The organism is Pseudomonas sp. DCB_AW, from assembly GCF_026240895.1.
Classification (GTDB): domain Bacteria; phylum Pseudomonadota; class Gammaproteobacteria; order Pseudomonadales; family Pseudomonadaceae; genus Aquipseudomonas; species Aquipseudomonas kermanshahensis.
Window position 1 is genome coordinate 57,672 of sequence record NZ_JAPFCE010000001.1, and the last position, 54,722, is coordinate 112,393.

Annotated in this window: 62 protein-coding genes (2 of these 62 cut by a window edge); 12 read left to right on the forward strand and 50 right to left on the reverse strand. The window is 59.6% G+C overall.

All coding sequences use genetic code 11. The features are described 5' to 3' along the window. Window positions 1-39: the 3' end of a 3-hydroxybutyryl-CoA dehydrogenase gene (locus OO306_RS00230; RefSeq protein WP_027593715.1), read on the forward strand. It extends 810 nt beyond the left edge of the window; the window shows 39 of its 849 coding nt (coding positions 811-849); the start codon falls outside the window, past its left edge; the stop codon is at window positions 37-39. Between the two features lie 12 nt (window positions 40-51). Continuing rightward, complete coding sequence (locus tag OO306_RS00235; protein WP_265967340.1) at window positions 52-639, forward strand: TetR/AcrR family transcriptional regulator; 588 nt, start codon at window positions 52-54, stop codon at window positions 637-639. Window positions 640-831: 192 nt separating this feature from the next. Here the strand turns inward: OO306_RS00235 and OO306_RS00240 are convergent, their stop codons facing one another. From OO306_RS00240 to OO306_RS00260, 5 genes are read right to left on the reverse strand one after another with little or no spacing between them, the layout of a single operon-like run. After that, window positions 832-1,209, reverse strand: a complete 378-nt coding sequence (locus OO306_RS00240) for a response regulator (protein ID WP_099429781.1) — start codon at window positions 1,207-1,209, stop codon at window positions 832-834. A 44-nt stretch (window positions 1,210-1,253) separates the two neighbouring features. Further along, entirely contained in the window at window positions 1,254-2,480 is a 1,227-nt protein-coding gene (locus tag OO306_RS00245; RefSeq protein WP_099429782.1) for a hybrid sensor histidine kinase/response regulator, read from the reverse strand. Further along, complete coding sequence (locus OO306_RS00250; RefSeq protein ID WP_265967341.1) at window positions 2,474-3,049, reverse strand: chemotaxis protein CheB; 576 nt, start codon at window positions 3,047-3,049, stop codon at window positions 2,474-2,476. Before OO306_RS00250 ends, OO306_RS00245 begins: the two co-directional genes overlap by 7 nt. Beyond that, the gene (locus OO306_RS00255) at window positions 3,046-3,867 is read right to left on the reverse strand and encodes a protein-glutamate O-methyltransferase CheR (RefSeq protein WP_027593720.1); all 822 of its coding nucleotides are present in this window, start codon (window positions 3,865-3,867) and stop codon (window positions 3,046-3,048) included. The genes OO306_RS00250 and OO306_RS00255 overlap by 4 nt, the downstream gene beginning before the upstream one ends. After that, complete coding sequence (locus tag OO306_RS00260) at window positions 3,864-7,331, reverse strand: response regulator (RefSeq protein ID WP_265967342.1); 3,468 nt, start codon at window positions 7,329-7,331, stop codon at window positions 3,864-3,866. Before OO306_RS00260 ends, OO306_RS00255 begins: the two co-directional genes overlap by 4 nt. Before the next feature lie 249 nt (window positions 7,332-7,580). Here OO306_RS00260 and OO306_RS00265 point away from each other — a divergent pair, with 249 nt between their 5' ends. Beyond that, the gene (locus OO306_RS00265; protein ID WP_265967343.1) at window positions 7,581-7,931 is read left to right on the forward strand and encodes a response regulator; all 351 of its coding nucleotides are present in this window, start codon (window positions 7,581-7,583) and stop codon (window positions 7,929-7,931) included. A gap of 167 nt (window positions 7,932-8,098) precedes the next feature. On the opposite strand, the gene cobF is transcribed toward OO306_RS00265, so the two are convergent. Further along, window positions 8,099-8,848, reverse strand: a complete 750-nt coding sequence (gene cobF / locus OO306_RS00270) for a precorrin-6A synthase (deacetylating) (protein ID WP_027593723.1) — start codon at window positions 8,846-8,848, stop codon at window positions 8,099-8,101. A gap of 161 nt (window positions 8,849-9,009) precedes the next feature. Here cobF and OO306_RS00275 point away from each other — a divergent pair, with 161 nt between their 5' ends. Next, a complete protein-coding gene (locus OO306_RS00275) occupies window positions 9,010-10,584 on the forward strand; it encodes a metallophosphoesterase (protein ID WP_265967344.1) in 1,575 nt (524 codons plus the stop codon). 91 nt (window positions 10,585-10,675) lie between these two features. Here OO306_RS00275 and OO306_RS00280 read toward each other — a convergent pair whose 3' ends face one another. Further along, window positions 10,676-11,965, reverse strand: coding sequence for an OprD family porin (locus tag OO306_RS00280; RefSeq protein WP_265967345.1), 1,290 nt, complete (start codon window positions 11,963-11,965; stop codon window positions 10,676-10,678). Window positions 11,966-12,325: 360 nt separating this feature from the next. Between OO306_RS00280 and OO306_RS00285 the strand changes: the two genes are divergently transcribed. From OO306_RS00285 to OO306_RS00295, 3 genes are all read left to right on the forward strand, one after another. Beyond that, the gene (locus tag OO306_RS00285; protein WP_238212287.1) at window positions 12,326-12,685 is read left to right on the forward strand and encodes a histone-like nucleoid-structuring protein, MvaT/MvaU family; all 360 of its coding nucleotides are present in this window, start codon (window positions 12,326-12,328) and stop codon (window positions 12,683-12,685) included. Window positions 12,686-12,906: 221 nt separating this feature from the next. Then, window positions 12,907-13,434, forward strand: a complete 528-nt coding sequence (gloA, locus tag OO306_RS00290; RefSeq protein WP_027593726.1) for a lactoylglutathione lyase — start codon at window positions 12,907-12,909, stop codon at window positions 13,432-13,434. Between the two features lie 95 nt (window positions 13,435-13,529). Beyond that, entirely contained in the window at window positions 13,530-13,772 is a 243-nt protein-coding gene (locus tag OO306_RS00295; RefSeq protein WP_265967346.1) for a hypothetical protein, read from the forward strand. A gap of 115 nt (window positions 13,773-13,887) precedes the next feature. Here OO306_RS00295 and OO306_RS00300 read toward each other — a convergent pair whose 3' ends face one another. Further along, window positions 13,888-14,712 carry a shikimate 5-dehydrogenase gene (locus tag OO306_RS00300; protein ID WP_265967347.1) on the reverse strand — a complete coding sequence of 275 codons (825 nt, stop codon included), beginning with the start codon at window positions 14,710-14,712 and terminating at the stop codon, window positions 13,888-13,890. Window positions 14,713-14,872: 160 nt separating this feature from the next. Here OO306_RS00300 and OO306_RS00305 point away from each other — a divergent pair, with 160 nt between their 5' ends. The 4 genes from OO306_RS00305 to OO306_RS00320 all read left to right on the forward strand — a co-directional run bounded on the left by OO306_RS00305 (window position 14,873) and on the right by OO306_RS00320 (window position 18,034). Beyond that, the gene (locus OO306_RS00305; RefSeq protein WP_265967348.1) at window positions 14,873-15,220 is read left to right on the forward strand and encodes a hypothetical protein; all 348 of its coding nucleotides are present in this window, start codon (window positions 14,873-14,875) and stop codon (window positions 15,218-15,220) included. A 94-nt stretch (window positions 15,221-15,314) separates the two neighbouring features. After that, window positions 15,315-15,497: a hypothetical protein gene (locus OO306_RS00310; RefSeq protein ID WP_265967349.1), complete on the forward strand. Its 183-nt coding sequence runs from the start codon at window positions 15,315-15,317 to the stop codon at window positions 15,495-15,497. Between the two features lie 885 nt (window positions 15,498-16,382). Further along, complete coding sequence (locus tag OO306_RS00315; protein WP_265967350.1) at window positions 16,383-17,540, forward strand: ATP/GTP-binding protein; 1,158 nt, start codon at window positions 16,383-16,385, stop codon at window positions 17,538-17,540. After that, entirely contained in the window at window positions 17,537-18,034 is a 498-nt protein-coding gene (locus OO306_RS00320) for a hypothetical protein (RefSeq protein ID WP_265967351.1), read from the forward strand. The genes OO306_RS00315 and OO306_RS00320 overlap by 4 nt, the downstream gene beginning before the upstream one ends. Before the next feature lie 277 nt (window positions 18,035-18,311). Here OO306_RS00320 and OO306_RS00325 read toward each other — a convergent pair whose 3' ends face one another. From OO306_RS00325 to OO306_RS00335, 3 genes are read right to left on the reverse strand one after another with little or no spacing between them, the layout of a single operon-like run. Next, window positions 18,312-18,521, reverse strand: coding sequence for a hypothetical protein (locus OO306_RS00325; protein ID WP_265967352.1), 210 nt, complete (start codon window positions 18,519-18,521; stop codon window positions 18,312-18,314). Next, a complete protein-coding gene (locus OO306_RS00330; RefSeq protein ID WP_265967353.1) occupies window positions 18,515-19,789 on the reverse strand; it encodes a Y-family DNA polymerase in 1,275 nt (424 codons plus the stop codon). The genes OO306_RS00325 and OO306_RS00330 overlap by 7 nt, the downstream gene beginning before the upstream one ends. Further along, window positions 19,779-20,207 carry a LexA family transcriptional regulator gene (locus OO306_RS00335; RefSeq protein WP_085273408.1) on the reverse strand — a complete coding sequence of 143 codons (429 nt, stop codon included), beginning with the start codon at window positions 20,205-20,207 and terminating at the stop codon, window positions 19,779-19,781. The genes OO306_RS00330 and OO306_RS00335 overlap by 11 nt, the downstream gene beginning before the upstream one ends. Window positions 20,208-20,308: 101 nt before the next feature. On the opposite strand from OO306_RS00335, the gene OO306_RS00340 reads away from it, so the two are divergent. Next, window positions 20,309-21,028, forward strand: a complete 720-nt coding sequence (locus OO306_RS00340; RefSeq protein WP_099453679.1) for an SOS response-associated peptidase — start codon at window positions 20,309-20,311, stop codon at window positions 21,026-21,028. On the opposite strand, the gene OO306_RS00345 is transcribed toward OO306_RS00340, so the two are convergent. From OO306_RS00345 to OO306_RS00535, 39 genes are all read right to left on the reverse strand, one after another. Further along, window positions 20,991-21,197, reverse strand: coding sequence for a hypothetical protein (locus OO306_RS00345; RefSeq protein ID WP_099453678.1), 207 nt, complete (start codon window positions 21,195-21,197; stop codon window positions 20,991-20,993). The genes OO306_RS00340 and OO306_RS00345 overlap by 38 nt on opposite strands. 28 nt (window positions 21,198-21,225) lie before the next feature. After that, window positions 21,226-21,438, reverse strand: a complete 213-nt coding sequence (locus OO306_RS00350; protein ID WP_099453677.1) for a hypothetical protein — start codon at window positions 21,436-21,438, stop codon at window positions 21,226-21,228. A 77-nt stretch (window positions 21,439-21,515) separates the two neighbouring features. Then, window positions 21,516-22,310, reverse strand: a complete 795-nt coding sequence (locus tag OO306_RS00355; protein WP_099453676.1) for a DNA adenine methylase — start codon at window positions 22,308-22,310, stop codon at window positions 21,516-21,518. Window positions 22,311-22,475: 165 nt separating this feature from the next. Beyond that, entirely contained in the window at window positions 22,476-22,994 is a 519-nt protein-coding gene (locus OO306_RS00360; protein WP_265967354.1) for a DUF2514 domain-containing protein, read from the reverse strand. After that, on the reverse strand, window positions 22,991-23,437 hold the full coding sequence (locus OO306_RS00365) for a structural protein P5 (RefSeq protein WP_265967497.1): 447 nt from the start codon (window positions 23,435-23,437) through the stop codon (window positions 22,991-22,993). The genes OO306_RS00360 and OO306_RS00365 overlap by 4 nt, the downstream gene beginning before the upstream one ends. Next, the gene (locus tag OO306_RS00370; protein ID WP_186676706.1) at window positions 23,437-23,664 is read right to left on the reverse strand and encodes a hypothetical protein; all 228 of its coding nucleotides are present in this window, start codon (window positions 23,662-23,664) and stop codon (window positions 23,437-23,439) included. The genes OO306_RS00365 and OO306_RS00370 overlap by 1 nt, the downstream gene beginning before the upstream one ends. A gap of 62 nt (window positions 23,665-23,726) precedes the next feature. Beyond that, window positions 23,727-24,002 (reverse strand): tail fiber assembly protein, encoded by a 276-nt coding sequence (locus tag OO306_RS00375; RefSeq protein WP_265967355.1) that lies wholly within the window; start codon window positions 24,000-24,002, stop codon window positions 23,727-23,729. Window positions 24,003-24,902: 900 nt separating this feature from the next. Continuing rightward, window positions 24,903-25,958 carry a hypothetical protein gene (locus OO306_RS00380; RefSeq protein ID WP_099453671.1) on the reverse strand — a complete coding sequence of 352 codons (1,056 nt, stop codon included), beginning with the start codon at window positions 25,956-25,958 and terminating at the stop codon, window positions 24,903-24,905. Continuing rightward, entirely contained in the window at window positions 25,958-32,701 is a 6,744-nt protein-coding gene (locus OO306_RS00385) for a DUF1983 domain-containing protein (RefSeq protein ID WP_265967503.1), read from the reverse strand. Before OO306_RS00385 ends, OO306_RS00380 begins: the two co-directional genes overlap by 1 nt. Before the next feature lie 10 nt (window positions 32,702-32,711). Then, a complete protein-coding gene (locus OO306_RS00390) occupies window positions 32,712-34,622 on the reverse strand; it encodes a hypothetical protein (RefSeq protein WP_265967504.1) in 1,911 nt (636 codons plus the stop codon). After that, entirely contained in the window at window positions 34,619-35,017 is a 399-nt protein-coding gene (locus OO306_RS00395) for a hypothetical protein (protein WP_186676695.1), read from the reverse strand. Before OO306_RS00395 ends, OO306_RS00390 begins: the two co-directional genes overlap by 4 nt. Window positions 35,018-35,019: 2 nt before the next feature. Beyond that, complete coding sequence (locus OO306_RS00400; protein WP_265967356.1) at window positions 35,020-35,625, reverse strand: hypothetical protein; 606 nt, start codon at window positions 35,623-35,625, stop codon at window positions 35,020-35,022. Further along, window positions 35,625-36,209: a hypothetical protein gene (locus tag OO306_RS00405; RefSeq protein WP_265967357.1), complete on the reverse strand. Its 585-nt coding sequence runs from the start codon at window positions 36,207-36,209 to the stop codon at window positions 35,625-35,627. The genes OO306_RS00400 and OO306_RS00405 overlap by 1 nt, the downstream gene beginning before the upstream one ends. 44 nt (window positions 36,210-36,253) lie before the next feature. Continuing rightward, window positions 36,254-39,487 (reverse strand): phage tail tape measure protein, encoded by a 3,234-nt coding sequence (locus OO306_RS00410; RefSeq protein WP_265967358.1) that lies wholly within the window; start codon window positions 39,485-39,487, stop codon window positions 36,254-36,256. A gap of 53 nt (window positions 39,488-39,540) precedes the next feature. After that, entirely contained in the window at window positions 39,541-39,876 is a 336-nt protein-coding gene (locus tag OO306_RS00415; protein WP_265967359.1) for a hypothetical protein, read from the reverse strand. A 42-nt stretch (window positions 39,877-39,918) separates the two neighbouring features. Continuing rightward, window positions 39,919-40,173 (reverse strand): hypothetical protein, encoded by a 255-nt coding sequence (locus OO306_RS00420; RefSeq protein ID WP_265967360.1) that lies wholly within the window; start codon window positions 40,171-40,173, stop codon window positions 39,919-39,921. Then, window positions 40,170-40,499 carry a hypothetical protein gene (locus OO306_RS00425; RefSeq protein WP_265967361.1) on the reverse strand — a complete coding sequence of 110 codons (330 nt, stop codon included), beginning with the start codon at window positions 40,497-40,499 and terminating at the stop codon, window positions 40,170-40,172. Before OO306_RS00425 ends, OO306_RS00420 begins: the two co-directional genes overlap by 4 nt. 38 nt (window positions 40,500-40,537) lie before the next feature. Then, window positions 40,538-41,038, reverse strand: a complete 501-nt coding sequence (locus OO306_RS00430) for a hypothetical protein (protein ID WP_186676675.1) — start codon at window positions 41,036-41,038, stop codon at window positions 40,538-40,540. A 55-nt stretch (window positions 41,039-41,093) separates the two neighbouring features. Next, entirely contained in the window at window positions 41,094-41,480 is a 387-nt protein-coding gene (locus OO306_RS00435) for a DUF3168 domain-containing protein (RefSeq protein WP_265967362.1), read from the reverse strand. Then, window positions 41,473-41,973, reverse strand: coding sequence for an HK97 gp10 family phage protein (locus OO306_RS00440; RefSeq protein WP_265967363.1), 501 nt, complete (start codon window positions 41,971-41,973; stop codon window positions 41,473-41,475). The genes OO306_RS00435 and OO306_RS00440 overlap by 8 nt, the downstream gene beginning before the upstream one ends. A 3-nt stretch (window positions 41,974-41,976) precedes the next feature. Beyond that, the gene (locus OO306_RS00445) at window positions 41,977-42,147 is read right to left on the reverse strand and encodes a hypothetical protein (RefSeq protein WP_186676666.1); all 171 of its coding nucleotides are present in this window, start codon (window positions 42,145-42,147) and stop codon (window positions 41,977-41,979) included. An 8-nt stretch (window positions 42,148-42,155) separates the two neighbouring features. Further along, a complete protein-coding gene (locus tag OO306_RS00450) occupies window positions 42,156-42,482 on the reverse strand; it encodes a phage head closure protein (protein WP_186702639.1) in 327 nt (108 codons plus the stop codon). Further along, complete coding sequence (locus tag OO306_RS00455) at window positions 42,479-42,820, reverse strand: head-tail connector protein (RefSeq protein ID WP_265967364.1); 342 nt, start codon at window positions 42,818-42,820, stop codon at window positions 42,479-42,481. Before OO306_RS00455 ends, OO306_RS00450 begins: the two co-directional genes overlap by 4 nt. A gap of 4 nt (window positions 42,821-42,824) precedes the next feature. Continuing rightward, the gene (locus OO306_RS00460) at window positions 42,825-43,361 is read right to left on the reverse strand and encodes a hypothetical protein (RefSeq protein WP_186702641.1); all 537 of its coding nucleotides are present in this window, start codon (window positions 43,359-43,361) and stop codon (window positions 42,825-42,827) included. A gap of 48 nt (window positions 43,362-43,409) precedes the next feature. Beyond that, window positions 43,410-44,591, reverse strand: coding sequence for a phage major capsid protein (locus OO306_RS00465; protein WP_099453655.1), 1,182 nt, complete (start codon window positions 44,589-44,591; stop codon window positions 43,410-43,412). A 2-nt stretch (window positions 44,592-44,593) separates the two neighbouring features. Beyond that, window positions 44,594-45,451, reverse strand: a complete 858-nt coding sequence (locus tag OO306_RS00470) for a head maturation protease, ClpP-related (RefSeq protein ID WP_186702643.1) — start codon at window positions 45,449-45,451, stop codon at window positions 44,594-44,596. A 16-nt stretch (window positions 45,452-45,467) separates the two neighbouring features. Continuing rightward, window positions 45,468-46,766, reverse strand: a complete 1,299-nt coding sequence (locus OO306_RS00475; RefSeq protein ID WP_099453653.1) for a phage portal protein — start codon at window positions 46,764-46,766, stop codon at window positions 45,468-45,470. 150 nt (window positions 46,767-46,916) lie between these two features. Next, window positions 46,917-48,596: a terminase large subunit gene (locus OO306_RS00480; protein WP_186676628.1), complete on the reverse strand. Its 1,680-nt coding sequence runs from the start codon at window positions 48,594-48,596 to the stop codon at window positions 46,917-46,919. A gap of 3 nt (window positions 48,597-48,599) precedes the next feature. Beyond that, window positions 48,600-49,100 (reverse strand): terminase small subunit, encoded by a 501-nt coding sequence (locus tag OO306_RS00485; RefSeq protein ID WP_186676625.1) that lies wholly within the window; start codon window positions 49,098-49,100, stop codon window positions 48,600-48,602. A 158-nt stretch (window positions 49,101-49,258) separates the two neighbouring features. Then, a complete protein-coding gene (locus OO306_RS00490; RefSeq protein ID WP_265967365.1) occupies window positions 49,259-49,597 on the reverse strand; it encodes an HNH endonuclease in 339 nt (112 codons plus the stop codon). Then, entirely contained in the window at window positions 49,597-49,878 is a 282-nt protein-coding gene (locus OO306_RS00495) for a phage holin family protein (protein ID WP_102667962.1), read from the reverse strand. The genes OO306_RS00490 and OO306_RS00495 overlap by 1 nt, the downstream gene beginning before the upstream one ends. Further along, window positions 49,879-50,253, reverse strand: a complete 375-nt coding sequence (locus OO306_RS00500) for a putative holin (RefSeq protein WP_265967366.1) — start codon at window positions 50,251-50,253, stop codon at window positions 49,879-49,881. A gap of 63 nt (window positions 50,254-50,316) precedes the next feature. Further along, window positions 50,317-50,772: a hypothetical protein gene (locus tag OO306_RS00505; RefSeq protein WP_265967367.1), complete on the reverse strand. Its 456-nt coding sequence runs from the start codon at window positions 50,770-50,772 to the stop codon at window positions 50,317-50,319. Window positions 50,773-50,924: 152 nt separating this feature from the next. Further along, window positions 50,925-51,503, reverse strand: coding sequence for a hypothetical protein (locus OO306_RS00510; RefSeq protein WP_265967368.1), 579 nt, complete (start codon window positions 51,501-51,503; stop codon window positions 50,925-50,927). 107 nt (window positions 51,504-51,610) lie between these two features. Further along, window positions 51,611-52,015, reverse strand: a complete 405-nt coding sequence (locus OO306_RS00515) for a hypothetical protein (RefSeq protein ID WP_265967369.1) — start codon at window positions 52,013-52,015, stop codon at window positions 51,611-51,613. Next, window positions 52,012-53,301 (reverse strand): site-specific integrase, encoded by a 1,290-nt coding sequence (locus OO306_RS00520; protein ID WP_259139758.1) that lies wholly within the window; start codon window positions 53,299-53,301, stop codon window positions 52,012-52,014. Before OO306_RS00520 ends, OO306_RS00515 begins: the two co-directional genes overlap by 4 nt. After that, window positions 53,298-53,726, reverse strand: a complete 429-nt coding sequence (locus OO306_RS00525; protein WP_259139760.1) for a VRR-NUC domain-containing protein — start codon at window positions 53,724-53,726, stop codon at window positions 53,298-53,300. The genes OO306_RS00520 and OO306_RS00525 overlap by 4 nt, the downstream gene beginning before the upstream one ends. Beyond that, window positions 53,723-54,019: a DUF1364 domain-containing protein gene (locus tag OO306_RS00530; RefSeq protein WP_259139762.1), complete on the reverse strand. Its 297-nt coding sequence runs from the start codon at window positions 54,017-54,019 to the stop codon at window positions 53,723-53,725. The genes OO306_RS00525 and OO306_RS00530 overlap by 4 nt, the downstream gene beginning before the upstream one ends. 24 nt (window positions 54,020-54,043) lie before the next feature. Next, window positions 54,044-54,722 carry the 3' portion of a replication protein P gene (locus tag OO306_RS00535; RefSeq protein ID WP_259139763.1) on the reverse strand. It continues 8 nt past the right edge of the window, so the window shows 679 of its 687 coding nt (coding positions 9-687); the start codon falls outside the window, past its right edge — the gene reads right to left on this strand; its stop codon occupies window positions 54,044-54,046.

Consider the following 54,722-nt stretch of genomic DNA (forward strand, 5'->3'; position numbering starts at 1 on the left):
CTGGGGCGCAAGAGCGGCCGCGGTTTCTTCACTTATTGAGGAGCAAGTGCCATGCCCCCGGTCAACGCTGCAATGCGCTGTGCCAATTTTGAAGAGCGACGTGACCGGGCCATGGCGCTGTTTGCCGAAAAGGGCTTCGGCCAGGTCAGCATGCGTGAACTGGCGGCCCACGTCGGGCTGACCGCGGGCTCGCTGTATCACCACTTCCCCAGCAAGCAGGACCTGCTGTACGACTTGATCGAAGAGTTGTACGAGGAGCTGCAGGCGACCCTGGACCTTGGGCGCAGGGCCATGGCACGGGGTGGTTCGGCGTTGTCGTGCCTGATTGCGGCGCATTGGCAGTTGCATGCCGAGCGGCCGTTGCAGTTTCGCCTGGCAGAGCGGGATTTTTGCTGTTTGAGCGAAGCGCAACAGGCGCGCCTGCTGCTGCTGCGCAGGCGTTACGAAACCGGGGTGCTGCACCTGATTGCACCGCGGGCAAGCCTCAAAGGCGAAGCACTGGCGGCGACCGCGCATGTGCTGGCGACGCTGCTCAACCAGTTGCCAGGGCTGCTGCAGGCGCGGCGCCTGCCGGAAGGCGAAGGACTAGGGTTGATGGAAAGCCTGTTGCTGGGAGGCATCGAGCGAACCCTGCGCTAACGTTCACGCTGTTGTAGGAGCAGCCTTGCGCTGCGAAGAGGCCGGCAAGGGCACCTACTTCTCTATGGCTGCAATCGCGCACGCTTTTGTAGGAGCAGCCTTGTGCTGCGAAGAGGCCGGCATGGGCACCAGCTTTTCTGTGGCTGCAATGGCCTCTTCGCAGCACAAGGCTGCTCCTACATCCGGGCAGCCTCAGCGCAACAGGGCCTGGATCTGCTCGTGCAGGGTATCCAGGTCGAACGGCTTGGCCAGGATCGGCGCCTTGCGCGTGATCGGGCTGCCCGATTCGAGAATCTCCGCCGGGTAGCCACTGATGAAAATCACCTTCAGCTCCGGCCGCAGTTTTACCGCGGGCTCGGCGATATCCACCCCAGAGATGCCCCCTGGCAATCGAAAATCGGTGACCATCAGGTCCAGGTGCGGCTTGCTCGCCAGGATCTTGAACGCCTGCTCGCCGTCTTCGGCCACCAGCACGTGATACCCCTCGCCGGCCAGGTAGTCGCGCAAAATCATCCGAATCGCCGGCTCGTCCTCGACCACCAGCACCACATCTTGTGCATCTTCACTCATGATAACGCCTTGAAATTCTTACAGTTGGCCATCTGACCCCAGGCTTACGCAGAGGTTGCCCGCGCCTGGTCGTTTTGTTCTTTGAACGTTGCCAGCGGCAATTGCAACGTGAATGTGGCGCCCTCGCCTTCCTCGCTGTCCACCAGAATCCGCCCGCCGTGGGCCTGGACGATCTGCTCGGAGATGTACAGCCCCAACCCCAGCCCGCCGCTGGCCTGGTGTGCTGCGACCCGCTCGAACTGCTGGAAAATGCGCTGCTGGTTGACGGCGCTGATGCCAATGCCGTGATCCTGCACCTGCACCCAGGCCATGCCGTCCTCAGCGAACACCCGCACCTGCACCGGTTTTCGTTCACCGTAACGCAAGGCATTGGACAACAGGTTGGCCACCACTTGTTCAATCCGAAATTCGTCCCACTCACCCTGCAACGTTTCACAACGTTGCAGCGCGATATGGGTTTCCAGCGCGGTGGCCTGGGCGCTGAAGTTTTCCACCAGGCCGCGCACCAGTTGGCCGATATCGAACACCCTGGGCCGCAGCGACAACTTGCCGGTGCGGATGCGCGAGACGTCCAGCATGTCTTCAATCAGCCGGATCAGGCTGTTGATCTGCCGCTCGTCACGCTCGACCATGGCCTGCAGCTTGTCTGCGCTGAAGGCCTCCAGGTTGCCCCGTGCCAGGTGCATCTTGCGCAGCTGGGTTTCCAGAATCAGGCCATTGAGTGGCGTACGCACTTCGTGGGAGACGATTGACATGAAGTCGTCGCGCATGCGCACCGCATGCTCCAGCTCGCACCGCGCCAGCTCCAACTGGCCCAGCAGCACCTCCTGCTCCTGACGGCTACGCTCCAGGGCTTCCAGTTGCCGACCAAGCACCTTGCGCTGGCGGAACAGGTCGACGAACACCGAGACCTTGCTCTTCACTGCCAAGGTGTCGAGCGGCTTGTGCAAAAAGTCCACGGCCCCGCTTTCATAGCCCTTGAAGGCGTAATTCATCTCGCGCCCCGCCGCACTGACGAACACGATGGGGATGTTCTTGGTCTTTTCCGTGCCGCGCATCAACTCGGCCAGCTCGAAACCATTCATGCCTGGCATTTGCACATCGAGGATGGCCAGCGCAAATTCGTGCTCCAGCAGCAGCGACAACGCCGCTTCCGCAGACTGGGCCTGGTGCACCTCGCGGTCTTCGCCCTGGATCAGGGCATCGAGCGCCAGCAGGTTTTCCGGCAGGTCGTCGACGATCAGCAGTTTGGCGATGGTGTGGCTTAGCATGCGCTTTTTTCCAGGGTCGCGAGCAATTGCCCGATACCACTCAGAGTAAGGATATGGTCGGGCTGGTGCAGGGCCAAGGCGGCTTCCGGCATCAGCGCGACCTGTGCGTCGCGGGGGTCCTGAACAATCGTGCGGCCCCCATTGTTGTTGATGTAGGCCAGGCCCGCGGCGCCATCCTCATTGGCACCGGTCAGCAGCACGCCAAGCAGGCTGGCGCCGTAGGCATCGGACGCCGACATGAACAGGAAGTCGATGGCCGGGCGCGAGAAGTGCACCGGCGCTTCCTGGCTCAACGACAGCGTCAGGTCACGCTCCACCGAGAGGTGGTACCCCGGCCCAGCAACGTAGATCATCCCAGCGCTGATCCGTTCCTTGTCACTGGCCTCGCGCACGGGGCGCTGCAGCCGCCGCTGCAGCACTTCGGCCAGCTGGCTGTGCCGCCCGTCCGGCAAGTGCAGCACGCACAATACCGGGATGGCGAACGCCGACGGCAGCGCACCGAGCACCTGGAAAAAGGCCGCCACCCCGCCAGCCGAGGCCCCCATCACCACTGCCCGAGCGCCGTTCATGTCTTACGGTAGATCCGTTCCGGCTTCACCAGCGGCTCGAAACGCTGGCTGTAGGCCGAAAAGTCTACCGACTCCTTGCTGCCCAACACCAGGAAGCCCCGGTGGCAGAGCGATTCATGAAACAGGCCCAAGGCCCGGTCTTGCAGGTCTTTGTTGAAGTAGATCAGCACATTTCGGCACGACACCAGCTGGGTCTCGGAGAACACGCTGTCGGTGGCCAGGCTGTGGTCGGCGAAGGTCACGTTGTCGCGCAGGCTGCTGTCCATGATGGCGTTGCCATAGGCAGCGGTGTAGTACTCGGCAAAGTCACGGCGGCCACCGGCCAGGCGGTAGTTTTCTTCATACTCGCGCATGCTTTGCATCGAGTAGATACCCTGCTTGGCCCGGTCCAGCGAATGCGGGTTGATGTCGGTGGCATAAATGATGGTGCGCTCAAGCAGGCCTTCCTCACGCAGCAGGATGGCCATCGAGTACACCTCTTCACCGGTGCTGCAGCCCGCGACCCAGATCTTGATCGACGGCCAGGTCCGCAACAGCGGCACCACTTCATTGCGCAGGGCCAGGAAGTGGCTCGGGTCGCGGAACATCTCGCTGACCGGGATCGTCAGGAACTGCAACAACTGCATGAACATGCCCGGGTCGTGCAGCACCCGCTCTTGCAACGCCGACACCGTCAGGCAGTCGAACTGGCGCAGGGCATGCAGGATCCGGCGCTTGATCGAAGCGCCGGAGTAGTTGCGGAAATCGTAGCTGTACTTGAGGTAGATCGCCTCGATCAGCAGCCGGATCTCGATGTCGGTGTTGCGCTCGCTAGTCAAATTCGCTCCAGTTGCGGCAGCCATACACGGATCAACGAGAACAGGCGGTCCAGGTCGATCGGTTTGGCCAGGTAATCATTGGCGCCAGCCTGCAGGCAACGCTGCTGGTCATCCTTCATCGCCTTGGCGGTCACGGCGATGATCGGCAGCTTGCGCCAGCGCGGTTGCTGGCGGATCAGCCGGGTAGCCTCGAAGCCGTCCATCTCCGGCATCATCACATCCATCAGCACCAAGTCGATGTCGTCATGCTGCTCCAGGCGCTCGATGGCTTCACGCCCATTACGGCCGATCTCGACGATGGCGCCCTTGTGCTCCAGGGCACTGGTGAGGGCGAAGATATTACGCACATCGTCATCCACTAGCAGCACTTTGCGCCCCTCGAAGACCTTGTCGCGGCTGCGCGCGGTCTTGAGCATGCGCTGGCGCTCATGGGACAACTGCGATTCGACTTTGTGCAGGAACAGCGTCACTTCGTCGAGCAGGCGCTCCGGCGAACGGGCGCCCTTGATGATGATCGAGCGCGAATACTTGAGCAGGTCGGTTTCTTCTTCGCGGGTGAGGTTGCGCCCGGTGTAGACGATCACCGGCGGGAATGACCGGATGTCCTCGGCAGTCATGCGCTTGAGCAGCTCGTTGCCGAGCATGTCGGGCAGCTTGAGGTCGATGATCATGCAGTCGTAGATGTTCTCGCGCAGCAGCGCCAAGGCGTCCTGGGCCATGGCCACGGCGGTGATCTCGACATCGTCATCGCCGATCAGGCGGGCAATGCTCTCGCGCTGCAGGTCGTCGTCCTCCACCAGCAGGATGTGCTTGAGCTTCTGGGTCAGCTTGGCTTCCAGGCGGGCGAACACTTCCTTGAGTTCTTCGCGGCTGGCCGGCTTGACCGCGTAGCCCACGGCGCCCATGTGCATGGCCGCTTCGACGCGATCCTCTACCGAAATGATGTGCACCGGGATGTGCCGCGTGCCGGCCAGCTCCTTGAGGCGCTGCAGCACGGTGAGGCCAGAATGATCGGGCAGGCGCATGTCCAGCAGGATGGCATCGGGGATGTACTGGGACGCCAGCGCAAAGCCCTCGTCGGCGCCATGCGCCACCAGGCAGCTGTAACCCAGCTCGTGGGCCAGGTCGAAGAGGATGCGGGCGAAGTTCGGCTCGTCCTCGATCACCAGGATGCAGCGGTTATTGAAGGGGGCCCGCTCGCGGTCATCGGCGAAGGTCGGTGCCGGCAGTTTCGGCGCCACGGCGTTGGACGCCTTGGGCGCTGGCGGCAGAGTGTCTACCGCAGGGCGCAGGCTCAGGGCCTCGACTTCCTCGCCCTCATGTTCGTAGCGTTCGGGCATGACCAGGCTGAACACGCTGCCCTGCCCCGGGTTGCTCTCAACGTTGATCTGCCCGCCCAGCAGGTGCGCCAGGTCACGCGAAATCGACAGGCCCAGGCCGGTGCCGCCATAACGCCGGTTGCTGCTGCCGTCGACCTGGTGGAAGGCGCCGAAGATCGCCTGCTGCTGGTCGGCGGCAATGCCGATACCAGAGTCACGGACGGCGAAGATGATGCCGGTACCCGCCTGGTGGCTGATGGTCATGCTGACCTGGCCGTGGTCGGTGAACTTGATGGCGTTGGACAGCAGGTTCTTGAGGATCTGCTCCAGCCGTTGACGGTCGGTGAACAGCGTCACTGGCACCTGCGGCTCGACCTTGACCTCGAAGACCAGGCCTTTGTGCTCGGCCAGCGGCAGGAACATGCCGCGCAGGCCTTCGACCAGGCGCTCCAGCTGAGTGGTCTCCGGGCGCACTTCGAGCTTGCCGGCTTCGACCTTGGCGATGTCGAGAATGTCGTTGATCAGGTTCAGCAGGTCATTGCCCGCCGAGTAGATCGATTCGGCGAACTTGACCTGCTCGGCGCTAAGGTTGCCTTCGCCGTTCTCGGCCAGCAACTTGGCCAGGATCAACGAACTGTTCAGCGGCGTGCGCAGCTCGTGGGACATGTTGGCGAGGAACTCAGACTTGTACTTGCTCGAACGCTGCAGGTCGTCGGCGCGGGCCTGCAACTCTTGCTGGGCCTGGCTGAGTTCATCGTTCTTGCGGTCCAGGGCGTCGGTGCGCTCGGACAGTTGTTCGTTGGTCTGTTCAAGCTCGGCCTGTTGAGTTTCCAGGTGGGCCTGGGATTCCTTGAGCACCCGCGATTGCTCTTCGAGTTCTTCGTTGGCGGTTTTCAGCTCTTCCTGCTGCACTTGCAGCTCTTCGTTCAACTGCTGGGTCTCGGCCAGCACTTCCTGCAGGCGCTGGCGATAACGCGCACTCTCGATGGACATGCCAAGGTTGCCGCCGACCCGCTCCATCAGCTCTTCATCGCGCGGCTGCAAGGGGCGCAGGAAGCCCAGCTCGATCACACCATTGATCTGCCCATCATCGGTGGCGGGCATCAGCAATGCACTGCGCGGCAAGCCATTGCCGAGGCCCGAGCTCAGGCGGTAGTAGTCTTCGGGCAGGTCGTCGAGGCACAACAGCCGGCCTTCGCGCACGGCCTGGGCCAACAGGCCATCGTGGTCGCCTTTGATCTGCTCACGGGCCTGCTCCTCGGCGCTCAGGCCATAGGTGGCCACACGCACCAGGCGGCCATGTTCGTCGCGCGCATACACCGCGCCCACCACGCTGCCCAAGTACGTTGCAAAGAAGCGCAGGATATTGTCGCCCAGCATGGGCAGGGTCAGCTGCCCGAGCACCTGCTGGGCCAACTGGGTCTGGCCATTACGCAACCAGGCCTGGTGCTCCAGGCGCTCGGCCGCACGCTGCTGGGCCTGCAGGTTTTCGTCATAGCTGCTCGACAGCGCCAGCAGGTCGCGGCGCCCGAGGTAGGCCAGCAAGGCGCTGAGGCCGACGATGAACAGCACGAAGGCCGAGATCGCGGTCACGGTGACCGAGCTGACTTTCTCGTTTCGGGCCATGCGCAGTTGCTGTTCAGTGTCGATCAGGCCTTCGAATTCCTTGCGGATTTCATCGGTGATGCGCTTGCCGCGCCCATTGCCGATCGATGCCTGGTAATTGCCCTCGCTGCGGCGCAGGGTAATCATCTCGCTGCCGAAGTCATTCCAGGCCTTTTGCAGGGCCAACAGCCGATCAATACGGTCAACCTGCTGCGGGTTGTCCTCGACCATGCCGCGCAAGCTCTGCAGGCTGCCGAGAATTTTCGGCTTGGCCACCTCGTAAGGGTCGAGAAAGCGTTCGTCGCCGGTGATCAGGAAGCCGCGCATGCCGGTTTCCATGTCGATCGACAGCTTGACCGTTTCGTTGGCATTGCCGATCACCCGGTCCGTATGCTCGACCCACTGCATGGCCGAGAGCAGGTAGTTGATCACCGCGACGAACGCCACTGCGCCCAGCAGGCCGACCCCAAGGGGCAGGCCGATGTTGCGACTCAGCAGCTTGCGAAAGCTTTGCTGGTCAATCGAGGCTACTTGAATCATCTGAAAACGCCCGAGCGAAAAGAATCCATGAAAAAGTGTGGCACCAAGACCGTTATAATTGTCTGCCGCCGCGCTCACCGGTAATAGCGAGTCTAACCAGCTTTGCTGGCTCTGGCAGGGCATTTAGCCAGCATTTGAAGGTTGCAGGCGCGAATCGTTCCATCTGATTGCAGGGATCGGTATCCTCGGGAACTTCTGCCGTCGACCGGCGTACAGAATAAAGACATTCATTTTCACAGGATCCAAACCATGCATCTTCTGGTAGTCGAAGACGACGACATCGTACGCATGCTGATGGTCGAAGTGCTCGACGAGTTGGGCTACACGGTCATCGAAGCGGAAGACGCCACCGCAGCACTGCGGGTGCTCGAAGACCCTGCGCAGGCCTTGGCGCTGATGATGACAGACGTGGGCCTGCCGGACATGCGCGGCGAAGTGCTGGCGCAACGCGCACGCGAACTTCGTCCACTGCTGCCGGTGTTGTTTGCCAGCGGTTATGCCGAGAACGTAAACGTGCCGGAGGGCATGCACCTGATTGGCAAGCCGTTCAGCATCGAGCAATTGCGCAACAAGGTGGTGGACATACTCGGTACGGCCTGATGCCCGCGTGGCGGCTTTCGCGGGCAAGCCCGCTCCCACCCGAACTGTGTAGCCTCAAAGGCTAGCGCCGCACCTGTGGGAGCTGGCTTGCCAGCGATGAGGCCGGCACAAGCACCACAAGACAGTTGCTCCCACAGGTCTTTAACGACTGTGGGGGCTGCAGCCAGCTACAGTTCGCGGCGTAACAGATACGTGTCCATGATCCACCCCTTGCGCGTCCTCGCCTCCTCCCGCACTTGCAGAATCTGCGCCTTCACCGCTTGCAATGGCCCGGCAATCAGCACCTCATCTGCGGTGCCCAGGTAAGCCCCCCAGTAAATCATCAAACCCGGGTCATCCAGCGAGGCAAACGCGCACTGCCCGTCGAGCATCACCACCACATTGTCGATACGCTCCTGCTCGGCAAGGCGACGCCCAGGCAGTACAGTCAGCGGCTCACCGATGCGATTGAGCGGTACTTGGTGGCGGGCCGCCAGGGCCTGGACGCTGCTGATGCCAGGGATAATCTCCACCTGTACGCGCACACCCAGCTCACGAACCTTTTCAATAATTCTCAACGTACTGTCATACAGGCTCGGGTCGCCCCAGAGAAGAAAGGCGCCAACATCATCGGGGCCCAACTCCTCGCTCAATAGGCGTGAATACAGACTCGCCCGACGGACGTGCCAGTCCTGTACGGCGGCGACATAGTCCATAGCATCTGCATCACGAAAGGGATCTTCTACTTGTACCCACCGGTAACTGCCGGGCTGCACATAGTGATCGACCAAGGCCTTGCGGGCTCGAGCCAACGCCTGCCGCTCCCCGCCCTTATCAAGCACGAAGAAAACCGTTGCTCGCCTGAGTGCTTCGACCGCTTCAAGGGTAATTTGGCGCGGGTCACCGGCGCCGATTCCTACTAGTAAAATCGTATTCATCGTCTTGACCTGTTTCTTGTTGAATATTCGACCGCCAATCACCCTACCCATCATTAGAATTTTTAATCTGTCAACCCTTACAACTCCTAGTTATAAAGGGCTCAGGCTTTTATCAGACTGCGCACTCACCATTCGCCTACCTTCCGCGAAGAGATTAAAATATGCTCAGTCTTAAAAAACGCCGAGTACCCCTCGCTCGTGTATTTCTAAGCACCCTATTGTTGTCAGGGTATCTTAACAATTGTGCGCTTGCAGAAGTCGACACCGTAACGCAACGCTTCGTTTTCCAATCAGACACTCAATACCCACGCTCCCCCAGCGGTTCTGATTACCCCGGGGAGTCGTTACCCCTTCTGGATGCGCAGAATGCTGCCATCACGGCCTATCGAGACGCCTATGGGGGTGGCATACCGATCATACTCAACGGCGACGTGACTGAGTTTGGCCACCGGTACCAATGGAACATCATGAGTAGCCGGATGCTGCCTGGCACTTATTATGGACTGGGCAATCATGACTATGAAAATAACGTCGACAGTTGCGGCCTCAATGAATGCGCCATGCTCTCCGTCGTCACCCACTTGACCGAAGATATAAAGCGCTGGGATGTGGACGCTTTTGACCAGTACCAAGAAGGCGATGACAGTCCTACCTGGCAAAAATATCACGGCAGCATGGCCTACAGAAAAACGTTCGGAGATTTCGCGTTTATTCAACTACACAACCATTTTGCGTATAAAAAAAGCTTTAGCGGCTGGTTTAACTATGAGGATAAAACCGTTCACATCAAACCCTCTCTCGATTGGTTGGAGAGCCAGCTAAAAATTGCTGACGAAGCCGGCAAGTTGATTATTATCAACATGCATCGACACCCCACCGCAGACAGCCAATGGGGAAGCGCAGCCGAGCGAACGCGGTTCGAGGAAATGGTGAACAAATACAAGGTGCTGGCCATCTTCATGGGCCATACACACGAGCTTGCCCTTCGAGGCAAGGTGGGTGATGTGCCTGTTCTGGACTCTGGCTCCCCTATTTTTAAAACCTTTTTGGTCGGTGAAGCTGACCCTCAAGCCAATGCGTTCACGGTTAAGCAGGCAAAGGATAATTCCCTGCTGACGCGCCCCCTTTTGACAATCCCTATTAGATTCTATGTACCAGAGCCGGCCATTTTACCCTGGCCCGAATCGCTAGACTTCACACTACCGTTACTTCATGTACGGGACCGCGACATCTCCCATTTCGAAGTTTCGATTGATGGGCAGCCGTACGTGCGCTCAGACAACAGAAAAAAGGTAACCATTGAGAACCTGACGCCCTACACACGCTACAACTACCGCATTCGCGTGTATGACAGTGGCAGTGCTACCCCCGTCAAGACGTACGACGGCACAGCAACTACCTTGAATGCGCTGTTGTCCCCGAAAGACGTGTGTTATGTGAGCCTAGGGGAACCCGGCAACCCCAACAATAGCTTCCGCATTCAATGGAGCCCGCCCTACCCTAACTATGCGCCGGGCAACTACTGGTTCCGTGTTGCGCTTTATACGCTTCAAGGCAATTTCATAAGTGAGCTTAGGGGCGCTGCTCAAGGAAGTCGCTCTCGTGAAATTCTATTTCCGGAACCAGACAACTTCATGAACACGCGTATTCACGTACGTTACCAATCCGCCGGACTTGTGGATGGGCAGGATGCCACCCTTGATCTGAAAAATATGTTTCAAGGCTGTGGCACCTGAGCCAACCTACAGGCCTGTGCGCTAGCGGCGCAAGGATAAGCATCAGCCCTGCGGGGTGAGCCCAGGTCATACAAGCCTGGGCTCACGTATATCACCACACAGAAAAGTTGTAACTTACAATGACGCGGGTCTCATCCATATCACGCGCCCACTTCTCATAGTTGCTGCGGTAGGTGGAATTACGCAGGCGCACACTGACGTCTTTGAACGTGCCACTTTGCACCTGGTACTTGAACTCGGTGTCGCGTTCCCATTCCTTGCCTTCGGCCGTGCTGCCCGGGACTTTGATGTGATCGCCATTGATGTAACGGGTGAAGAAGGTCAGGCCAGGCACACCCAGTGCCTTGAAGTCATAGTCGTAGCGCAACTGCCAGGAGCGCTCCTGGGCGGCGGCAAAGTCGTTGACCTGGGCGTAGTTGACCAGGTACGGGTTGCTGCCATCCAGGTAAGGCATGGCGCTTTCGCCGTACATGCGCTGCCAGCCGGCACTGACCTTATGGCCGCCCAGGCTGTAGCCGAGCATGCCACTGAAGGCGCGGTGGTCGATGTCACCAGCGCGGGCATTGCCGATGTCGTCGCTTTTGATCACGCGCAAGTCGGCCGACAGGCTACCTACCGCCAACGGCTGGCTAGCCACCAGCCCAAGGAAGTGCTGGCGATAGATGTTTTCAAGCTTGGCCACTTGATACTGAGCGCTGACCCGGTCATTGAAACGGTAATCGAGGCCTGCCAGGTCGAAGTGGTCGGCTTCGATGTCGCAGGCATAGCGCTTGTTCTTGCAGTGCACGCGAATGTCCTGGCGATCGGTGGAATCACGTGCGGTGTACTTGTCCAGGCGGGCCAGGGTGAACTTCAGGTCGCGCACTTCTTCAGAGGTGAGCATCGCGCCATGGAACATCGTCGGCAACAAGCGCCCATCGTTGTACTTGAGCAACGGTACATCCGGCATCATCGAGCCGTACTTGAGCACGGTGCTGGACACCTTGACCTTGGCCGCCAAGCCCATCTTCGCGTATTGATCGGCCGAGTGCCGTGGATCATGGCCAGACGACGGCAACAGGCCGCTGTTACTGTCCGCAGGGCTGGAATCGAGTTTGAAGCCGACCATGCCCAGCGCATCCACGCCAAACCCTACCGGCCCTTGGGTATAACCCGACTGAACATTGAGAATAAAGCCTTGCGCCCACTCTTCGCGCTTGGACGCGCCCTGGCTGGAACTGCTATGGCCGTCACGGAAATCCCGGTTGAAGTAGACATTGCGCGCTTCGACCTTGGCGCTGCTGTCTTCAAGAAAACCGGCGGCCTGGGCATTGACGCCGGCACACAAAAGGAACAGGCCGGCAACACGGCGCCCAGGGGCGTGAGGGAGGGGGGCAAACATGCGAGGAAATATCCAGAAAGAAAGGCGAAAAACAACCTGCAGCAAACACCTGCTGCGGTACTGCGACACGCTCGAACAATGGCCGAGCATCATCTGAAATGATCGCTCAAAGGCTCTATTCCGGGCTATTGGACCTTGGTCTAGAGCCATTCGCCAGCCCCGTCGAAGTCGTCACAAACTGGCGCATGGAAAACCCGTAAAGTTCCGTGCTTACTTATAAAAAGTTTGCAGTTTACCCAGTAGCGATGAATGACTACACTCGATATCAGCGAACAGCGGAACCCACCCCCGTGGCCGGCGTTTTGTTCTTCTTCAATGTTCGTCACGCCCTGCCACGAAAGACGTACAGGAGTGATTACAGTGTCCAGACTTGCAGAGTTTCGTGCTGCCGAAAAAGCGCTTCAGGAACAAATGGCTCAACTGGAAGCGCTGAAAAAGGATGCCGGCCTCAAACGCGAAATCGAATTCGAGCAGAAACTAGTCGGCCTGATGAAAAGCTATGACAAGGGTCTGCGCGATATCATCGCCATCCTCGACCCCAAGGCTGCCACCCGCCCTGCTGCCGCAGCCCCCAAACAACAGCGCCGCCCACGCGTGGTCAAGGTCTATGAAAACCCACACACGGGCGAGCTGATCGAGACCAAAGGCGGCAACCATCGCGGGCTGAAAGCCTGGAAAGAAGAGTACGGCGCTGCCACCGTTGAAAGCTGGGTACGCTGATGAAACGTCCACATGGACTTCACACTTTTTTCACAAGCGCTGGCTCAGTATCGAGACAGCTAAAGGACTAGCGACCCCACGCGCCCGCACATGCGGGCCTCTAATTCAAGCGCCCTGCCTCGTGCAGGGCGCTTTCATTTGCGCAATCGCTTCACTGCCGTATCATGGCCAGCCTGTCTGTTTTGCCGGTGCCGCGCACCGGCCCCGTCTCAGGAGTTCCCATGAGCCTGCACGATCTGCAAACCCTGCCTGGCGTCACCGCGCAGCCGGATGCCGCCACCTCCAAGTTCGTCTTCAACCACACCATGCTGCGGGTCAAGGACATCGAGAAGTCGCTGGACTTCTACACCCGTGTTCTGGGCTTCCGCCTGGTGGACAAGCGCGACTTCCCGGAAGCCGCCTTCAGCCTGTACTTCCTGGCCCTGGTCGACCCCGCGCAAATCCCTGCCGATGACGCCGCGCGCCACCAGTGGATGAAGTCGATCCCAGGCGTTCTGGAGCTGACCCACAACCACGGCACCGAAAACGACGCCGATTTTGCCTACCACAACGGCAACACCGACCCACGCGGTTTCGGCCATATCTGCGTTTCGGTGCCGGACGTGCGTGAGGCCTGTGCGCGCTTCGAAGCACTCGACGTGCCCTTCCAGAAACGCCTGGCGGATGGCCGCATGAATCACCTGGCCTTCGTCAAGGACCCGGACGGTTACTGGGTCGAAGTGATCCAGCCGACCGAACTCAAAGGCTGAGGCACAACGCTATTCGCTCGTCGGGCCGGGAACTCCCGGCCCCTTGCTGTGGTATATGAAGGTAACCGTTTCATAAGCACAGCGAGGTAAGGACGATGCAATCTCTTCACTGTGAGCACCGCAAGTACACCATCACCGCCAGTGTGATGCCCCACCCCGACTCCCCCCTGCCCTATGCCGCCGGCTGCCTGATCACCGACCCTGAAGGGCACACCAGCAAGCGCATCCCGATGCCGATGAAGTTCTTCTCAGACCTTGAGAATGCCCAGCATGTGTCGCTGGCCCATGGCCGTGCGCTGGTGGATGAACAGCTGGACAAGGGGCACAAAGCCTTCTGATTGACGCAACATAGCGCGCCCTCCTGTAGGAGCAGCCTTGTGCTGCGAAGAGGCCGATGCAGCGATCAGAGATTGATGATCCTTGTACCGGCCTCTTCGCAGCACAAGGCTGCTCCTACAGAGGGTCGCGCGCGTATGCGACGGCTGCTTCTACTTGCGCACGCGTAGGGCGCACGCCGGTATACAGCACGAACTGCTCCAGCGCCTGCAACGCAATCACCTCCAGGCCCGTGATCACTGGCTTGCCCAATGCCTGGGCCCGGCGAATCAACGGCGTCTGCGCCGGCATGGCCACCACATCGAACACCCGCTCGGCTGCCGCAATGGCCTGTTCGCTAAAGGCCAGCGCGTTGGCCTCCTGCACGCCGGCCATGCCGATCGGCGTCACGTTTATCAGCATCGGCGGGCACAGGTCTCCGAGCTCGGCCACCCAGCGATAACCACAAACATCCGCCAGTTGCCGCCCCGCCTGTTCATTGCGCGCGACGATCGTGCCCTGAGTAAAGCCCGCATCACGCAAGGCACTCGCCACCGCCTTGGCCATGCCACCACTGCCGCGCAGAGCAAACGCAGTCGCCGGGGCGACCTCGTGTTGCGCCAGCAACTGCCGAACCGCCAGGTAATCGGTGTTGTAGGCCTTCAGATGGCCACCGGTATTGACCAGGGTATTGACCGACTCGATTGCCGCAGCGGACGGGTCCACCTCGTCGACCAAGGCCATGCAGGCTTCCTTGTAAGGCATCGACACCCCGCACCCGCGAATGCCCAAGGCACGAATGCCTGCGACCGCCGCGGGCAGGTCGTCAGTGCTCATGGCCTTGTAGTAGAAGTCCAGCCCCAACTGTTGGTAGAGGTGGTTGTGGAAGCGCACGCCGAAGGTGCCGGGCCGCCCGGCCAAGGAGATGCAAAGCACCGTGTCTCTGCTGGGAGTTGTCGACATAACCTGCTCCATTTTCAGAACTGAATCGTTTGTTCAGCGTATCAGACGCAGCCGCTTGTCGTCCCTTACACAACCTTTACCGTTTCCCTGTGCCCAGCTGACAGAGGCAGAGTCATAGTATTAGGGCCCCATCTGTGGGGTTGCCCTGCGAGGACGCTTTATGAACCGTCACATTCCCGTAATCGCCCTGCTGGTCGGTGCCCTGGCCATCAGCGGACAAGCTGCTGCCCATGGTGGCCATGGTGGTGGCGGTGGTTGGTATGGACCCGGCCCGCTGTTCGGCGCGGCGGTGGTCGGTGCCGTGGTGGGGGCAACGGTTTATGGCGGGCGTGATCGCACCGTGTATGTGGAGCGCCAGCCAGTCTATTACGCACCGCAGCCGGTCTACGTACAGCCGCCGCCGCAGCCGGTGTACTACCAGCCCTACTATGCACCGGCCCCGCCGCCACCGGGCTATCGCCCTTATTACGGCCCGCCCCCGGTGTACTACGGGTCACCCCGTTGGTGATCGTTGATAAAACCAATGATCACTATCAACTCAGTTAATTTCAAACCGCTGCGGCCGCTGCGTAAGGTAGGGCCATGTTTTACAGGAGGTCCACATGGCCACTATCCAGATCATGTCCGTCGTCGGCAGCGCCGTCCCCCCTTCACTGCGCCAGCAGGGCCTGCTGGCCTGCTGGTACCTGATGCGTAACGGTGAACCCGTGAGCGGCCCCTTGGCGACCCGCGCCTCGGCTCAAGCCCTGGCCGACCAGTTGCAGCCAGATACCCTGGTCGCTTGACAGTATTTGTTGTGCGTTGCTCCCTACCTTATGGCCCGCCGCTTGGCGGGCCTTTTTTTGCCCGTGTGATCCGACGAGCGGAGGCGGCAGAACCGATCCAGCATGAAGCTTTTTTCATTTCGCCGGGTCGCTTCAACGAGCAATCGACAGCACTTCGACCATACTCCACAAATGTTTTTTGAGGTTTGACGAGTTTTCGAAAGTGCGGAAAGCCCGAGTTTACGGGCCTTCCAGCCCATCCCGTCACACTGCGTCCCACTGAAAAACACAGCCATTGGTACAAAAATTGGTACGAGATCTGGCGGGCAGGCAGCGGATCTCAAGACCGTGGGGTAGACGCCCAAGCCATGCCGATTGCACGCCGATATCGACTCCAAAACAACCACGGAACGGTACGCCATAGGCCTCGTAATCCAAGGAGTTCCATTCCAGTTTTGCAACCGATTGTCCTGCCTCCAGAGTCAAAACCTCCGCGTTCCAGGCCCGCGAGAAAACGCCGCTACGCCGAGCGCGATTTCACGGGCGGCTTCACTTATTCCCGCGCCAGGGGCCGAAGCTTGAAGGCCATGTCGCTGTAGTGCAGCAGTCCCCTTGAACTCCATCTCTTCCTATTCAGAGCCTGTCGCACAGCCCCTTGCATTAACCGTAGGACGACGGTGGATGGCTCCGATCAACTCCGGCACGATCGTTTTTTCCACCTAAAGCCGATCACCAACGAATTTGGTCGTTCAGTTCCGAGTTTTTGGCGCTATCACCGGCCCCACTCGCCCGGCGCCCGGCGCCCGACTGGAGCCTAAAACCAAAGAAAAAATCCTAGCATCACCTAGAAAATTCCCTTAAGCTTAGTTTATGACGTATTTGTCACGAAACCAAATTAGGATGCATATGATCTTGTCTTTCGGCGCAAAAAATTTTTGGTCTTTCAAGGATGGCTTTGACATTTCTTTCGAACTCAATTCGAAGGTTCCAAAAGATATCTCCATGGGAAGATCGACATCATCAGTAATAGGTGTCAAAGGGGCAAACTCTTCTGGTAAAACTCAAATTCTAAAAGCCTTAGACTTTTTTAACTACTTAGGTCATCGCACTTTCATTGCAAACCGTGAAAGTTTATATGTAGAAAGCTTTTTTGACAACGACGACCCAGTAGAGCTTTACATCGAATTCGAGACTAAGGCCATAAGATACACCTACGAGATAGAGCTTACAAAAAAAGAGATTCTACGCGAAACGATCTATAAAAAAAAATCCAGAAAAACGCCCATCATCGAACGCATAAAGAACCAGATTACAAAAAGGACCTCGGAATATTCAGATCTCGACCTAATCTCACTAAAGCCATATGCATCCCTAATAAATACCGTGCCAAATTTCAAACTTGAAAGTATTGGTAACGACATTGAAAATATATATGATTATTTTGGGAACATCATCGGCAACGTTGGTGCCCGCGGCGCCCTTTCAGATGCTGAAATATATTGCTACAAGGAGGCTAGCCAGTATTACTCCGACTCTCCCGAGGCACTCGAATTTACAACTAGAATCATAAACAAATGCGACCCAAGCATAACACGCATAGACATCCTCGATCGCACCAACGAAAAAGGGGATCGTGAATTTTTCCCAATATTCTACTGCGATGACATTCAATACAGTAAAAACTGGCTTACCATCTACGACTTGTCAGATGGAACTCAAGCCTTATTTAAGCGCTTGACTCAGTACTGGAATGTCTTACTTACCGGGGGTGTGCTGGTAATGGATGAGTTTGATACCCACCTTCATCCTGAATTACTGCCAATTCTCGTCGACCTCTTCACAGACAGAAACACTAATCAAAAGGATGCGCAATTCATATTTACGTCTCACAACCTTGAGATAATCGATCACCTTGGAAAGTACAGAACCATTTTGGTGGACAAAGTCAATGGAGAGAGTTACTGCTACCGCTTGGACGAGATCCCTAGCGAGGTAATACGTAATGATCGACCTATTTCTAATCTGTACAGAGAAGGCAAGTTAGGCGGGGTGCCCAAATTATGAAGTACGGGAAAAACAACCCCCACCGCAAAAAATTTATAGACACATTCCCCACAAACAATCTGGAAGAACACGATATCACTGTCAGAAGTAAATATAATTTTTCTTTTTTCGACGACTCCCAAAATGCGGCGGTGAGCTTCTCGGATCTCGACCAGGCCTCGCTTGCGGCCTTATTTGAAAAACTAAAAAACTTCTCTAGAAACGACTTAAATTACTGGAGGACTCAGCGCTGCGGAGGCGGAGGCCTCAAGATACTAGCTGACTACGGAGACTTTCCTGAGAACTCGGGATTTCTTAGACCAAAACATGTTCCAATGGACGTAAACTGGGCTAGGTTTAGACTTGAAAATATGACCCGCCTAGTTGGCTTCACAATACCTCCTGAAACTAACAAAAGGTTCAAAGGCCTTAATGGCTCCGACTTTGATTCAAATACATTTTACGTCGTTTTCGTGGATTTAGAACATCAGTTCTATATAGCTGAGCAAAGATGACAAGACTCAAATATAGATGCGTGTGCTAACGCCACATCCAAAGATATTTATGATCAATGGCACAAAGAATTGTACTTGCTCGCTTTATCCCCAGCCAACACGCCTTATACTGCAGCAGTAGCGGAAGTAATCGACCTCTGGCCGCGCCATCTGCGGCCAGTGAGTCTAAGCTGTCTAATACTCTTCCATCAGTTCCGCCGACATTCCCACAGCAAAACCTAGATACCTTTCAGCAGTTTTAGACAGCTCCACCTCACTACCCAGCCCTCTCGGCGGCTCAAGCTGCCTCTTCATGCTCAGTCAGCGCCCACAGCCTGGCAGCTTCAGCAAACTCCAGCATGTCGGCCAACTGGTCTGGATCAACGTCGCTGCGTCTGTGCGCGGAAATCGCGATCTCGGCGAGCACAGCTGCCCGACCATCAGGATCTGCGACCAAGGCCGATTGATCATTGAGTTCGGCCAGCCAGGCCGCTGGCAGGTTCAACACTTGACCGTCCACAGTTGATCGATCCGCGTCGTATAGGATTGGCTCATCATCTCCCTCCTCATTCCCCAGTCTGGCGTCGCTGGCACGCTGGCGGCCCGCATTGTCCCCCTCCCCCAACGCTCGTTGATGTCATCCATCACCTGCATCAATCGGCCACACTCAACCGATTGCTTAAGCGCAAACAAGTCCTCTGAAAATTCACCTGGTTGCCGCAGGTCCATCAGCAGTACCTCGGCCTTGCTGTACCGAAATCCGGGCCTAAAGATACGGTCGACCGCTTCTGTGGCCAACCGGGTCATCAGCAGCGTGTCGCAGGTGGGATATGGAAGCTCAACCAGGGCGCCCTGAGCGTGGTGCGCCTCGTCCGGGTTGAACATGCCGGTGCGGATGCTGACACGCATGCGCTTGCACACTGAACCCTGGGCCCGGAGTTTTTCCGCTGCTCGGGCAACGTACGTGGCCACTGCCTGCTTGATGGGCGCCAGCTCAGTAAGACGCTTCCCGAACATCCGGCTGCAGCAGATTTCCTGTTTCGGGGGCTCGGCCTCGTCCAGCTCTAAGCACGGCGTACCCGCCAGCTCGCGGGCAGTTTTCTCGACCACCACACTGAATTTCTGTCGCAGTGTCCAGGCGTCTGCCTTGGCTAAATCCATCGCCGTGTGGATGCCCATCGCCTCAAGGTGGGCGGTCATCCGCCGGCCTACGCCCCACACCTCTTTCACTTCGGTATTCCGTAGCACCCAGTCGCGCTTGAACGGATCGGTGATATCCACCACTCCGCCGGTTTGTGCCTGCAGCCGTTTGGCGGTGTGATTGGCTAGCTTCGCAAGTGTCTTGGTGCCGGCAATGCCGACACCCACGGGGATTCCGGTGCACTGGAGAATCCTAGACCGCAGCTTTCGCCCGAACTGGGTCAGGTTTTCCTGAATACCCGATAGGTCTGCGAAGCACTCGTCGATGCTGTAGATCTCGGTGGCAGGCACCATCGACTCAATCAGCGTCATGACGCGCTCGCTCATGTCACCGTACAGCGCGTAATTACTGCTGAAAGCCATGATGCCGTGCCGGCGTAGCTTGTCCTTCGCCTGGAAAAACGGTTCGCCCATCTTCACGAAAGGCTTTGCATCGTATGACCTGGCAATCACGCAGCCATCGTTGTTGCTCAGTACGACGATCGGGGTCTTGGCCAGGTCTGGTCGAAACACCCGCTCGCAACTCGCGTAGAACGAGTTGCAGTCGATAAGCGCAAACACCTGGTCACTGCGCATGATCACGAACGCTGTAACGCACAACGCCCCATACGACGAGATCATCGCCTTCCATGATGTACCGCGGCGGATACGCCGGATTCTCCGACTTGAGGATCACCACGCCGTCGCGTCGGTGCAAACGCTTGCACACCGGCTCGCTGTTAACGGCAGCAATGACAATGTCGTCGTGCTCTGCCTCACGGCCGCGGTCTACGATGACGAGGTCGCCAGAGTAGATGCCAGCGCCTTGCATGCTGTCGCCTTCAACTTTTACCAGATACACATGAGGCGCGCGGAGGTCGAATAGCTCATCAAGGGAAATATGACCTTCCAAATGGTCCGCAGCAGGCGAAGGGAAACCGGCTGGGACGTGAAACGAATACAGCGGTAGCGGTTCGGTACCGCCAGTGGGCGTACCAAGAAATGTGATGGTCATGATGGAAGGTCCAATGCAAACTGTATGCATATACAGTAAATCCGGCATCGGTCGCCCGGTCAATCCTAGGCGGCGAAAATTCTGACGGGCGAGAGGTAGATATGTGCGGACGGTACTCGATCTACGAGTCAATGGATCACTACCTGCGCCAGCTATCGCTGGACCTGGTCGTGATAAATGGCTACGACCACGAGCCAATCAGTCGCTACAACGTGGCGCCGTCTACCCGCGTCGAGGTCATACGCCAGGTAGATCGTGGACTGTGCGTGGATCGGGTCAAGTGGGGATGGTCGCCATTTTGGGCGAAGGGGAAACGTCCTGATCCGATCAATGCTCGGGCCGAGACAGTGGTGACAGGAAAATTCTTTAAGGGCCTGTGGCCGAACGGCAGAGCCCTGGCGCCTGCAAATGGCTGGTTTGAGTGGCTCCCTGATCTAGCGGACCCGAAGCGCAAACAGCCCTACTACATCACGGGCGCCGACGGCGCCCCGCTGTACTTCGCTGCACTTGCTGAGGTGCACCAGAGCCTCGAGCCGGATGAGCACGATGGGTTCGTGATCATCACAGCAGCAGCCGATCAAGGGCTCGTAGACATCCACGACAGAAAGCCCCTAGTGCTGACGCCAGAAGTGGCCAAGGAATGGTTAGACCCAGCCACAACGCCTGAGCGCGCGACGGAGATCGTCGAGGCAGGATGCCGGCCCGCTCAGGATTTTCGCTGGTTCCCTGTAGGTAAAGCGGTCGGCAACGTGCGCAACCAAGGGCCAGAACTGATTGAACCGGTCAGTGAGGAGAGCCGCCAGGGCAACCTAGAGCTCTAAGCTGGTAGTCGGTGACTGCCTGAAATTGGGATTCTGCGATCAGTCGTAGTCGCTCAATCTCAAGGGGTGACGCGCCATCGGTCTGTGCTTGGTGATAACGCTTCAGTGCTTCGACTGCATCGGTGTACATCTGATGATCTGGGAACAGTACCGAAGGAGCTGTTGACATTACGGAGCCCTCTTTCAGCAGTCGCTTTTCAATGGATAGTATCAGGCGGATGCTTGGCTTCGATCAGCTGAAAATCGATGACTGCATGGTAGAGGGAGTCCGCGACAAGGCGTAGCCGCTCCACTTCTTCAGCAGGCGCGTTAGCGGCCTCAGCCGCCCGGAACTCCCTCATGGCGTCGATCGCCTGCTGAATCAGAGCCTCGCCGGCCTCAACAATCCCAATGAAAGAACGCTTGACCACAAGTCACTCCTAGCAGCTGATAACAAGCATAGGGTAAAACGAGCCAAGCATCTGCAAAGGACAAAAAACTCTGTATTTCAGAACAGTTGCCCCAACTCCGCTGGCGTCCAGTTCATGATAATTAACTCACCGGCCATCTCAGCCTTGCCCTGACGCTGGTTGGTCGTTGTGTAGCGAATATCCACGCACTCAAAGTGGAAGCCATCGAAAACACGGCGAATATCAGGGTGATCGTTGATGCTCACCATCACCTTGCCTTTGCATGTGCGCATGAACTCGGCCATGCGCTCATATTGATCGAACGGGAAGTCGACCCCATAGCCTGCGGTCTGCCAATAAGGCGGATCCATGTAGAAGAACGTATGCGCTCGATCATAACGCTCAGCGCAGTCGAGCCATGAAAGGTTCTCCACGTAGGTGCCGGCCAGCCTTTGCCAGGCTGCAGAAAGGTTCTCTTCTATGCGCAGCAGGTTGATGGCAGGGCCAGTGGTGGCGGTACCGAATGTCTGCCCAGTAACCTTCCCAGCGAAGGCGTGCTGCTGCAGATAGAAGAAACGGGCCGCGCGCTGGATATCGGTCAGCGTCTCCGGTCTCGCCATCTTTTGCCACTCGAAGATCTGCCGTGACGACAGCGCCCATTTGAACTGCCGGACAAACTCCTCCAGATGGTTCTGGACTACTCGGTATAGATTCACCAGGTCGCCGTTGAGATCATTCAAGACCTCCACTTGGGCGGGTTGCGGGCGCATGAAATAGAGGGCGGCGCCGCCGGCGAAGACCTCGACATAGCATTCATGAGCAGGGAAAAGCGGAATCAAGCGGTCGGCCAGGCGGCGCTTGCCGCCCATCCAAGGGATAATTGGGTTAGTCAATTTGCAAACCTTTACTGTATGGATAAACAGGTGCTAGGCTCGCCGTGCTTTGTGCACAGAGCGGGAGCCTTGGCTGGGCTTGCAGGTATGGTCTGCGGGTTCGGCGGTCAGCAGGGATGTTGACGCATCCCCGGTGGCCGCTCTCTTTGCATGAAGCTTTCGAATTTATTCGCGGGCACTTACTGCCGCCCGCTTTGCGACTAGGGCGTCGTACTCACGCTCGCACTGCTGGCCGGCAACTCTGGCCTGGTCAAGCGCTGCCGCCAGCTCTCCCGCTCTTTCATCAGCCCGTGCGAACAGGTCGGAGAGCACCATGGCGGCGCGGGTGGCTGTCTGGCCTCTGGCGATAACGGCGGTATCCTGGCCGGGGCAACTGACGGCGGCAGCGAATTGGGTGGTTTCACTGCGCAGCCGCTGGCCAGCAGCATCGGCGTCAACAGCGCCAGCATCAGCAATCGTTCGTTCTTCCTGGGCATGGGCTCTCGCCTCCTCCTGCGCTGCGGCGCGTCGCTGTTCTTCCTGCCGGGCACTTCGCTCGCCGATCACCTCGGCAAGCCGGTCACCGCTGTCTCGTTGCGCTGATGCCTCTCCGGCGTTCGCTCGCTCTACCGAGCGACCGTGCTGATAGGCCGCACCGTGGGATGCCAGCAGTACAGCAAACGTCAATATGGCCCAGCCCTTCATGCCAGTGCCCGCCGAATACCTTCGTCGATCACCTCGGCCTTGTAGGGGTTGCCGCCGTTCTCGTGGACGATGATGCCGACCACGGCCTCACGCAGCACCTGTGGCTTGGAGATGTCGATGGAGTCGCGGACGCCCACGCCTAGGCGCTTGGCAATGGCCTGGGCATAGGCCAGCGTGTTGTTCTCGCTGGACGGTGCCCAGCGGCTGATGAACTCCAGGGGAGTGTCGATGCCTGGGCGGCCGACGCCAGGCATACCGTCCTTACCCCGGTAGTTGAGCAACAGCTTACCCAAGGCCCGGATACCGTTCTCGGGAGAGTCGAACCGGGCAAAGCGCGGCTTGGCCACGCCCTCCTCGACGCCCAACTGACCCTGCCAGCCATTCCGTGGGTTGAAATCGATATTGCCGGGGTTGTTGTTCCGGACGCCGCGAGGGGTTGCCATCATGCTGGCTCCTCCGCCGGCACTTGCGGTTCAACCTCGGCAGGCTCTTGGGCGGTGACCGTGACCTCAGCCTTGAAGACCTTGAGCACCTTCGCGGTGGACAGAACTACCCGTGGATTGGCCCGCAGCTCCTGAGTAGCAGCCGCTTCGGCCTCAGCCTCGGTGGAGAACTGGCGCTTGTTCAGCGGGTTGTAGTCGTTGGTGGTGTCGATGACGATGAAAGGCATGGGTTTTCTCCAGGCAAAAAAATACCGCCGGGCGGCGGTTGGGGTTGAGGTAACGCTAAGGGTCAGGCGGGCTGTGCCGGCCAGTCGATCGATTCGGGATAGCCGGCCTGCTCGTGCAGGCGATTCAATGCAATCCGGTAGCGCTTCCAGCCTTTGAGTGCTGCTGCCTCGGCCTCGGTGGCTTCCTCCAGCTCAACAGCATCCTGGAGAGGCGCAATAGCGGAATCAGCTACCTGTCTGAGGCTCTGGATTTGCTGGGTCACCTTGGCCGCCAAGACTTGTGTGTGCTGCTGCTCCTTCATCTCCCGAGTCACCATCTGGCTCCAGTCGATCTGCATTTTCTACCTCGATGTTGTAGGGGGGGAGTTGAACAGTGCCATCGCCAAAGAGGGTGATGGCCTGAGGGAAGCGGGTCGATTCCGGAGCGTTTAATCCGTGGGGCAGGATTAGAGTGAACTCGAGTTCGCCATTCATCCGGGTGACCTCTCCCTTGAACCACTCGCTGTTGACAGCGCCAGGTGGAAGAGTTGCTCCTTCCGGGAGATTGGAGAAATCGAACTGCTCTCCGTTGAGGTACAGGACGTCTCCCACTCGGTATAACGAAAGCGGATAGTCCCGATAGGATGGAGAAAAACTGATTTTCATTACTGCCAACTCCCAACTGCAATGGCCGATACAATGAATGCCTGTGCAACAGCTGGGCCGTTACGGACCCAAAGGGTGCAGGACGCCGTCCCCCAGTTCCCGGTGTGGATATAGCCGAAGTGGTCCACGCTCTGCATTGGCTCAAATGACGCTGCGGGGCTGTAATTCAAATTGGCGAACGGCGCCGGGAATGTCCAAAGAAAGTTCCCTACCGCTGTCGCCCCCACCGAGGCCGTTTGAGCCCCACTTCCCCGCGGTAGCACGCACACCTGCATCCCATTAGCGAATCGGTAAGCCGTGCCGTTGGCGTTGGTGATCACTTGCTGGAGCGCTGTGCCTGACGCTACGTTGCCGAGAATAGCTGCTACAGCCGCTGCGCCGAGGCCCAGGCCTGTCCGCGCAGCAGCTGCAGTAGTTCCGCCCGTGCCGCCTTTCGCAACTGGAAGCGCTGCAGGTATCGAGTTACCACCGAGCGCTGCGTAGATCTCGTCAAAGTTCGCAATCGCTTTGATCCAGGCACTGCGTCGATCATCGCCACCTGTACCGCTCGGCGCGGTGCCAAGGTTGATCACTTGTTTTGTCATTATGCTGCCTCAAAGTGGCTTCATTGGCCTGGACGCAAACAGCGTCCGCCCATTAGCCGTAAGCGGGTTAATACCAGAGCCGTTATCGCAATACATCTGCAACACCGACCTGTTACCGGGCAGGAACCCGCCAAAGTTAGCGCGCAGTGGCTGCGTGGTCTGTCCGATGTTGGTTACTGAAAACAGCGCATTGGCCAGAACATAATCCTGATAGTTACCGGTCCAAGGCATCTGCTGGCTCGGGCAGTAATAGGCGCCACTCGCTATCGGATCGCCCGCTTGAACAAATGAACTGGAGGCTGGCTGCCCATTGAGTAGGGCTAGGTTAGCAGTAGTGACAAAGGTCCTGCTTCCAGAGCTGTTGCGGACCGATGCCCCGTATTCCCCCGACGGGGTAGACGGCGTTAGATAACTTGCGCAATACCAGTTGATCATCATGGGATAGAGCGCAGTCTCTCCGTGTGCCACCTGATTGTTCCAAGCCTTCAGCCGAAATCCCGTCCAGTTCCCAGGACTACCTTTGACCGAGAAGTTGCCCACCATCATGTAGTTGTCCGCGTTGAGAAAGACCAAAGGCCTTTCGTACGTGGTGATGGGCGAGGCAAAGTCCACATCGGCCCATTGGATCTGGTTTTTGCTACCAGGACCTTGAAAGCCAATGTTGAATCTGCCGTTGTGGCGAACCGTGAGCACCTGGTTGACCGAATCGATCTGCGTGCGAATGTTGTTGTTCGAAGCGCGGATGCCATAGGAGCCAGGAGCAGCGAATGGCTCGCCACCCAGCGAAAGGATCATCACTTGCCAAGCGCGGGTGTAGGGCTGCCGCAGCTGCAACTGCCCCGTCGAGAACCAGGCTTGAGGGCTGGTCGTGTTTTCGCCTCCGTCATACAACGCATCCACCACCACGAAGGATTGCGCCTGGATCTCCGGTATCGAGATGTACTGGTCGAATGCGCCGTTGCCGGTCACCTGCATCATCTTCAACGATCGCACCGAGGTGATCGTGGTATCGAGAGTAATGACCCCGGACGCATCCCGCGTCCGAAGTCCGTACAGATCAGCCATCAGGTAAGCCTCCCCACCGCCGTACGCTCTATGCCGTTGGCGTCGTATACGTACAAGCCGCCGTTATTGAGCAGCGTCGATCCGTTGGCATCCTGCCCACGAATACTCACTGCCCCCGTCACAAAGTTCAGCTCCAGCAAGGGCAGCCCTTGTGAGTTCACCGCCTGGGAGCGGATTGTCATGCCGGCCACGATGTTTTGGATAAACGCCTGGTTGATCACCGCCTGGTTGATGAACACCTGTCCGTTCGAAACAACAAACGGCAGGGTCACCTGCCCAGACGACTCGTCGACGATCGCAAAGCGCTGAGCGAAGGCCAGGATCTCTCCTGTTTGCCCATCGCTCCCTATTGCAAGGCCGGCCATCACTTTGCGCCCGCCTGTGATGGTTTCAGCCTTGATCGTGGTCATGGCCGAGACCCGTCCATCAACCCCGGCGATCGTCTCCGACACCTGCTGCACCGATGCACTCACAGCTTGCACCGAACCCTCTACATCGCCGACCTGCGACTGGACAGTGTCCACCCGCTTGCCCATGGCGACACCATCCTCAATCCGGGCCGATTGTTCGGTCCAGATACCGACCAGGCTGCCGGTAGCGCCAGCCAGACCGGTGCTATCGCCCTCCATCTCCGGGTTCACCTGGACATACAGCCCATCCAGGCGGCTGGCCTGAGCGGTGATCGCAGTCCCTTGCTGGTTCACCGTGGTGTTCAGTTGGCTGATGGCCGTGGCCTGCCCGCTCACGGCTCGCGCGGAAGGTCCAGCCACGAACGGCGAAGGCGTGCTGCTCTCCCCCACCCGCTTCTCGATCATCACCGAGTCGATGATGGCCGTGAGCCCGGAAACAGCGCTCATGTTGAAGTAGATGGTGATGCCGACCTTGGCGCTGTCCGTGACTGTGACCGGGAAGGTCACACGTGTCCGCGTCGTCGGCAGGGCAAGCGTGGGCCCATACCGATGCGTGCCGTTGTAAAGCGAGATGCGCCCGTTGGTGGCAGCGCTGCACTGGATGTACATCGACACCAGGTACACGCCAGGCTCAATCCGCACGTTCCAGCCGGCCAGGTTGTTGGTCGGGCTCAGCATCAGAAAGCTATTGGTGCTGCTGCCGGCCTGGTAGCCGAAGCCGGAATCGGCATCCGGTACCGCCACCCCCTCCCGCGTCACACCGCTACCCACTGACGTGGCCGGAAGCGTGGTGGAAGTGAGCCAGCTGTAGTCATCCGCCAGCAGATTGGAACCACTGCCCCCAATGCCACTGATGGAGCTCTGGAGCTGGGTGACTGCCTGTCCCTGCGAACTCAGCGTGTTGCCCTGCTGGGTCACGGTACCCTGTAGGCTTTGCAGCGCGCTGTTGTCCGCCTTCCCTGCCACGGCGTTGTTCAGCTGGGTGATGGCCGATCCCTGGCTGGAGACCGCGCCCTCTGTCACCGACACACGGGCGTCGACCGATTGCAGTGCGCTCGCCTGGGCATTGTCCTGGCCGGCGCGCTTGCGTGCGATCGGCGAGGACAGGAACACATCGGCGGCATCGCCTACCGATACGCGGAACGTCATCGCCATTCGCACACAGCCGGCCGGTACCGTGGCCTGCCCCGTCAGCTTCGTCCAGGTTTGCGCAATATTCGTAAGGCGAACCCCGTCACCTGCGGCAACCACCCAGTTGTGGCCAACGCTCGTTCCGTCGAGATCGTAGAACTGAATCCACAACCCATGCTGACGCGCGACGGAACTGTAGGCGTACAGCTCGAAGTCGTAGACCTCACCGCCAGCGACCGCGATTTGCGAGGACACCGCGTTTTCCGGCGGCCGCACGTTCAACGCACTCTGGAAGCCAAGGTAATTGTTGCCCGTAGACGTTGCCACGGGCCACTTCACCACCCGGGGTGACGGCGCCCCAGCAGGCACCGAAGCATCGTTGCGCGCCAGCACGCTGAACCCTGGCGAACCAGAGAACACCGGACCCTCCGCAAACGCCGGGTTGAACAGCAGGTTTTCAGCCGAAACCACACCGACCGATGCCTTGATGTTGGTGATATCACTGCCTTGCGCCGTGATGGTTGTGCCCTGCTGGGTGACCGTGTTGGTCAGCGCCTGGACCGTTGACGCATCAGCCTTGGCGGCGACCTGGCTCAGTGCACTCGCGGCAGCGTTAGCGGCGTCCGTTGCCACCTTGTCAGTCACCGCGACCCAGGCACTGCCGCTCCACCGCTTGGGCGTGTTGGCGTTGCCCGTGGTGTCGATCCAGAGGTTCTGGGCCAGGCGGTCAGCCGTGCCTGGCGTGGCGCTCTGGATGATCACCTTGCCCTTTCCGCCCGCCAGGTCCGAAGCAGCTTGCGCCGCTTGCTGTGCCGCGGTGACGTTCTGGTTGGTAGTAGAAAGGCTGTTCGTCAGGCCGGTGATGGCCGAGCCTTGCGAAGTCAATCCGGTCTCGGTCTGCGACACTCTGGAGTCGAGCGCCTGGGTGGCCGAAGCCAACGCCGACTCGCCCGCGCCCTGCCGGCTAACCTTCAGATTGGCGACCCACATCTTGAAGCCAACCGGCGCTACACCCTCAGGCACAACATAGATCCTGAATCCAGACGCCCCAGCCGGGACCTTGTACTGGGCCGAAAGGAACTGCCAGCCGCCAGTAGCTGCGACGTAGCCCAGGATTCGAATGTTCCCGACACCCATGGTTTCGCCGGCAGCATCGACCGGGGTGATAGCGACCTTCCCTGCGTTTGTCGCCGCGTTCTCACAGAACATGTGGCACGACAGGTTAATCACATCCCCAGCGTTTGCCCGACTGAAGATCTGGTAGGTATCACCGATCTTGTTGGTCGACAACAGAACGTTACCACCCCAGCCGGTATCGGCCGCCTTCTTCAGGCGCCACAGAAGCCTCTCTGCAGGAGCATTGGGGGGCACGCCGGAATCAGTGGCGTTCGCATAGTCCGTCTGGTAGATGGCGCCGTTTTCGGTCTTGAGTTGCCCTGCCGCGTTCCAGGTCGGATTAAGCAGCACATCCTCCTGAGCCGAGTTTCCTAGCGCTGCGCTGATGCTGACAATGCTGCTGCCTTGCGATGACAAGGTGTTGCCCTGCTGCGTCACAGTCGTTTGCAGCGATTGAACCGCCGAGGCATCCGCTTTCGTGGCAGCCAGGGCGTTCGCAGCCGCAGCAGCGGCTGCTGCATCGGTGGCGACTCTATCAGTCACCGCGGCCCACGCCGAGCCGTTCCAGCGCTTCGGCGTATTGGCGTTGCCGGTCGTATCGATCCACAAGTTTTGCGCAAGACGGTCAGCTGCAGCCGGGGCGGCTGATTGATACAGCACCTTGCCCTTCGCTCCAGCCAAATCCGACGCAGACTGCGCAGCTTGCTGGGCCGAAGTCACGTTCTGATTGGTGGTGGTCAAGCTGCTCTGCAGACCGGTGAGCGCAGTACTCTGCGAGGTCAATCCGGTTTCAGTCTGCACCACTCGGGCATCGAGCTGGCTGACAGCGTTTGCCAGGGCGCCGACCTGGCCGGCGCTGTTGCCTACCGTGAACGTGGATGGCTCCACGCCAGCCCCAACCTGCTCCTCGAGCATGAGACGGTCCACCAGAACGGCAATCCCGTCCTTTGGATTGGCAGATGCAGACACGCACACGACCATCCGATCAGCTACAAATGCAGGGCTGGTAACATCGAACAAAACGCTATACCGAGCCCACTGATCGGTGATAGCAACGTCCTGGCCAGGCGCAAACCTGACCACACCGTCCGCGGTGATCGTGCGCAGGCTGACCTGCATCTGCTTGGCACCGGAAGTACTCTTGGCGTCCCAAGCCAGGATGTACTTCTTGTTCTTCAGGGCAATGTTGGCACCCGAGTAAATGTTGTTCGGGGCAAAGTAGGTCGTGCCGGAGCCGGAAGTCTGGAGTAGCCGCAGCACATAGCTATTGAAGCCATGCGGGTCAGGCTCAACCGAGGCTGTCTGCCCGCCGCCCAGCACCAGAGCAGGCACTGTAGCGCCAAACACCGCGTACTCGGCAGGCATCAGGTTGGACCCGCTGCCCGCGATGTTCCCTACCGCTGCCTGCACATTCGTCAGCGCCGTTCCCTGCGCCTCGATCTTTCCCTCCGCGCTCGTCACCCGGGTACCCAGGCTATTCACGGCGGTTGCGTCGGCCTTGGTCTGCGCCAGTGCCAGCGCGTTGGCCGCGGCGGCCGCCGCATCGGTGGCGACTTTATCTGTCACCGCCACCCAGGCAGAACCGCTCCACCGTTTGGGGGTGTTGGCCCCGCTGGTGGTGTCGATCCACAGGTTTTGCGCCAGGCGGTCAGCCGTCGCAGGGGCGGCCGATTGCACGATGACTTTGCCCTTGCTACCTGCAAGGTCGGAAGCCGCTTGCGCGGCCTGCTGGGCCGCCGTGACATTTTGGTTAGTGGTCGTCAGGCTATTCTGCAGACCGGTAATTGCACTCCCCTGGCTACTAACACCTGATTCAGTTTGCGAGACTCGAGCGTCGATGGACTGGACAGTCGAAGCAAGTGCCCCAACTTGGCCAGCCGTTGGACCCGCCAAATAGGGAGACGGCGTATTGCTCTCACCGATGCGAGCTTCGACCATTACCGAGTCGATGATCGCGACAATTCCAGCCAGCGCATCTGTGTTTGGATAAATGGTAAGAGATACCAGGGCGCTACCCGTTACCGTCACAGGGAATGTCACCCGGGTTCGTGTCGTGAACAGTGGCACCACCGGGGAGTAGCGGTGCGTCCCATCGTACAGTGAGACACGGCCACGACTCTCCGCACTGACCTGGATATACATTGAAACCAAGTAGGTACCCGGCTCGATGCGGATGTTCCGCCCGGCCGCGTTGTTGGTAGCCGATAGCATCAAGTAAAGACTGGTGGTCACGACAGTTCCGGCATTGGTGCTGAATCTGTAGCCAAATCCGGTATCTGACTCAGGCACCGCAAGACCGGAAATTGTCGCATGACCTCCCGACGCAACACCGGGCAGGAGTGCTGAGGTTAGCCAGCTATAAGGTGAAGGCAGCAGGTTGGACCCGCTCCCGGCAAGACTGCCGACCGAAGCCTGCACGCTCGTCAGCGCCTGACCTTGCGCAGTAATCGTGTTGCCTTGTTGGGTGACCGTATTGGATAAAGCGGTCACGGTAGAGGCATCAGCCTTGGTCTGCGCCAGCGCGCTTGCCGCAGCCGCTGCAGCCGCCGCATCCGTGGCCACCTTATCTGTCACGGCCACCCAGGCACTGCCGTTCCAGCGTTTCGGGGTGTTGGCATTGCCGGTAGTGTCGATCCAGAGGTTCTGGGCCGCACGATCGGCTACCGCCGGTGCTGTTGCCTGGAACAGCACCTTGCCCTTGCCGCCGGCCAGGTCCGACGCGGACTGGGCTGCCTGCTGGGCTGCAGTGACGTTCTGGTTGGTGGTGGTCAGGCTATTGTTGAGGCCAGTGAGTGCCTGGCCTTGCGACGTGATCGTGTTGCCGTGCTGAGACACGGTCGTGGACAGCGAATCAACAGCAGAGGCATCGGCCTTGGTCTGCGCAACCGACAACGCATTGGCCGCAGCGGCTGCCGCATCGGTGGCCACCTTGTCAGTGACCGCTACCCAGGCGCTGCCGCTCCACCGTTTCGGCGTGTTGGCATTGCCCGTCGTATCGATCCAGAGGTTCTGTGCCAGGCGATCAGCTGCGGCAGGAGCAGCAGACTGGACAATCACCTTGCCCTTCCCGCCGGCCAGGGTGGAAGCATCCTGCGCCGCCTGCTGCGCGGCCGACACGTTCTGGTTGGTAGTGACCAAGCTGTTTTGCAGGCCAGTCATAGCCTGGCCCTGAGACGTGATTACACCCTCTGCATCAGTGACGCGGGTCGACAGGTTGTTGACCGCCGAGGCATCGGCTTTGGTCTGCGCCACGGTCAGCGCGTTCGCTGCTGCCGCTGCTGCGTCGGTTGCAACCTTGTCGGTGACCGCTACCCAGGTGGTGCCACTCCAGCGCTTTGGCGTGTTTGCGTTGCCGGTGGTATCGATCCACAGGTTTTGCGCCAGCCTATCGGCTACTGTCGGCGTTGCCGACTGGACGATAACCTTGCCCTTACCACCTGCCAGGGTGGCCGCGTCCTGAGCGGCCTGCTGGGCAGCGGTTACATTCTGGTTGGTGGTGGTCAGGCTCGACTGCAAACCCGTGATCTGGGTCGCCTGCGAGCTGGTGGTGCCCTCCAGGCTGGTGACCTTGGTCTCCACGGTCTGCACGCGGGCGGCTAGCCCGTTGGCCGACTGAACAACTTGGCCGACATCGGTCCAGTAGCTGGCATTAGGCGGCGCGGTATTTTTCGGTACTGCCTTCGATGCCTGGTACAGCTTGCCGTCGGTGCCGAGCACTGTCTGGCCAGCCGTGTAGGTTTTGTCGGCGTTGTACGGCAGCGATTTGGCGATCTGGCTGACACCATCGATCTGGCCCTGCAGATCCTGCGTGGCCTCATCGAGGTCCTGCTGCACCTGCCGGGCAGCCTCGGCAACATGGTTAATGGCTTGCTGAGCCTGCTGGGTGGCCGTGTCGAGGTTGGATTGGACCTTCGTAACCGCATCGTCCAGCTGGTCGGTGATCTCGGTGACCTGCTCGTCCAGCTCTTCCAGGCGGTTGTTGACCGATCCGGGAAGGTCGGGTGGTCCGGAGATCAAGGCAATCTCCTCCCGCAACGCCGGGGCCAGCTGACCATTTTCGATCTTGTCTTTCAGCGCATCGAGCATGTTGGCCACATCACTCGACGTAGAGGCCACCACCTTTAGGAAGGCACTCACTCCGTAGGCATTCTTCGAGCGCACGAAGTAAGCGTAGTTGGTGGCGAATGCCAGGCCGGTGTGGGTTAGGGCCTAGGTACTCGCCTTGCGTTGCCTGCGGGTTGGTCGAAAAGAAGTACTCGTAGATGCCGCCATTCAGGCCATGCAGCGTGTTGCCCGGGATCAGCGTGATCGTGTCGATGGTGGCTTGAACCACGCACGACTCCGGAATTGGCGGCCCGTCGATGCTCACGGTGATACTGGCCTCGCCGGAGCGGGTCAGCGGGCCCAGTGCAGCCACGCTCATTGTGTAGCTACCGGAAGGAAGCCCGGACAGCGGAAGCTGCAGGGTCGTCGCCGGCGCCTGCAGCGCCTGTACTGCAGCCGCCCCCTGTCGTACGGTGATGGCGTAGCCGGTCACCACACCATTCGGTGCCAGCCACGACAGGGTGCCTTGTACTACCTCGGCATTGTCCTGAGTCGACCAGGTAAGCCCTGTTGGGCTGCCCAGCCCGCCAGTTGGTAGGCTGATGAAGCCGATCGGGTTGTAGGGCTGCCCCACTGCGTCATCGAAGATCGCCGGCTCATTCTGCGAGACTGCCACGGTACAACCGCTATCAGCGCTCATGGACCAATCAGTGACGATGAACTCGCCAACCATGTTCAACGACGGCAGGTTGACCTTTACCGACCGGCCGGGCCGGCAGTTGTAACCCATGAAGTTCATGGGAATCGACAGGGTCCCGCCTGCCCTGCGGCGGCGCAGCTCGATGTTGGCCAGGCGCTGGGCCTGATAAGGGTCGCTGACATAGGAAAACGACAGGGTTTCCGCCGCCTCGCCGCCGTCAGCAATCACCCACTCGCTGACCAACACTTCCGGGTAGTCTGTCTCGGCCCAGGCCTGCGAAGGATCAATGAAGGTGCCACGCACGGTGTTAAGTGCCGAATCGTTGGACGGTTCAGGGCTGCCCGTGACCGTACCGGTGACCATGTCCTCGGTGATCTCGAAGTCATACGGGCCATAGTAGGCACCGACTTGAAGCATCCAGCGGCCGCCGACACGGATCAGCTTGCCACCGCAAGCTGCCTCCAGCTTCTGCATGACCTGGGTGCGCGACTCATCGGCGCCGATCACGCAGCCAGAGCGGTACCGCGGTGCGGTGCTGCCGTCTGCGTTGGCCACCATCTCGTCGCAAACGCTGGCACTGTTGGCAAAGCTGGCAAATACGATCTCGTCGTCCGGTACACCGCAGCGGTTGCGCAGGAACCAGAGGATGTGCAGCGCGGTGTTTTCGCTGTAGCCGGTAACGCCAATCCTAGGGTCGTAGATGTCCCGGCGCCCGCGGATCACGAAGCGCACGTCCGGGATACCGGAGGGGTACTTCTCGGCGCTGTACTTGAACGAGACGCGCGCGAACGACAGCCCGCGGCCGATCTGGGTATCTCGCCAATCCGGGCTGTTGGCTTTCAGGAAAGCGTTCACCTGGGTCGGGTTGGTGACCAGCTCATAGGAAGCATGATCACCGTAGGCCGCGATCACCTCTTCACCAAGGAAGATGTCCTCTAGCCCGTCGATCTCGCCCTCCGACAGCACATAGACCATGTGCAGCCATTCGCCATCGGTCTGGTCGCCTGCCTGCTCCTGCCCCCACGCGAGCACGCCGCCGGTGCTCACGCAGCCCAACACGTACCGAGCAGCTGCCTTCGACGAGCGCAGGGTCTGGCTGGATGGCTCACTGGCACGCAGCGAGCCGGTATCGAGCTTGTCCTGTTGCGACGACACGTAGAAGGCCAGGGCCGCACCGGCCACGGCTCCCCACGGCCCACCCTGGACAAAGCCAATCACCGCGCCAACAGCGATCTGGGCAACCTTGCTGACTGCTGAACTCATTCAACTCTCCACACCATCAACGGCTCACACTCGATTCGGCAGACCCCATCGGGGGATACCGACCAGAACTCATCCGCCCAGAAAACCGCCACACCGCGGCCGTTTGGGCCGTCGTACAGGGCGATATCACCCCGCTGCAGCAGGCCTGGCTGAATGCGGGCAAAGCAGTCGTCCCAGGCTCCCTCCAGCGAGCCATGCAGCTTCTTCAACAAGCGCTTCGCCCCGGCCTCGGAGGAGTAGCGGCCCCGGTAAGCCTCCGCAGGGTCGACACCGCACACAGCCAGAGCGCAGTCGGCGGCAAACAGGCAGCAGTCAAATTCGCCCCATGAAAAAGGCCGCTCGATGGCGGCCTTGATCGTGTTGGCAAGCTGTGTCGTCCAATCGCGCTTTCGCATGGCTATGTCTCGTAGGTGAACTTCGGTGCGTCCTTGGAGGCGCCCCAGTAAATGGGCCAGTCAGCGATCTGGGCGATCGCGAAGAAAAAGCGGTCATCCTGCCGGCGCGCCCGGTGGTTCTCGTCGGTCCAGCGCTCGGTACCGGTCCGGTTCCATTCGGCCATGCGGTCAATGAGTGGAACCGTGATGCTGTTGCCTGCCTCGCCATTGCCGGCGTAAGAGAACTTGGCGGCATCCATGCGCCCGCTGAACAGGATGTCAGCCGCGTAGGTACCGTCCTCGTCGAACACAACGAACATCAGCTTGCCGTTGCGGCCCCGACATCCCTTCAGCGAGGTTTCGGTGATGATTCGGGTGTCCAGGCCATTGAGCGTCAGGTCAACGGACATGGGCGATCCCGAGTTGCTGCTCTCCTGCGACTGGCCGACCGCGCCGAAGGTGCCTACGCCCTGGTAGGTGACGCCGTCGATTACCAGGTCTCCGGTACCGGTGTGCGCGAAGACCATGCCATCAGGGAAGTCCAGCTGGCAGGCGTAGACCGCCATGAAGTTACCCTTGGCGATGATGTCGACGACGGTTTGGCTGAACGGAAATACGCCATTGGCCATCAGAATGCCTCGCGGAATTGAAGGGTCGAGTTCGACACCACCGGCTGAGTGGTCCACTCGTTGGTGTCATCCATGCGGCGCATTTCACAGTAGGGATTTTTGTATTCGACTGGGCTGCCGGCCGGGATCAGCTTGCGAATGCGCTTGTTCACTGAGATCACGGCCTTGCCGGCAGCGTCAGACAGGGCGTTCTCTACCACCTCGAACATTTCGCCCCTGATCGTGACGAGGTCGCCTCGGCTGAACACTTTCCGGCTGGCCAGCAGGCCCTGCAACTGCATGCTGCTTGCCTGGGCGTTTGCTACAGCGACGGTCGGTGCGCCGATATTGTCGGACCGCGTACGGGTGAGGTAGGGAATGATCACCGTGCCAAACATGCCATGCAGGCGGCCCAGCAGCGATGTCAGCTCGCGCTCATCCTCCTCGTAAAGAAATCCGAAGGTCATGGTGCACTTCCAGTAGGAACCAGGCTGAGCCACGATCTGCTGGGCGTTCGACAGCGAGGAAGTAAACCCCCGGTTGTTGTAGACGACGCCCCAGGTGACCTCAGTGGGCTCCAGGTCCTCGGGCCATTCCTCCGCCATTGGTCACTCCCAAAAGAAAGCCCGCCGAAGCGGGCCAAGCATAGTTACCGCCGCTGCAGCATCTGCCGCCCGGCGCCATTGGTCTTGAAGTCACGCAGCATGAGCTCGTAGCCATCCCGCGCGCCCTGCTCTGCAGCGCGTCGAACATCGGCAATAGTGGCAGCATTGGCCTGACCTCCTACCTGGATGTGCTGGGTAATGCCGCCAAAAGAGATCGAGCCTGCGCCACTATCACCGCCGGCACTCATAGCCACCACGCCAAGCGAACCATCAGGGCCGCGCGCCAGGGGCATAATTGCCTCTGGCCCTGCCTCAGCGAAGATGCCCGCGCCCTTGGCAAAAGCAAACATCTGAGGGCTGTCGTGCACCTGGTTGGAGAACGAAGACAAGCTAGGAGAGTCGTAAACCCCGCCCTTTGCATTGGCCACAACTGGACCAAATGAACCTTCGCTGAAGCCGGTCATTGTCCCTTTCCCGAGTGCTGCGCTGCCGCCTCTGAGGAAGCCGAACGCCGAGCTGAGGAAGCCGGCGGCGGCCTGGCGCACCTGGATGCGAATCAGGTCCTCGATGATCGAGTCGGCGAAGTCCTTGAATTCGAACTTCCCAGTCTTCACGAACTGGGTGACACCATCCTCCAGGTTACTGAAAGCATTCCCGAACAGGTCCTGGGTCTGGCCCGCTATGTCGGCAGCGCTGTCGAGGTAGTTCTGCAGGGCCGCCGAGGCGCCATTGGTCCAGTCGGACTGCGCCGCATCGATCTTGGCGAAGCTGTCTTCCTGCACCTTGACCAGTTTGTCGCCGTACTCCTGCCGCAGCGCGATCTGTTGCTCCAGCTCCTGCCGTTGCTTTGCGGTCGACGCGGTGGCCAGCTCCTCGCGCAGGGTCAGGATCTTGCTGTTGTTGTCCTGCTCAAGCGCCAGCCTGGCCTGAGCACGGCTAGCGGCTTTGTCACCCATCCCCACTGCTGCTGCAGCTGCGTCACCTTGCTCCCGGGCAATCGCCAGCTGACGCTCAAGGTCGGCTTGGTACTTCATTGCCCTAGTCAGACTGCTTGAAGCCTGCACAGCAGTATTGAACTGTTCGGCCAGCGCACCAATGGCCTTGCCGTATTCTTCGGTGGTGATCTTCTTCTCGGCCAGCAGCAGGTCAAGGTTCTTGGTCTGCTTCTGGAACTCATCGGACGCGGCACCTACAGGGTCGTAAGCCTTTTTCAGTTGCTGATAGGCTGTTGCCGCTTCCTTGAGCTGCTGCGCCAGCTTCGTCTGCGCAGTGGTGGCGTCCTTGGTTTCCTGCTTCGCGCCCTGGTGGGCCTTCTTCTGCGCCTCGATGGCACTGGCTGCCGACAAGATCGCTAGGCGATCGGTTTCGGTGAGGTCGGTGTGTTCAGCAAGGTAGCGATTAGCAATCTTGGTGGCATCGCCATTGTCTTGCAGGCCGGCCAGCTGCTTCTGCAGCGTATCGAGGTAAGTCTGCCCCACCGTGCTCATGCCGGCCTTCGCGGCGTTGTTGGCAGAAGTCGAGGCCGTATTTCGGTCAGTCTCGCCTGTCAGCTCGGCGAGCTTCGACTTAAGGTTCTGCAGCTCACCACTTAGATCGGAGGCTTTGATCTGCCCCTTTTCGATAGCCTGGGCCATTGCCTCGGTCACGCCAGGGATGCCGCGTAACTGGTCGGCGACAGCCTTCCAATCTACCACCGCCCCCTTCGCAAAATCGTTCGCGGCAGATCGCACCAGGTCGAGTGCTTTTTGGGCCTCCCCAGGCATAGGTGCCAGGCCAACCATCAGCCCTTCGACGCCGGCCGCGCCTACGCCGCGCAGGTCATTCTCGAAGCGATCGGCAATCGACCCAGATACTTGTGATAACTGGCTTTGGGTGTCCTCGATTTTGCCTTGCAGCTCACGCAGCGCGACTGCCTGGGTTGCGCTGTTCAGTTTGTTGAAGCGCTCGACCAACTTGTCGAGCGGGTCAGTGAGATCACCCAACTTCTTTTCGAGTGAATCCGAGTTGTCACGCAACAGCAGGAAGCTGGCAGCGGCAGTACCGGCCAGTACGGCAAGACCCGCTGGGCCACCTAGCGCGGCGAGAAGGCCGCCTCGGATAGTCGCTTGGGCCAAGTTAGCTTGAGCAATGGCCAGCGCTTCTGTTGAGGCGGTGAGCGCGGCCTGTTTTGGGATTAACTGTGTCTGGACTAGAGTCAAACGCTGCAGGCCTGTAGCGGCGGCCACAGAAGCCTGAGCTTGCTGCAGTTGCGCTTGAGCGAAAAGCCTTTGAGCATCAGCGGCGATTACAGCAGCCTCTGCACTTTTAACCGCAGCAGCACGCTGAGCCAACAGTGCTTTCACAGCGACGTAGGCTTTTGCCGCATATGTGGTGAGAGCTGCGGCGCCTGCGCCCCCCATTGCTACCGCTACCAAGTCGACGTTATCCGCCAAGAGCACCAAAAACTTAGACAACCCTGCGACGGCACCGGCTTGTTCCTCCAGCTTGCCAAGGAAGGTGCCAGTGGCGTTGCTGATGTTGTTCAAGGCATCTTGAACACTGGTAGACATGTCCGCCGCTGCTTTGCGATTTGCCTCAACGGTTTTCAGTAGCCCGACGTTGATGTCATCCAGAGCGAGCTTACCCTCGCTACCCATTGTGCGTATTTCGTCGGTGCCCTTGCCGGTAGCGCTAGCAATTGCGCCCACCACTGTCGGCATCGCCGTCTGGATAGAAATCCAGCCATCCGCATCAACTTTCCCTGTCGCCAGCGCTTTGGAATAAGCATCCAATGCCGAGCTCGCCTTATCCGCAGAAGCGGCGTTTGTAACCAGAAGGAAGCTGAAGCTGTCCGTGATGTCGAGCGTCTGTTGGGTGTTGAATCCAAGGGTGCGCATCACATCGGCAGTACGGATGTAGAGCTCTTGGGCCTCCGCAAGTGGCCGGTAAGTCTCTTGAGCTGTCTGCATCAGGTGCTCTTGCACCATCTGGAACTCGTCAGCGCTTCCGGCTGCTGCCCTCATACGATCAGACATCTGACCATAGGCATCAACCTGCTTGATGATGCCTCCAATCAAACCAGCACCAGCGACCGCGGCAAAGGCCCCGCGCATCAGCGTTCCAGCGCCCTGTGCGGCGGCGCCAGCCCTATCAAAAGCGGAATCAACCGTTGCCAAGTTCCGATCAATCGCTTGGCTGGTCTTTGAGACCAATTGATCGGCGCTCGCCAGTTCGCGGCGTAACTGTGCCGTAGTTGCCTCGATTTGAACCAGCATCCCCTGAACTTGTTGGTCAGCCATGCTTTTCTCCAGGCAATAAAAAACCCGCCGAAGCGGGTGGTAAAGCGGGAAAACTAACGACAGTGCGTTGACCAGGCTGTCTCAAAATCTCCTGGGTTCATGCGGCCATCATTTTCGAAAACTACCATCTCCTTGCTTGCTGCAATGAATTTCCTGAAACCGACATAGCCTCCAAACGAATTTTTAGAATTCACCTCGCCGCAAAGCCCGCGTTGATTACGAAACTCTGCGCTGGCTGGATCTTTTAAGACTCCGCTCACAAATTCTCTAGCCACGCGCTGGTTTCTAATCTCAGCCATAGCAGCTGCACTTTCTGCCTTTTTTGCATCCGATTGCCCGCATGCTGCCAACATTAAAAGAGCAGGAAGCATCACTATCATTTTCTGCATTCGTCAATCCCTCGCACTCGGACAGGGAAGACTAACAAAATGCTAAATGGCCCGTCTTCCGGTCAGCGCCTCCCTTAACTTATCCGCCACGGTGGAAGCCTTCGGTTTGCCCTGCTGATCCAAAGCCTTACCGGTGCCGAACGGGTTGGTCATTTTCACCCATTCCAGTCTGGCGTCCATCGCCATGAACAGCTCCGGGAGAGGCGTGATCCATGCCACCTCGGGCGCCCAGCCCAGCCAACCGGTAGCGATCGCGAACAGCCGGTCGACGTAGCTGCCGTCCTCGACGACGCTCACGCCGCCCCGGCTTGTTCCTTTCCCGAAGTGACGCCGCGCGGATTGTAGAGCGCATACAGGTAGGCGGTGACTACCGGCGTCAGCTCGGCGGCGCCTTGCTGCCAGACCTTCTCAGGCAAGGCCTCAGCCGCCTTCCCATCAAGGTCGGCCCCGGCGGATATGATGATCGCCAAGGCATCAACCCCGACCGCGCGCAGACCCTCCGATGCACCGCGAAGGCCACCAAAACGGCTCTCGATGGCGCGAACCGCTTTGAGGGTGGGGCGCAGGGTGAATTCCTCGTCGCCCAGTTTCACGGTCATAGTGCCGTGCAAAGTGTTGTTCATCGCTCAGTCCTGAATCCGGGGCTGGAGCCCCGGGAGAGTTACGGGGTGACGGGGGCCGGCAGCAGTTCGAGGATGTCCGAGTTGATGCCGATAGTGACGTTGCGGCGCACCACGTTGTCAGCAGCACCAGGTGCGACGGTGTTGTTCATTACCTTCCCGCGCATGTAGAACGTGGTCGGGCTGATCGCTGGGGAGGCATCCGGGTCGCCGTCGTTGAGGGTAATCTTGATGTTGTAATCGCCCTTGCTGCGGTCCTTGTGGGCAGTCTTGACGGCCTTCTGGCCAGCATCGCCATTGTCCAGGCCTACGGTCAGCGTCAGGTCGCCAGCGTCGGCAGTGCCCTTGTACTTACGCACGCGGCCGTCTTTCAGCGACGTGAAATTCACGCCACTGAAGGTATCGCCGAACTCACCCAGGTCCTCGATCTCGCCCACTTCGACGTAGGTGTCGGCCTTGTACTTAGTTTCGGTGTCAGCGCCGGTCTTGCCGCCGAGGAAGAAGCGGCAGCCGGCAGCTGTGTTGAGGTTGTCATCGGCCATGGGTATTCCTCCAAAGGCACATTGGATAAAAGCCGCGGCGCGGCCGGTAGGTGGTTCAGTGGGTGGTGATCACGCGGACGGTGATCGAGCCCTGGTAAGTGATGCCGTCGGCGTCGCGCTGAGCGTCGGCCTGCTCGACCCGGACGGATACCGCGCGGCCCACCTCCAGCGGGAGGCGGCGTTCGTCGAGTGCGGCGATGACCTCGCCGTTGATGCGTTTGACCTCGGCCTGGCCCACGGCATCGGACCAGACCGACAGGTACAGAAGGCGCGTCTCACGCTTGCGGCCTGAGATCGGGCTGCTATTGACCGAGACCTCCCGATCAATGGAGACATAAGGCATATCCGCGTTCAGTGGTGCGCCGTCGTAGATAGGGCAGCTGACCTCGGCCGTGAGCCTGGCAAAGATCGCTTCCTGCAAGGCCAGTGATGGATCAGCCATTGCCTACCCCTTGGCTTGCCTTTCGCAGCGTTCGACGCACCGCAGCTTCGATGTCTGCCATAACGTACTCCCGGTTGACCTGCATCGACGGCCGGAGCCACGGGTGGGCAGGCCTGGCCGGCATGGCGGGATACTTCCCGAAGAAGTGCGTGCCGTCGCTCTTGTTAGAGGGCTTTCGGTTGCGGTTGCCAGCGCGCTTTCCTCCAAGGTAACCCTTGGTCCCGTACTCAATGAACCGCAGGTAGAAGAACCGCCGGTTGTCGCGCTTGCCGCGGATCCCGATCTGAGCGTCCAGGCCACTGGGCGAGACGTACAGCCGCAAGGCTGCAGCGGCGGCGCCGGTATCCTTGGGCATCAACTGCCGCTGGGTCTCCAGGATGCGGTTAGCCGCCTCCAGCATTGCGGGCTGCAGTTCGTTGTCCATCGTCCGGTGGATATTACGTAGCGTGCGGCGTAGCCGGATATCGCCGCGAATGCTTGACCGGCGGGCCATGGCTTACTCCTTGGCCTGGTCGGCCTTCGCTGGCTTGGCGGCCTTCTCGTCCACCGCCTCGGCGTAGCCGCGAGCAATCAGCCCCTCGCCGTACTCCTTGGCGACTTCGAACTCTTCGCCCTTCTCTCGTTCGCCAGATGCTCCCGTCAGCGGGCCCAGTGCTCGGATTTTCATGGTTCACCTCATGGATTCGGTACCGATGAGCAGAGCAGCCTCATCAGGGTGTTCTCGTTGTCCGGCAAAACTGCCTCGACTTGGTAAGTGACCCCACGGCGCGTCAGACGCGACCCGGCAATGATGTCTGAGCGCGGCCTACCGATAATCTCGGCCGTGACAACAGCACTCAGCTTTTCAGCAACTGCTGTTACGCGCCCAGTAGGGGTGCGGACTTCGCCCCACATTTCAGGGCGAACTGCAGGGCGCCACGTCACTGTTGCTCCCCCAGACTTATTGCGCTCCTCATGTCGGTGGGTCACCTCGAACAGGTGACGTAGCGGGCCGGCCCTCATACGCCCCACCCGATACGATGCGGGGTCAGGAGTGCCTCGGAGCCCTTCGGCATCTCAGTGGCAATGGTCCCGGTCACAACATCCTCACGGTTGGCGTAAAGGTGGCCGAGGATCAGCAACGAAGCGGCCTTGATCTGCTTGTTGCAGACCATTGGAGACTCGCCGGCATCCCCGGCGGCGACAGCCTCATCCAGCGCCTGCTGGTCGACATAGAAACGACGGTTCAGATAGTCCATCGCCTGCCCTTCGGCCGCCTCGATCAGGAGCTCCAGGTAATCGTCATCGTCGTCGGGGTCCCGCAGGTGATGACGGGCAATGGTCAAACTGATGACCGACATACCCTCACTCCTTCAGTGATTCGAGGGATGCCAGATTCCGCTGCACCAGCTCTTCAGCGTGCCGGCGCGGCACTGTATACGCCGGGCCGCCGCGACGGCGAAGCTCGCCTTCATCCATGTATGACCGCAGCGGATAGATCTGAAGAGTCGCAGGATTGAGCTTCACCTGATCCTCTGGTGCCAATGAATCAGCGCCGGTGCTGCTGTCGACCAAGGATGATGCGGCCTGGTTGGCGTCTTCGGATGCCGCAGCGTCAGCTGCGGCGATGCCAGCGCTGGCACCCTGACCGCCCGTGACGACATCCGACCCAGTGCCAGCAGCCATTTGCGCTTCTGGCAGCACCTGGTTTGAGCCTTCCGCTTGGCCTGGAGCAACTACGGGGACACCCGAATTGCCAGGGTCACCGCTAGCTGGACCGATCGCACCGCCAGGCGAAAGAGGCGAACCGGCAGCCCCAGACGGGCCGCTGCTGGTATCAACGGTCGAGACTGGATCCTTCGCATCAGTCGTGGATGCTGGTGTTTCCTGTTTACGTGCCATTGGATTACTCCATTGGGGCGCCATTTCTGGCGCCGCGTTGCGGAAGGGTTAAGGCGTGACCAGCGGGCCAGTGACAAACGCTTCGTCGCGATAGATGGCAAAGGCCAGGCGCTCTTCAGCGCGAATCGTTGCCATGTTTTTCTCGAAGTCATCACCGTTCTCGGTCGAGATCAGCACTTCGATTTCCATGCGGTCGAAGATCTGGGCGCCGAGCTTGAACGCACCGACGAGGAAGTCGTTCTGTGTCATGGCCTGGGTAGAAACCACAGGGCGATTCCAGAGTTTCGCGTTGGTGCCTTCCTGAGGCTGGCCGATGATGTAGCGCCCCTCGCCGTCCTTAGTCAGCTCAATGGCCGCCCAATCGATCGGGTTGAGCACGATGCCGTCGGATGGGAACTCGGCCAGTTCGGCCTGCAGCAGCGCCAGGCGCAGGCGGTCAATGCGCTGCTCGCCCACTACAGCTACACCAGCCGGGGCGGCGTACAGTTGAGCAACGGTCATGAGGCCCTGCAGGTTCACGCCAGTGCCGTTGCCGTAAAGCAATTGAGCTTCTTCCGCCATGGTGAGGCCGTAGCGTGCACGACCGTCGATATAGCTCTGCAGTGCCTTGGCGTCGTCCAGCATCTGGCGGCTGGCTTTGAATAAATGGGCGATGGTCCGCACGTTCGCCGTGGCCAGGCCGAAGGTCAGGTCGGAGTACGGCTTGGCAGTGTTCTCCGCCACAGTGCGGGCGTTATTGACGAAGCCGGTTTCACGGACGTACTCGATGGAGTTCGATTCGGTGGTACCTGGCGCGACCAGGTCGCGGACGGTCAGTCGGCGCTGAGGCGGGGCAATGATCCCCGGCAAGCGCTGAGTCTGCACCAGGTCACCGCCGGTTGCGGTAGTGATGGCCGCGCGCGGCACGGAGACACGGCGGGAACCACGGAAGGACGAGTTCATGTCCTTCATTTCTTCGCTCTCGATCACGAGAGCGCCTACCGATTTCTGCGGCTCTTCCTGATGGCTCCGATCCCGGCTTGCATTCACCAGCTTCTGCTCTGCCTCGCCCAGGCGCGCCTGAAGCTCGCCCTGCTTGGTCAGCAGTTCATCGACCTTGGCACGCGTTTCGGTATTCATTTCACCGGAAGCCTTGATTTGCTTCTCGGTCGCCTCGGCCTGGCTTTTGATCTGATCGCCAATGCCCTTGAGGCTGGCGTTGAGTTCCTTGACTTGGGCTTCAAAGTCCATGGTCACTTTCCTTTCAGAGAATTGAGGAGATTGGTTGCCGCGCTCAGAGAGGCGGAGAGGTCTGGCGCGACAGCGCTGGGCTTATCGGTCGAGGCAGCGTTATGCGTGCCCCCGCCGGGAGCGCGAGGCATGCCGGACTTGAAATTGGCGAACAGTTCGCGGCGCTCGGATCGAGGCATCCCCCCCTTGGCCAGAGCGACATCCATGGCCTTGAGCGCATTGTTCTGGGCCGCGTCCTCGGTTTCGCGTTCGGTAACTTCGCTGGAAGACAACACCCCAGTCGCCAGGCCAAGCTCCACGGCGCGCTTACCACGGATATAGGTTTCGTCGTCCATCAGCTCGGCCATGTCCTCCGCCGACTGCCCACTCGTCTCGGCGTAGAGGTCAGCCATCGCGGCATCGAACTCCTGCATATCGTCGGCGATATCACGGAGGTAGTTGCGATTGCCGGCGAGCCAGGTCCAGCAGTTGTGGATCATGAGGAAGGCGCTGCTGGCCACCTCTCGCTTCTTCCCCGCGAGGAAGACAATCGAAGCAGCGCTCGCCGCCATGCCGAGCACCTTGGTGGTGACCTCGTGGCTGTGTTCTTGAAGGCGGTTGTAAATGGCAATGCCTTCGAACATGTCACCGCCTGGCGAGTTGATGTAGACGGTGACATCACGCTCGCCGATCGCACGCAAGGCGGCGTCGATTCGTTTCAGCGTGACGCCCTCGCCATACCAGTCTTCGCCGATCACGCCGTACACGGTGATGGTGTCTGAGGTGTTCTCGACGGCCGCCTGGATCGCGGGATTCCATTTGTCGAGCGCGCGCGGGCTCATCTCGCTGCGCAGGCCGCGAGACTGGATCTTGTGCTTCATGGATTACTCCCGTGATTTACTTTTCGGGCTGTTGGAGCCAGTTCATCAGAGCGGCCCTTGCGGCCTGCCCATCGTCTTGCTTACCCAGCTGGTCCAGCGGCACCAGATTCGATTGCACGGTCAGCACGTCGCCACCTGGCATGCTTGGAAGGTTCTCTTTCCGCCGCCCTTCGTTTCGGGTCAGGTAGCCGTTCTGGCCCATCGTGCTGAGATAGGCTGCCCGACCGGCGCTGTCCGCACGCAGGAACGCTTCAAGTGAGTACTCGGCGTAGAATTTGATCCGGTCAACCGCCGTCATGCACCACTTGTTCACGCACTGCTCGATCGGCGCTGTGAAGGACATGATGCAGTATGTAAGAAACGCGATCTGCTGTTGCTCCAGGCCGGTCCCCCAGTTGCTGCCCTTGTCGGTCTTCATCACCATCCAGGGCGGAACGCCGAACCATCGGCAAATTTCCTCGATGCTATGCCCTCTCGACTCCAGCAACTGCGCATCGGCAGGGTTGATCCCGATCATCTCCGGCTTCACGCCCTGCTCAAGTACTGGGCTCTTGCCGGCATTCAATGCCCCGGAGATTGTCTTAACGTACTCACGAAACTCGACGCGCTGAGCCGGGTTAAGCGTCTTATCGACCGAAAAAGCGACTGTGGGCATCATGCCGTTGCGGAATGTGCTATTGGCGGCATCATCTGCAGACATCGCAGAACCGAACACATCCGCGCCGTACCGAATAGCAGAAAGGCCAACTCGGCCATCCAGGGTGAAGGCTGGGATGTGAAGCATGTCCTGCCGCTGGATCTCTCGGCGCGCTCCCTTTCGGGGCCTGAAGAAATACCTGAGTCGTCCATCGTCGTCGAACTCAAGGTCGACTCTCGACGGCATCAGGAAGTCCAGGGCAATGACGCGCCCAGCGGAGCGATGGATCTCGCAGTAGGCGTTGCCCCACAGCAGCATCGAGGCGACGACTGCCTGCCAGAAATGAAAGGCAGCCATGTCTTCGTTGGGGCTGTTGTGCACAACGTCGTACAGCGGGAAATCACGGGCACTCTCTCGGCTACCATCGGGCATCCGCCGGTAGATGCTCAGCGGCAAGCCGGCTACCGAGGTCGAGATGATACGGACGCATGCCCACACGGTGGACAAGCGCATGGCCTTGTCGACGCTGACTGACTTACCACTACTGGACTGGGCGCCATTAAAGGCACTCCAGAAACCGCCATCCGACAGCTTGATGGTCTTGCCCAGCCATTCGCTCATACTGGCTGAGGGCTTGGTGGCAGCAGCGCCTAAAGCCTGGGATAGGGTTTTAATCACTGACAAGCCCTCTGCGGATGAAGCCAGCGATGCAGAAGAAGCTCAGCGATCCGGCCAGCAAAGCCCAGCCGGTACCAGCCAGCATCCAGACCCCGCTGCATGCCAAGCAGAAAGCGACCACTGCGCAGGCGATGAAAATATGAAATGCGTTCATGCGATCAGTGGGTCCCGAATGCCGGCCATGAAATTGTCCATTCCCCCGCGCCCCTCAGGATTGAGGCTGATCAGAGAAACGGCGTTGAATGTAGCCATCAGCGGGTCGATCTTCGCTGTGCCCGAGGCCTGCTTGGTGATCAAGAAGGCGTTGGCCGATGGCACCCCTTTGGCGTTGCCGCAGGACCAGGCCATGAGCGGCTGACCGCAGTGCAACAGAGAGCCTTCAGCGAGCTTCCGCTCGGTCGTCTTGATCGCGCCTGTGAGCTTCCAGCCCTGAGAAATGCCGACGATCTTGTCTTCTTCGACCCCAGCATCAGCTAAGGCGTCGAGAACAGAGCCGATTCCCGCTGGATCGAGACCGACCTTGTCCAGAAGACCTGTCTCGTTGATGCGTTTGACGATGGCAGCGAATTCCTCAACGTCGTCGCCGATCCGCTTGACGAGGGTCAGGTCACCAATCGCCTCAAGGTCCTTGAGGCGTGGGGCTTCGGACTTGCGCCGCTCTAGCACTGAAGGGTGTGCCCAGGCATGGGCCCAGTGGAACCAGCGACGAGTGCCCGCTTCACGCCCAACAACTGCAAGACCAAGCAAGTCGTCCAGGCCGCCGCCATCGCCGCCGACGTCGATGACCTCGCATCGATCAAGGATCTCGTCCAGGCTCAACCAGCTGGCGGCCTGGGGCTCCCAGAATTCGGCACCAACCCAGGCGTCAGACATAAGCGCCAAGCCGATCTCAATGTTGAGGTGCTTGGCCAGGAAGCCACGCAGCTCCGCCTCTCCGTCGATCTCCGCTTGCATGAACAAGCGCTCAAGCGTTGGACGATCGACCGAGAACCCCATATTGGGGTTAACCAGATGGAAGTTCTCCGGCTTGCGAGCATCGCCGCTGTCGATCATCTCCTTGGAGAATTCGTAGATGACCGGCAAGAATCGATTGTCGTCGATGCGGCCATCACGTACGCCGCGGGCATAGTTCAGCTTCGACCGGAACACACCTGCGGGCGGTTCGTTCGACTGCGTGGTCAGCCAGATGACGAAGCCTTCGGGCCTCGACAGCAGGCCGCCTGTGGCTTCCCGAATCATGTCTGCCGCTTTAGGGTTCTTGCCAAATAGCCAGGCCTCATCGATCAGCACGCCAACGGCCTTCTTGCCGCCGACCACATCGCTGTCAGCGGCAACCACCTTTAGCGTGGCTCCCGTTTCCCGGTGAGTAATCAGTCGCAGGTGTGGCTGCACATGCAGCAGATCCTTCAGCTCCTCGTCGTTATTGACCATGTCCTTGGCCGGCACGAAGGCGTTGTCGGCAATTTCTTTGGTCGGCGCGAGGATGATGAACTCGGCCGACATCCGCCAATTACGCACCAAGGCCGTCAACATGATTGCGGCAGCGATGGTCGACTTGCTGTTCTTCTTCGGGATGCAAAGCATGAACTCCCGAATCAGGCGTTCGCCGGTCTCGCTGTTGTAACTGCCAAACACAGCTCCTGCGAAAGCGAGTACCCATGGGGCACATGCGCTCTCAATGGTTGGACTGCCAGGGGCATCGACAATACGAAGCCCTTTGAAGACTTCAAGGCTCTCTTCTGCTTCTTGGGGGAAAAGCGGTTCGGGGATGATAGATTCACTGGCGGCCAGACGCCGCCACCAATCTGGGCAGGCCGTAGTCCAAAGCATGCGCTACCCCTTGACGACGGTAAGGGGCGGCTTGCTTTGGGAGTACTTGCCTTTGCCCGCCTCTTTCGCGGCCTCCGCCTTCTGCTCTTTCTTGCCCGCCTCCGCCTTCTTCCCGTGGATGTAAGGCACGGCGGTCTGCGCAGCATTGCGGCGATCAAAGACCTTCGCCCGGGGCTCGTTCATTAGTGCGAGCAGCCAGACCAATGGATCATCAGTGGAAGGCAGACAACTGAGGAACTCGCCATCGGCCTCATTGATCTCGACTGGTTCTGCACTGGCTTCATCGGCCTTCGCTTTGCCGCGCCGCTTTTTCGGCTCAGGGTTAACACTTAGCTCTGCTCTGCGAGCCAAAATTGCGGATGCGATCTTGGGATCATTGGCCCAGCGCGAACCAGCGGCAGCAGCCGTCGAGGGCTTGCTACCCGCGGCTTCCGCCGCTTCTTTGTTGGACGCACCCCGGGCCTTAGCGTCAACAAACTGTCGCTGTTTGTCTGTTAACACCATTAACAAAAACCTTTAGGGGGGAGAAAAATGTCTACGTGGGGTCGGTGGCGGTCTAGCTAGATGAGAATCGCTAGCTTTTGACCCCCCCTACCCATATCGAAGCACGTCACTGGCGTGCCTCTACGGCGCCGCGCGGGATTTCGCGACTCGCTGACGCCTCAGTCACTCAGCCCCGCCGCCTCCTCGGCCTGCTTGACGGAGTCGTGGCAAGGCTTGCAGAGGCTCTGCCAGTTCTTCTGATCCCAGAAGAGAGCCATGTCTCCACGGTGAGCAATGATGTGATCGACTACCCTTGCTGCGGCTATGCGACCGTTCCGTTCGCAGAAGACGCAGAGCGGGTGGTCATTGAGGTACCCCTCCCTCGCCTTCTGCCATTTGTAGTCGTAGCCGCGCTGGGAGCTGGTCATGCCGCTTCGCCAACTACCAGGCGACAAAACCTTCACCCGCGAGCCTGCGCTCTCCTTGATGCGGGGGCCGAGTGTCTTGAGCCTAGCCATCAGTCAACACGAACGATCTTGGCCACGTTGCCCTTGGCCCGGCAAACTAAGATGGCGGCCAGCAGGTAGAACGCAGTGTTGAACCAGGATGCATCAGCAAAGTCATCGTGCAGCACCATGCGGCCAATGAGGCTGACGCACTGCATGCCGGTTACGGCGCAGGCAGCCCACGCCATGAGCGACACGCTCAGCTTGTACCGAGCATCTGGGTATGGCCGGTAGCGCAGCCCAATCATCACGAAGATGACGGCACAGAGCCCAGCCTGGATAACGGCAACCATTCAACCCTCCTTCCTGGCTCGCAGGCGGAAGACCCATTGCAGCCAGTTCGGCATGCGTCCGGTTTCCATCCACTCCAGCAAGCCGGAGAACGTGACCACGCAGAGCACACCGCAGACAAAGGCGCTGAAGCCCGCAGTCTGGGTCCAGGCCCGGCCCATCAGCTCAGCTGCACCGAAGTAGCCACCAATCCATCCGGCCAGCAGGTAGCCGACGCGACGCCAGGTGCTGATGTCCTTGGCGAACACCACATAGAAGAAAGCCCCGCCGAATGCGCCGACCAATGCAGCGAGATCCAGCTGGGGAAACGCAGCACCCAGGCCGACGCTGGCAAGTACGCCGGTCACTGCGAGGGCGCCGGTACTTGGCTCGGCCATAAATGATGCTCCAAAAAAAACCCGCCAAATGGCGGGCTCGTTGTAACTGAACGCAAGTAGAGGCTATATAGCACCAATTTTGCGCAGCGTATTGTTGAACAGTGCCTCATAAAGAGAATCGAAGACTGGTCCCTTGAAGGCTTCTGGAAGTCCGTCAACCTTTACAAAAAACGTATCGCCTACAGAGTGCATTTTCATGCTGAAAGCTTTGACGGGCTTAACGCACTCAGTTGCTACGTCTCCATAGGCCACTCTGAGGGCGAAGGTCAAGCTGAGCTCCGACCGAGGAAGCTTTTCTACCGCCCACCGCTGGAACTCACCATGATCATTGATCAGGCCGGAACCAACGACAGGAATCTCCTCGCCGCCTACGTTAATTTTTTGATCTGGAGTGACGCCAAGATAAATGGCGAAGTTGCTGCGAATGTTATGGACCATTCCATGCAAGTTAGCCCAGTAGATCTCATCAGCTGTTTTTTCGGCCTGATATTTTTCCTGCAGTTGCACGAACTTCGACATCAGCATCCCTCTGTTGTGTGTTGACGCCATCAGCATGCCATATCAGGCCAAAACGAAAAAGCCCAGCTCTAGGGCTGGGCTTCAATAGCCACTCCTCAACATGCGCAGGAATGACAGGATGAGGAAATAATCGGCCACCCGGCCATTTGATGTCAAGCGGCATTTTCCATCGAAAGACCTTCGTAGCTCAGAATTTCGGCCGCAGCCTCCAGTGCTTCGTCGGCCATCTGCTTCAGCACGTCCTCGATGTCCTTCCTCCAGCGACGGCGTGTTCGCTCAGGCCGAGCATCCGGGTCCCAGCGGTTGACATCGTAGAATTGAGCTGGCAATACGATCATGTCGCTCGACCGCTTTCCCTCGGCGCCCTTCATCTTCGGAATCGCCCAGGCCGTTACGGCGCTGGTGATGAACAGCTTGGGGGCATGGGAGGCAACCATGGGGATCAGGCGACTGATCGACTGAACCTTCCGCCCCTTATGGGTGCTGAATCTCGCCACCAGCACATCCCAGTGTCGCGGCTTCAGCTGGCTGTGCAACCTGGCGAATACCCAGCAGTCTGCGTCCATACGACTGATCTCGCCGCGCTCAACCGATTTGCTCAAGGTGGCCATGTCGTGACCGTCTTCGCTGCCGGGCTCGTATAGCTTCTGCCAGGCCTGCTTGCTGGTGTTGTCGATCGCTTCTGCAGCCAGGGCCGAGACGACCGCCGCGAGTACGCTGCTATAAATCATGTCCTTCCCCCTAAATCCCCGGTGTAGTTGCCGCCCCCGGCGCCGCGCCGGTTGCCTTCCTGATAGTGCGCACCCGGACCGCCTGAATGACGGCCCGCGGGTATTTCTCACTGCAGCGCCTCCAGCAATGCGCCCATGGAGTGGTAAACGCCTTTTGCGCCTTCCGGCTCATAATCACCTCGTACCCGGTAGCGGGCATCAGCAGCCATAGCCACCACGAGGATCGGCAGGCCGCCGGCAAGCTCCAAAGTCAGCGACTCAACGTCTGCCGGATTCACTGCCAACCGTGTACGAGGAAGGATCATCACCAGGCTGGAACACCGGATCAGATCCCTATGCACAGTTGAAACGTGATCCCACGTGCCGGCCTCCTCGAAAACGTCGCCGTTGCGCATCCGAACCTCCAGAACTGGCGCATGGTTCACAGTGAAGATGAACACTGCACTGATCTGCTCAATGAACTCCTGAGTGGCCATGCCAACGCGGTAAGGCTGTCGTGCCGGATTGGTCATTTCGAATCCTCGCTTATGGTGGATACCGGAAGGCCGTCGAAGCCCGCGCGCCCTGCGACCTCGCAGAGAATCCATGAATCCGTTGATCTATCACCGGTCAAGCCGTGAACCGAGGCGAAACCCTTCTGATCAAGGTGTGCGTGCCACTTCTCCAGCGCCTCGCGCTTGCGGGCCATGACGTCGGACTGGATGTACACCTTCACGTTGTGGCCCATGGCGTGGTTGATCAGCAGCTCACCCACCAGGTGGTCAACACCGAGGTCAGCCCAACCGGTACGGGCCAGCTTGCGTAGGTCGTGGCTGGTCCACTCGCCCTGCCCCATGACCGAGAACACCGTAGAGGCCTTCGATTCGCTCATGGGCTTGCCCTGCCGCCCCGGGAACAGGAACTCGCCCTCGTAACCCTGCTTGAGCTGGATCTCGCGGCAGGCCATCAGCAGGAAGCGCACCTGGTCGGTCAGCGGCAGGCGGTGCTGCACGCCGGTCTTGGTGTGCTCGGCGGGAATGAACCACTCCCGTTCGGCCAGGCTGATGTGGCTCCAGCGGGCCATGCGGGTTTCGCCCAGCCGGGTGCCGTGGCACAGCATCATCAGGGCCAGCAGGCCATGCTGCGGGTTGTGGGCCAGGGTGCTTTTCATGCGCGCCATCAGGTCTTCGAGGTGCACGCCACGCAGCCTCGACGGCTTGACCGTGACCTTGGCCTTGGAGAAATCACGGAAGCGGATGCCGGCCATAGGGTTGGTGCTGATCAGGCCGAGTTTGGCGGCCTGCCGGAAGGCCAACGCGAGCAACTGAAAGACCAGGCGCACGTAGTCGATCGAAAGCGACTCTTGCAGCGGCCACATCAGCTCGCGGTCGAGCAGCGCTTTGTCGATCTGGGCCAGTGGCGTTTCGCCCAGGCGCGGCGTCAGGTGCTGCTTGATAGCCGACGCCGCCGTGCTCTTGCGCTTGGCCGAAAGGCTGCGGTCGCGGGACATGCGCTCAGCGAACCAGGCCAGCAGCTCGCCGGTGAGCACCCAGCTCGACAGGCTCGATCCCTCCCCCGCTTCCAGACGCAGCCGGATATCCGGCAGTGCAGCAGCCACCTTGGCAGCGCTCAGCTCAGGGTATGAGCCGATCAGGTTCCACTTGCCCTTGTGCACCAGGTACCACGATCCGCGCTCGCGGGAGCGGTGAAAGCGGAAATACAGGCCATGGTTGCCCAAGGCGCGCAGGTCGCGCACCTGGCCGGCGGCCTGCCGGCGAATCTCTGCATCACTGATTTTGACAGCGGCGGTATTGGTCATGCTGCAACCTCCGTTTTTGGCAGGGCCAGGTACGCCCTCAGGCACTCCATGGCGTCGAAATGCCCCTGACACACAACGGCCAGGTAGCCTTGGTCGTTCAGCCGGCGAATGCACGCTTGCTGGCTGGACGAGACAGGCGCCGGGTCAACGGTCGCCTTGAATTCGATGTACAAACCGAAGTACCCGCCGCGGGCCATGGTCAGCACCAGGTCGGGGATGCCGGCCTTCACGCCCTGAGCCTTGAGCTTCAGCGCCACGCCCTTGTGCCGGTGACCGCCGTTCGGGACGTGATAGATCAGCTCGAACACCTCGGGATAGCGCAGCTGGATCTCTTCGAGCAGGGCGGCCTGCTCCTGCCCTTCCCGGTCGACGGGCTTGGCGCGGGCCGGCTTGGCCTTGAACGATCGAAGGGCGGGTGCATTCATGCGATCAGCACTCCTTCGTGGAGCAGCAGCGCCTGGGTGCGCATGACGCCCTCGGCGTGGTACTGGCGGGCAGTTTCGCGATCCACGGCCTTGCTGCGCCCGTCACAGGCGTCGTGGCAAGCGCTGCAGCACCAGGCGCCCTGCAGGTCGTGCGGTTTCTTGCCGACGCCGCAGGTGCCGGCCAGCCGGTAATGCGCAAGGACGGTGGTCTCGGGATTACCGTTGCATACGCCGGGGATGCGCACTTGGCACCCCCGGCCACGGGCGGCCTTGGTCAGTTTTGTTTGGCGCACAAGATCGCCTCCTTGCAGGTTGATTTATCGGCGCCCCGCCAAGCGGGCACGCATGGCGGCTAGGGCAGAGTTTCCGACTTGCGGGGTGCTGCGTGCGGCAACCTCTGCGGGAAGGGCCAGTGGCATCTTCTGCAGCGGCTCCCCAGCCATCAGTCGACGAACCGCAATGCTGTAGTTGCGCTCGAACAGCTTCGAACTGGCGTCGGACGGCAGCTTGTTAAGGTTCTCGAAGCCGCACTCTCTGGCCGCGTGCCATACCGCGTCGTGACTCCACTTGCCCCTGCCAGCCATAGCAGGATGGGCATTGCGAGTTGCTTCGCGGAAAGCGGCGGCCAATGCTGGGAGGCCGAGCATTTCGGGCGACGGCTGGCACCACTGGATGAACTCACCGGGTGGCGGAATGAACGCTGCACCCGACTGGCGGCAGCGCATCAGCCCAAACTGCAACTGCTCGGGATTGCAGATGCCGGCCTCAAGAAAAGCGGTCAGCCATTGCTGTTTGGACGCGTCGTATGTGGCCTGGTCTGGCCAGGCCTGCTTCCAGGCGGTGCAGATCGATCGTAGATCGCGGAACAGATCGTTGATCACCTTCGCTGTCTTCCGGCTGAGTTCTGCCTTCACGTCATCGGGCAGCTCGTATCCAGCAGAGACGTGCTGGCCGGATTGAACCTTGGCCCACAGGCCATGAGTTACAACTGCGACT

What these genes read in the sequence shown, in the direction of transcription:
- OO306_RS00260 (WP_265967342.1), bottom strand. Translation starts at nt 7,331, where the DNA reads ATGATTCAAGTAGCCTCGATTGACCAGCAAAGCTTTCGCAAGCTGCTG.
- OO306_RS00505 (WP_265967367.1), bottom strand. Translation starts at nt 50,772, where the DNA reads ATGTCGAAGTTCGTGCAACTGCAGGAAAAATATCAGGCCGAAAAAACA.
- OO306_RS00315 (WP_265967350.1), top strand. Translation starts at nt 16,383, where the DNA reads ATGATCTTGTCTTTCGGCGCAAAAAATTTTTGGTCTTTCAAGGATGGC.
- OO306_RS00310 (WP_265967349.1), top strand. Translation starts at nt 15,315, where the DNA reads ATGGCCACTATCCAGATCATGTCCGTCGTCGGCAGCGCCGTCCCCCCT.
- OO306_RS00510 (WP_265967368.1), bottom strand. Translation starts at nt 51,503, where the DNA reads ATGATTTATAGCAGCGTACTCGCGGCGGTCGTCTCGGCCCTGGCTGCA.
- OO306_RS00335 (WP_085273408.1), bottom strand. Translation starts at nt 20,207, where the DNA reads ATGACCATCACATTTCTTGGTACGCCCACTGGCGGTACCGAACCGCTA.
- OO306_RS00400 (WP_265967356.1), bottom strand. Translation starts at nt 35,625, where the DNA reads ATGGCCAATGGCGTATTTCCGTTCAGCCAAACCGTCGTCGACATCATC.
- OO306_RS00300 (WP_265967347.1), bottom strand. Translation starts at nt 14,712, where the DNA reads ATGTCGACAACTCCCAGCAGAGACACGGTGCTTTGCATCTCCTTGGCC.
- OO306_RS00330 (WP_265967353.1), bottom strand. Translation starts at nt 19,789, where the DNA reads ATGCGCAGTGACCAGGTGTTTGCGCTTATCGACTGCAACTCGTTCTAC.
- OO306_RS00500 (WP_265967366.1), bottom strand. Translation starts at nt 50,253, where the DNA reads ATGGCCGAGCCAAGTACCGGCGCCCTCGCAGTGACCGGCGTACTTGCC.
- OO306_RS00470 (WP_186702643.1), bottom strand. Translation starts at nt 45,451, where the DNA reads ATGAAGCACAAGATCCAGTCTCGCGGCCTGCGCAGCGAGATGAGCCCG.
- gloA (WP_027593726.1), top strand. Translation starts at nt 12,907, where the DNA reads ATGAGCCTGCACGATCTGCAAACCCTGCCTGGCGTCACCGCGCAGCCG.
- OO306_RS00440 (WP_265967363.1), bottom strand. Translation starts at nt 41,973, where the DNA reads ATGGCCCGCCGGTCAAGCATTCGCGGCGATATCCGGCTACGCCGCACG.
- OO306_RS00305 (WP_265967348.1), top strand. Translation starts at nt 14,873, where the DNA reads ATGAACCGTCACATTCCCGTAATCGCCCTGCTGGTCGGTGCCCTGGCC.
- OO306_RS00490 (WP_265967365.1), bottom strand. Translation starts at nt 49,597, where the DNA reads ATGGCTAGGCTCAAGACACTCGGCCCCCGCATCAAGGAGAGCGCAGGC.
- cobF (WP_027593723.1), bottom strand. Translation starts at nt 8,848, where the DNA reads ATGAATACGATTTTACTAGTAGGAATCGGCGCCGGTGACCCGCGCCAA.
- OO306_RS00480 (WP_186676628.1), bottom strand. Translation starts at nt 48,596, where the DNA reads ATGCTTTGGACTACGGCCTGCCCAGATTGGTGGCGGCGTCTGGCCGCC.
- OO306_RS00450 (WP_186702639.1), bottom strand. Translation starts at nt 42,482, where the DNA reads ATGAGGGCCGGCCCGCTACGTCACCTGTTCGAGGTGACCCACCGACAT.
- OO306_RS00360 (WP_265967354.1), bottom strand. Translation starts at nt 22,994, where the DNA reads ATGAAGGGCTGGGCCATATTGACGTTTGCTGTACTGCTGGCATCCCAC.
- OO306_RS00365 (WP_265967497.1), bottom strand. Translation starts at nt 23,437, where the DNA reads ATGGCAACCCCTCGCGGCGTCCGGAACAACAACCCCGGCAATATCGAT.
- OO306_RS00280 (WP_265967345.1), bottom strand. Translation starts at nt 11,965, where the DNA reads ATGTTTGCCCCCCTCCCTCACGCCCCTGGGCGCCGTGTTGCCGGCCTG.
- OO306_RS00455 (WP_265967364.1), bottom strand. Translation starts at nt 42,820, where the DNA reads ATGTCGGTCATCAGTTTGACCATTGCCCGTCATCACCTGCGGGACCCC.
- OO306_RS00445 (WP_186676666.1), bottom strand. Translation starts at nt 42,147, where the DNA reads ATGAAAATCCGAGCACTGGGCCCGCTGACGGGAGCATCTGGCGAACGA.
- OO306_RS00460 (WP_186702641.1), bottom strand. Translation starts at nt 43,361, where the DNA reads ATGGCACGTAAACAGGAAACACCAGCATCCACGACTGATGCGAAGGAT.
- OO306_RS00515 (WP_265967369.1), bottom strand. Translation starts at nt 52,015, where the DNA reads ATGACCAATCCGGCACGACAGCCTTACCGCGTTGGCATGGCCACTCAG.
- OO306_RS00370 (WP_186676706.1), bottom strand. Translation starts at nt 23,664, where the DNA reads ATGCCTTTCATCGTCATCGACACCACCAACGACTACAACCCGCTGAAC.
- OO306_RS00245 (WP_099429782.1), bottom strand. Translation starts at nt 2,480, where the DNA reads ATGCTAAGCCACACCATCGCCAAACTGCTGATCGTCGACGACCTGCCG.
- OO306_RS00430 (WP_186676675.1), bottom strand. Translation starts at nt 41,038, where the DNA reads ATGGCCGATGACAACCTCAACACAGCTGCCGGCTGCCGCTTCTTCCTC.
- OO306_RS00520 (WP_259139758.1), bottom strand. Translation starts at nt 53,301, where the DNA reads ATGACCAATACCGCCGCTGTCAAAATCAGTGATGCAGAGATTCGCCGG.
- OO306_RS00485 (WP_186676625.1), bottom strand. Translation starts at nt 49,100, where the DNA reads ATGGTGTTAACAGACAAACAGCGACAGTTTGTTGACGCTAAGGCCCGG.
- OO306_RS00465 (WP_099453655.1), bottom strand. Translation starts at nt 44,591, where the DNA reads ATGGACTTTGAAGCCCAAGTCAAGGAACTCAACGCCAGCCTCAAGGGC.
- OO306_RS00375 (WP_265967355.1), bottom strand. Translation starts at nt 24,002, where the DNA reads ATGCAGATCGACTGGAGCCAGATGGTGACTCGGGAGATGAAGGAGCAG.
- OO306_RS00405 (WP_265967357.1), bottom strand. Translation starts at nt 36,209, where the DNA reads ATGGCGGAGGAATGGCCCGAGGACCTGGAGCCCACTGAGGTCACCTGG.
- OO306_RS00345 (WP_099453678.1), bottom strand. Translation starts at nt 21,197, where the DNA reads ATGTCAACAGCTCCTTCGGTACTGTTCCCAGATCATCAGATGTACACC.
- OO306_RS00395 (WP_186676695.1), bottom strand. Translation starts at nt 35,017, where the DNA reads ATGCGAAAGCGCGATTGGACGACACAGCTTGCCAACACGATCAAGGCC.
- OO306_RS00320 (WP_265967351.1), top strand. Translation starts at nt 17,537, where the DNA reads ATGAAGTACGGGAAAAACAACCCCCACCGCAAAAAATTTATAGACACA.
- OO306_RS00495 (WP_102667962.1), bottom strand. Translation starts at nt 49,878, where the DNA reads ATGGTTGCCGTTATCCAGGCTGGGCTCTGTGCCGTCATCTTCGTGATG.
- OO306_RS00415 (WP_265967359.1), bottom strand. Translation starts at nt 39,876, where the DNA reads ATGCAGAAAATGATAGTGATGCTTCCTGCTCTTTTAATGTTGGCAGCA.
- OO306_RS00250 (WP_265967341.1), bottom strand. Translation starts at nt 3,049, where the DNA reads ATGAACGGCGCTCGGGCAGTGGTGATGGGGGCCTCGGCTGGCGGGGTG.
- OO306_RS00295 (WP_265967346.1), top strand. Translation starts at nt 13,530, where the DNA reads ATGCAATCTCTTCACTGTGAGCACCGCAAGTACACCATCACCGCCAGT.
- OO306_RS00380 (WP_099453671.1), bottom strand. Translation starts at nt 25,958, where the DNA reads ATGGCTGATCTGTACGGACTTCGGACGCGGGATGCGTCCGGGGTCATT.
- OO306_RS00435 (WP_265967362.1), bottom strand. Translation starts at nt 41,480, where the DNA reads ATGGCTGATCCATCACTGGCCTTGCAGGAAGCGATCTTTGCCAGGCTC.
- OO306_RS00525 (WP_259139760.1), bottom strand. Translation starts at nt 53,726, where the DNA reads ATGAATGCACCCGCCCTTCGATCGTTCAAGGCCAAGCCGGCCCGCGCC.
- OO306_RS00265 (WP_265967343.1), top strand. Translation starts at nt 7,581, where the DNA reads ATGCATCTTCTGGTAGTCGAAGACGACGACATCGTACGCATGCTGATG.
- OO306_RS00425 (WP_265967361.1), bottom strand. Translation starts at nt 40,499, where the DNA reads ATGAACAACACTTTGCACGGCACTATGACCGTGAAACTGGGCGACGAG.
- OO306_RS00390 (WP_265967504.1), bottom strand. Translation starts at nt 34,622, where the DNA reads ATGAGTTCAGCAGTCAGCAAGGTTGCCCAGATCGCTGTTGGCGCGGTG.
- OO306_RS00410 (WP_265967358.1), bottom strand. Translation starts at nt 39,487, where the DNA reads ATGGCTGACCAACAAGTTCAGGGGATGCTGGTTCAAATCGAGGCAACT.
- OO306_RS00340 (WP_099453679.1), top strand. Translation starts at nt 20,309, where the DNA reads ATGTGCGGACGGTACTCGATCTACGAGTCAATGGATCACTACCTGCGC.
- OO306_RS00385 (WP_265967503.1), bottom strand. Translation starts at nt 32,701, where the DNA reads ATGCTCGATGCGCTGAAAGACAAGATCGAAAATGGTCAGCTGGCCCCG.
- OO306_RS00275 (WP_265967344.1), top strand. Translation starts at nt 9,010, where the DNA reads ATGCTCAGTCTTAAAAAACGCCGAGTACCCCTCGCTCGTGTATTTCTA.
- OO306_RS00240 (WP_099429781.1), bottom strand. Translation starts at nt 1,209, where the DNA reads ATGAGTGAAGATGCACAAGATGTGGTGCTGGTGGTCGAGGACGAGCCG.
- OO306_RS00235 (WP_265967340.1), top strand. Translation starts at nt 52, where the DNA reads ATGCCCCCGGTCAACGCTGCAATGCGCTGTGCCAATTTTGAAGAGCGA.